This is a genomic window from Abyssogena phaseoliformis symbiont OG214, assembly GCF_016592595.1.
Taxonomy (GTDB): Bacteria; Pseudomonadota; Gammaproteobacteria; order PS1; family Pseudothioglobaceae; genus Ruthia.
Genome location: NZ_AP012977.1, coordinates 1,288,778 through 1,341,749, shown reverse-complemented (window position 1 = coordinate 1,341,749; position 52,972 = coordinate 1,288,778). Strand labels below are relative to the sequence as shown.

General features: G+C 37.5%; 86 protein-coding genes, 2 tRNA genes and 3 pseudogenes (2 of these 91 cut by a window edge). 37 read left to right on the top strand and 54 right to left on the bottom strand.

The window, feature by feature from the left end:
- The 4 genes from aprA to CVPH_RS08570 all read left to right on the top strand — a co-directional run.
- A protein-coding gene (aprA, locus tag CVPH_RS08585; protein ID WP_201341323.1) for an adenylyl-sulfate reductase subunit alpha crosses the window boundary here: on the top strand, positions 1-1,171 show its 3' portion. The gene continues 713 nt to the left of window position 1, outside the view; 1,171 of the gene's 1,884 nt are visible here — the last part of the coding sequence; its start codon lies off the left edge, out of view; its stop codon occupies positions 1,169-1,171.
- 62 nt (positions 1,172-1,233) lie between these two features.
- Positions 1,234-1,584, top strand: a complete 351-nt coding sequence (locus CVPH_RS08580; protein ID WP_201341322.1) for a hypothetical protein — start codon at positions 1,234-1,236, stop codon at positions 1,582-1,584.
- Between the two features lie 5 nt (positions 1,585-1,589).
- The gene (locus CVPH_RS08575) at positions 1,590-2,096 is read left to right on the top strand and encodes an FKBP-type peptidyl-prolyl cis-trans isomerase (RefSeq protein ID WP_201341321.1); all 507 of its coding nucleotides are present in this window, start codon (positions 1,590-1,592) and stop codon (positions 2,094-2,096) included.
- Positions 2,097-2,098: 2 nt separating this feature from the next.
- Complete coding sequence (locus CVPH_RS08570; RefSeq protein ID WP_201341320.1) at positions 2,099-2,458, top strand: hypothetical protein; 360 nt, start codon at positions 2,099-2,101, stop codon at positions 2,456-2,458.
- Between the two features lie 177 nt (positions 2,459-2,635).
- Here CVPH_RS08570 and CVPH_RS08565 read toward each other — a convergent pair whose 3' ends face one another.
- From CVPH_RS08565 to CVPH_RS08505, 13 genes and pseudogenes are all read right to left on the bottom strand, one after another.
- On the bottom strand, positions 2,636-4,636 hold the full coding sequence (locus CVPH_RS08565; RefSeq protein WP_201341319.1) for a sodium-translocating pyrophosphatase: 2,001 nt from the start codon (positions 4,634-4,636) through the stop codon (positions 2,636-2,638).
- 141 nt (positions 4,637-4,777) lie between these two features.
- Positions 4,778-5,895: pseudogene (locus CVPH_RS08560) on the bottom strand (hypothetical protein).
- Positions 5,896-5,962: 67 nt separating this feature from the next.
- A complete protein-coding gene (gene adk / locus CVPH_RS08555; protein WP_201341318.1) occupies positions 5,963-6,613 on the bottom strand; it encodes an adenylate kinase in 651 nt (216 codons plus the stop codon).
- Between the two features lie 74 nt (positions 6,614-6,687).
- A complete protein-coding gene (locus tag CVPH_RS08550) occupies positions 6,688-7,932 on the bottom strand; it encodes a 6-phosphofructokinase (RefSeq protein WP_201341317.1) in 1,245 nt (414 codons plus the stop codon).
- A gap of 130 nt (positions 7,933-8,062) precedes the next feature.
- Positions 8,063-8,302 carry a hypothetical protein gene (locus tag CVPH_RS08545; RefSeq protein WP_201341316.1) on the bottom strand — a complete coding sequence of 80 codons (240 nt, stop codon included), beginning with the start codon at positions 8,300-8,302 and terminating at the stop codon, positions 8,063-8,065.
- 82 nt (positions 8,303-8,384) lie between these two features.
- Positions 8,385-8,564, bottom strand: a complete 180-nt coding sequence (locus CVPH_RS11365) for a hypothetical protein (protein WP_483414749.1) — start codon at positions 8,562-8,564, stop codon at positions 8,385-8,387.
- Between the two features lie 117 nt (positions 8,565-8,681).
- Entirely contained in the window at positions 8,682-9,341 is a 660-nt protein-coding gene (locus CVPH_RS08535; protein ID WP_201341315.1) for a hypothetical protein, read from the bottom strand.
- A 27-nt stretch (positions 9,342-9,368) separates the two neighbouring features.
- Positions 9,369-9,536, bottom strand: coding sequence for a hypothetical protein (locus CVPH_RS08530; protein ID WP_201341314.1), 168 nt, complete (start codon positions 9,534-9,536; stop codon positions 9,369-9,371).
- A 146-nt stretch (positions 9,537-9,682) separates the two neighbouring features.
- The gene (locus tag CVPH_RS08525) at positions 9,683-9,850 is read right to left on the bottom strand and encodes a hypothetical protein (RefSeq protein WP_201341313.1); all 168 of its coding nucleotides are present in this window, start codon (positions 9,848-9,850) and stop codon (positions 9,683-9,685) included.
- Entirely contained in the window at positions 9,813-10,280 is a 468-nt protein-coding gene (locus CVPH_RS08520; protein ID WP_201341312.1) for a hypothetical protein, read from the bottom strand. The genes CVPH_RS08525 and CVPH_RS08520 overlap by 38 nt, the downstream gene beginning before the upstream one ends.
- A gap of 41 nt (positions 10,281-10,321) precedes the next feature.
- Positions 10,322-11,683 carry a putative Ig domain-containing protein gene (locus CVPH_RS08515; RefSeq protein WP_201341311.1) on the bottom strand — a complete coding sequence of 454 codons (1,362 nt, stop codon included), beginning with the start codon at positions 11,681-11,683 and terminating at the stop codon, positions 10,322-10,324.
- Complete coding sequence (locus CVPH_RS08510) at positions 11,634-11,924, bottom strand: hypothetical protein (RefSeq protein ID WP_201341310.1); 291 nt, start codon at positions 11,922-11,924, stop codon at positions 11,634-11,636. Before CVPH_RS08510 ends, CVPH_RS08515 begins: the two co-directional genes overlap by 50 nt.
- Positions 11,925-12,140, bottom strand: a complete 216-nt coding sequence (locus tag CVPH_RS08505) for a hypothetical protein (RefSeq protein ID WP_201341309.1) — start codon at positions 12,138-12,140, stop codon at positions 11,925-11,927.
- A 521-nt stretch (positions 12,141-12,661) separates the two neighbouring features.
- Here CVPH_RS08505 and CVPH_RS11315 point away from each other — a divergent pair.
- Positions 12,662-12,829: pseudogene (locus tag CVPH_RS11315) on the top strand (helix-turn-helix domain-containing protein); the annotation flags it as partial.
- Between the two features lie 104 nt (positions 12,830-12,933).
- Here CVPH_RS11315 and CVPH_RS08495 read toward each other — a convergent pair.
- The 4 genes from CVPH_RS08495 to cysS form a co-directional block, all read right to left on the bottom strand.
- The gene (locus tag CVPH_RS08495) at positions 12,934-13,179 is read right to left on the bottom strand and encodes a metallophosphoesterase family protein (protein ID WP_225879830.1); all 246 of its coding nucleotides are present in this window, start codon (positions 13,177-13,179) and stop codon (positions 12,934-12,936) included.
- Positions 13,128-13,301 (bottom strand): hypothetical protein, encoded by a 174-nt coding sequence (locus CVPH_RS10340; RefSeq protein ID WP_225879696.1) that lies wholly within the window; start codon positions 13,299-13,301, stop codon positions 13,128-13,130. The genes CVPH_RS08495 and CVPH_RS10340 overlap by 52 nt, the downstream gene beginning before the upstream one ends.
- A 271-nt stretch (positions 13,302-13,572) precedes the next feature.
- Positions 13,573-13,791 (bottom strand): HAD family hydrolase, encoded by a 219-nt coding sequence (locus CVPH_RS10335; protein ID WP_225879695.1) that lies wholly within the window; start codon positions 13,789-13,791, stop codon positions 13,573-13,575.
- Complete coding sequence (gene cysS, locus CVPH_RS08485) at positions 13,766-15,154, bottom strand: cysteine--tRNA ligase (RefSeq protein WP_201341308.1); 1,389 nt, start codon at positions 15,152-15,154, stop codon at positions 13,766-13,768. The genes CVPH_RS10335 and cysS overlap by 26 nt, the downstream gene beginning before the upstream one ends.
- 131 nt (positions 15,155-15,285) lie before the next feature.
- On the opposite strand from cysS, the gene CVPH_RS08480 reads away from it, so the two are divergent.
- The 4 genes from CVPH_RS08480 to CVPH_RS08465 all read left to right on the top strand — a co-directional run bounded on the left by CVPH_RS08480 (position 15,286) and on the right by CVPH_RS08465 (position 17,637).
- Entirely contained in the window at positions 15,286-15,885 is a 600-nt protein-coding gene (locus CVPH_RS08480) for a peroxiredoxin (protein ID WP_201341307.1), read from the top strand.
- A 76-nt stretch (positions 15,886-15,961) separates the two neighbouring features.
- Positions 15,962-16,126: a rubredoxin gene (locus CVPH_RS08475; RefSeq protein WP_201341306.1), complete on the top strand. Its 165-nt coding sequence runs from the start codon at positions 15,962-15,964 to the stop codon at positions 16,124-16,126.
- A 204-nt stretch (positions 16,127-16,330) separates the two neighbouring features.
- The gene (gene leuB / locus CVPH_RS08470; RefSeq protein ID WP_201341305.1) at positions 16,331-17,401 is read left to right on the top strand and encodes a 3-isopropylmalate dehydrogenase; all 1,071 of its coding nucleotides are present in this window, start codon (positions 16,331-16,333) and stop codon (positions 17,399-17,401) included.
- Positions 17,398-17,637: a glutaredoxin domain-containing protein gene (locus CVPH_RS08465; protein ID WP_201341304.1), complete on the top strand. Its 240-nt coding sequence runs from the start codon at positions 17,398-17,400 to the stop codon at positions 17,635-17,637. The genes leuB and CVPH_RS08465 overlap by 4 nt, the downstream gene beginning before the upstream one ends.
- Positions 17,638-17,654: 17 nt before the next feature.
- Here CVPH_RS08465 and CVPH_RS08460 read toward each other — a convergent pair whose 3' ends face one another.
- The 25 genes from CVPH_RS08460 to CVPH_RS08350 form a co-directional block, all read right to left on the bottom strand.
- Positions 17,655-18,608, bottom strand: a complete 954-nt coding sequence (locus CVPH_RS08460) for an MBL fold metallo-hydrolase (protein ID WP_201341303.1) — start codon at positions 18,606-18,608, stop codon at positions 17,655-17,657.
- A gap of 425 nt (positions 18,609-19,033) precedes the next feature.
- On the bottom strand, positions 19,034-19,321 hold the full coding sequence (locus CVPH_RS08455) for an MBL fold metallo-hydrolase (protein WP_225879694.1): 288 nt from the start codon (positions 19,319-19,321) through the stop codon (positions 19,034-19,036).
- A gap of 132 nt (positions 19,322-19,453) precedes the next feature.
- A complete protein-coding gene (locus tag CVPH_RS08450; RefSeq protein WP_201341301.1) occupies positions 19,454-19,627 on the bottom strand; it encodes a hypothetical protein in 174 nt (57 codons plus the stop codon).
- Positions 19,628-19,755: 128 nt separating this feature from the next.
- Entirely contained in the window at positions 19,756-20,034 is a 279-nt protein-coding gene (locus CVPH_RS08445; RefSeq protein WP_201341300.1) for a phage late control D family tail protein, read from the bottom strand.
- 43 nt (positions 20,035-20,077) lie between these two features.
- The gene (locus CVPH_RS08440; RefSeq protein WP_201341299.1) at positions 20,078-20,401 is read right to left on the bottom strand and encodes a phage late control D family tail protein; all 324 of its coding nucleotides are present in this window, start codon (positions 20,399-20,401) and stop codon (positions 20,078-20,080) included.
- Positions 20,398-20,553 (bottom strand): hypothetical protein, encoded by a 156-nt coding sequence (locus CVPH_RS08435; RefSeq protein WP_201341298.1) that lies wholly within the window; start codon positions 20,551-20,553, stop codon positions 20,398-20,400. The genes CVPH_RS08440 and CVPH_RS08435 overlap by 4 nt, the downstream gene beginning before the upstream one ends.
- 114 nt (positions 20,554-20,667) lie before the next feature.
- Entirely contained in the window at positions 20,668-20,937 is a 270-nt protein-coding gene (locus CVPH_RS08430; protein WP_201341297.1) for a hypothetical protein, read from the bottom strand.
- An 82-nt stretch (positions 20,938-21,019) separates the two neighbouring features.
- The gene (locus CVPH_RS08425; protein ID WP_201341296.1) at positions 21,020-21,190 is read right to left on the bottom strand and encodes a hypothetical protein; all 171 of its coding nucleotides are present in this window, start codon (positions 21,188-21,190) and stop codon (positions 21,020-21,022) included.
- Positions 21,191-21,564: 374 nt separating this feature from the next.
- Positions 21,565-21,798 (bottom strand): phage tail sheath protein, encoded by a 234-nt coding sequence (locus CVPH_RS08420; RefSeq protein ID WP_201341295.1) that lies wholly within the window; start codon positions 21,796-21,798, stop codon positions 21,565-21,567.
- Between the two features lie 5 nt (positions 21,799-21,803).
- Positions 21,804-22,382: a phage tail sheath protein gene (locus CVPH_RS08415; protein WP_201341294.1), complete on the bottom strand. Its 579-nt coding sequence runs from the start codon at positions 22,380-22,382 to the stop codon at positions 21,804-21,806.
- Between the two features lie 276 nt (positions 22,383-22,658).
- Positions 22,659-22,949, bottom strand: a complete 291-nt coding sequence (locus CVPH_RS08410; protein ID WP_201341293.1) for a hypothetical protein — start codon at positions 22,947-22,949, stop codon at positions 22,659-22,661.
- Between the two features lie 123 nt (positions 22,950-23,072).
- Entirely contained in the window at positions 23,073-23,942 is an 870-nt protein-coding gene (locus CVPH_RS08405) for a hypothetical protein (RefSeq protein WP_201341292.1), read from the bottom strand.
- A gap of 32 nt (positions 23,943-23,974) precedes the next feature.
- Complete coding sequence (locus CVPH_RS08400) at positions 23,975-24,205, bottom strand: hypothetical protein (RefSeq protein WP_201341291.1); 231 nt, start codon at positions 24,203-24,205, stop codon at positions 23,975-23,977.
- Positions 24,202-24,438, bottom strand: coding sequence for a hypothetical protein (locus tag CVPH_RS08395; RefSeq protein ID WP_201341290.1), 237 nt, complete (start codon positions 24,436-24,438; stop codon positions 24,202-24,204). The genes CVPH_RS08400 and CVPH_RS08395 overlap by 4 nt, the downstream gene beginning before the upstream one ends.
- Entirely contained in the window at positions 24,428-24,886 is a 459-nt protein-coding gene (locus tag CVPH_RS08390; protein ID WP_201341289.1) for a hypothetical protein, read from the bottom strand. The genes CVPH_RS08395 and CVPH_RS08390 overlap by 11 nt, the downstream gene beginning before the upstream one ends.
- A gap of 224 nt (positions 24,887-25,110) precedes the next feature.
- Entirely contained in the window at positions 25,111-25,242 is a 132-nt protein-coding gene (locus tag CVPH_RS10860; RefSeq protein WP_281064639.1) for a hypothetical protein, read from the bottom strand.
- Entirely contained in the window at positions 25,242-26,783 is a 1,542-nt protein-coding gene (locus CVPH_RS08385) for a phage tail protein I (RefSeq protein ID WP_201341288.1), read from the bottom strand. The genes CVPH_RS10860 and CVPH_RS08385 overlap by 1 nt, the downstream gene beginning before the upstream one ends.
- A 45-nt stretch (positions 26,784-26,828) precedes the next feature.
- Positions 26,829-27,509: a baseplate assembly protein gene (locus CVPH_RS08380; protein WP_201341287.1), complete on the bottom strand. Its 681-nt coding sequence runs from the start codon at positions 27,507-27,509 to the stop codon at positions 26,829-26,831.
- Complete coding sequence (locus CVPH_RS08375; protein ID WP_201341286.1) at positions 27,493-27,681, bottom strand: hypothetical protein; 189 nt, start codon at positions 27,679-27,681, stop codon at positions 27,493-27,495. The genes CVPH_RS08380 and CVPH_RS08375 overlap by 17 nt, the downstream gene beginning before the upstream one ends.
- Before the next feature lie 17 nt (positions 27,682-27,698).
- The gene (locus CVPH_RS08370) at positions 27,699-28,034 is read right to left on the bottom strand and encodes a GPW/gp25 family protein (RefSeq protein ID WP_201341285.1); all 336 of its coding nucleotides are present in this window, start codon (positions 28,032-28,034) and stop codon (positions 27,699-27,701) included.
- Complete coding sequence (locus CVPH_RS08365; protein ID WP_201341284.1) at positions 28,035-28,316, bottom strand: PAAR domain-containing protein; 282 nt, start codon at positions 28,314-28,316, stop codon at positions 28,035-28,037.
- Positions 28,317-28,362: 46 nt separating this feature from the next.
- Positions 28,363-28,629: a phage baseplate assembly protein V gene (locus CVPH_RS08360; protein ID WP_201341283.1), complete on the bottom strand. Its 267-nt coding sequence runs from the start codon at positions 28,627-28,629 to the stop codon at positions 28,363-28,365.
- 55 nt (positions 28,630-28,684) lie between these two features.
- Positions 28,685-28,882, bottom strand: a complete 198-nt coding sequence (locus CVPH_RS10330; RefSeq protein WP_225879693.1) for a hypothetical protein — start codon at positions 28,880-28,882, stop codon at positions 28,685-28,687.
- A complete protein-coding gene (locus tag CVPH_RS08355) occupies positions 28,854-29,033 on the bottom strand; it encodes a phage virion morphogenesis family protein (protein ID WP_225879829.1) in 180 nt (59 codons plus the stop codon). The genes CVPH_RS10330 and CVPH_RS08355 overlap by 29 nt, the downstream gene beginning before the upstream one ends.
- Positions 29,034-29,165: 132 nt before the next feature.
- Complete coding sequence (locus CVPH_RS08350) at positions 29,166-29,411, bottom strand: DUF1320 family protein (RefSeq protein WP_201341282.1); 246 nt, start codon at positions 29,409-29,411, stop codon at positions 29,166-29,168.
- A gap of 63 nt (positions 29,412-29,474) precedes the next feature.
- On the opposite strand from CVPH_RS08350, the gene CVPH_RS08345 reads away from it, so the two are divergent.
- The 4 genes from CVPH_RS08345 to CVPH_RS08330 all read left to right on the top strand — a co-directional run bounded on the left by CVPH_RS08345 (position 29,475) and on the right by CVPH_RS08330 (position 30,699).
- Complete coding sequence (locus tag CVPH_RS08345; protein ID WP_201341281.1) at positions 29,475-29,654, top strand: putative phage head morphogenesis protein; 180 nt, start codon at positions 29,475-29,477, stop codon at positions 29,652-29,654.
- Between the two features lie 6 nt (positions 29,655-29,660).
- A complete protein-coding gene (locus tag CVPH_RS08340) occupies positions 29,661-29,924 on the top strand; it encodes a phage head morphogenesis protein (RefSeq protein ID WP_201342384.1) in 264 nt (87 codons plus the stop codon).
- Positions 29,924-30,271: a hypothetical protein gene (locus tag CVPH_RS08335; RefSeq protein ID WP_201341280.1), complete on the top strand. Its 348-nt coding sequence runs from the start codon at positions 29,924-29,926 to the stop codon at positions 30,269-30,271. The genes CVPH_RS08340 and CVPH_RS08335 overlap by 1 nt, the downstream gene beginning before the upstream one ends.
- Positions 30,272-30,438: 167 nt before the next feature.
- Positions 30,439-30,699, top strand: a complete 261-nt coding sequence (locus CVPH_RS08330; protein ID WP_201341279.1) for a hypothetical protein — start codon at positions 30,439-30,441, stop codon at positions 30,697-30,699.
- Between the two features lie 200 nt (positions 30,700-30,899).
- Here CVPH_RS08330 and CVPH_RS08325 read toward each other — a convergent pair whose 3' ends face one another.
- Positions 30,900-31,148 (bottom strand): MBL fold metallo-hydrolase, encoded by a 249-nt coding sequence (locus CVPH_RS08325; protein ID WP_201341278.1) that lies wholly within the window; start codon positions 31,146-31,148, stop codon positions 30,900-30,902.
- Position 31,149: 1 nt separating this feature from the next.
- Entirely contained in the window at positions 31,150-31,821 is a 672-nt protein-coding gene (locus tag CVPH_RS08320; protein ID WP_201341277.1) for an ArsR/SmtB family transcription factor, read from the bottom strand.
- Positions 31,822-31,871: 50 nt separating this feature from the next.
- On the opposite strand from CVPH_RS08320, the gene CVPH_RS10325 reads away from it, so the two are divergent.
- From CVPH_RS10325 to CVPH_RS10855, 6 genes are all read left to right on the top strand, one after another.
- Positions 31,872-32,252: an MFS transporter gene (locus CVPH_RS10325; protein WP_225879692.1), complete on the top strand. Its 381-nt coding sequence runs from the start codon at positions 31,872-31,874 to the stop codon at positions 32,250-32,252.
- An 88-nt stretch (positions 32,253-32,340) separates the two neighbouring features.
- The gene (locus CVPH_RS10320) at positions 32,341-32,610 is read left to right on the top strand and encodes a hypothetical protein (RefSeq protein WP_225879691.1); all 270 of its coding nucleotides are present in this window, start codon (positions 32,341-32,343) and stop codon (positions 32,608-32,610) included.
- Positions 32,611-32,767: 157 nt separating this feature from the next.
- Positions 32,768-33,022 carry an MFS transporter gene (locus CVPH_RS10315; RefSeq protein WP_225879690.1) on the top strand — a complete coding sequence of 85 codons (255 nt, stop codon included), beginning with the start codon at positions 32,768-32,770 and terminating at the stop codon, positions 33,020-33,022.
- A 47-nt stretch (positions 33,023-33,069) separates the two neighbouring features.
- Positions 33,070-33,615, top strand: a complete 546-nt coding sequence (gene nudE / locus CVPH_RS08310) for an ADP compounds hydrolase NudE (RefSeq protein ID WP_201341276.1) — start codon at positions 33,070-33,072, stop codon at positions 33,613-33,615.
- A 24-nt stretch (positions 33,616-33,639) separates the two neighbouring features.
- Positions 33,640-33,813 (top strand): hypothetical protein, encoded by a 174-nt coding sequence (locus tag CVPH_RS08305; protein ID WP_201341275.1) that lies wholly within the window; start codon positions 33,640-33,642, stop codon positions 33,811-33,813.
- A 314-nt stretch (positions 33,814-34,127) separates the two neighbouring features.
- Complete coding sequence (locus CVPH_RS10855; RefSeq protein WP_281064638.1) at positions 34,128-34,250, top strand: hypothetical protein; 123 nt, start codon at positions 34,128-34,130, stop codon at positions 34,248-34,250.
- Between the two features lie 84 nt (positions 34,251-34,334).
- Here the strand turns inward: CVPH_RS10855 and CVPH_RS08300 are convergent, their stop codons facing one another.
- Positions 34,335-34,502, bottom strand: coding sequence for a hypothetical protein (locus CVPH_RS08300; RefSeq protein WP_201341274.1), 168 nt, complete (start codon positions 34,500-34,502; stop codon positions 34,335-34,337).
- Here CVPH_RS08300 and CVPH_RS08295 point away from each other — a divergent pair.
- From CVPH_RS08295 to nadC, 18 genes and pseudogenes are all read left to right on the top strand, one after another.
- Complete coding sequence (locus tag CVPH_RS08295) at positions 34,496-34,900, top strand: beta-ketoacyl-[acyl-carrier-protein] synthase family protein (protein WP_201341273.1); 405 nt, start codon at positions 34,496-34,498, stop codon at positions 34,898-34,900. The two genes, CVPH_RS08300 and CVPH_RS08295, sit on opposite strands and share 7 nt — an antisense overlap.
- Positions 34,893-35,372 carry a hypothetical protein gene (locus CVPH_RS08290; protein ID WP_201341272.1) on the top strand — a complete coding sequence of 160 codons (480 nt, stop codon included), beginning with the start codon at positions 34,893-34,895 and terminating at the stop codon, positions 35,370-35,372. The genes CVPH_RS08295 and CVPH_RS08290 overlap by 8 nt, the downstream gene beginning before the upstream one ends.
- Before the next feature lie 334 nt (positions 35,373-35,706).
- Positions 35,707-36,039 carry a hypothetical protein gene (locus CVPH_RS08285; protein WP_201341271.1) on the top strand — a complete coding sequence of 111 codons (333 nt, stop codon included), beginning with the start codon at positions 35,707-35,709 and terminating at the stop codon, positions 36,037-36,039.
- A gap of 255 nt (positions 36,040-36,294) precedes the next feature.
- The gene (locus tag CVPH_RS08280; RefSeq protein ID WP_201341270.1) at positions 36,295-36,591 is read left to right on the top strand and encodes a hypothetical protein; all 297 of its coding nucleotides are present in this window, start codon (positions 36,295-36,297) and stop codon (positions 36,589-36,591) included.
- Between the two features lie 209 nt (positions 36,592-36,800).
- Positions 36,801-37,181: a SpvB/TcaC N-terminal domain-containing protein gene (locus CVPH_RS08275; protein WP_201341269.1), complete on the top strand. Its 381-nt coding sequence runs from the start codon at positions 36,801-36,803 to the stop codon at positions 37,179-37,181.
- A 475-nt stretch (positions 37,182-37,656) separates the two neighbouring features.
- Complete coding sequence (locus CVPH_RS08270) at positions 37,657-38,208, top strand: FG-GAP repeat domain-containing protein (protein ID WP_201341268.1); 552 nt, start codon at positions 37,657-37,659, stop codon at positions 38,206-38,208.
- 244 nt (positions 38,209-38,452) lie between these two features.
- Positions 38,453-39,652 carry a toxin TcdB middle/N-terminal domain-containing protein gene (locus CVPH_RS08265; protein WP_201341267.1) on the top strand — a complete coding sequence of 400 codons (1,200 nt, stop codon included), beginning with the start codon at positions 38,453-38,455 and terminating at the stop codon, positions 39,650-39,652.
- A 67-nt stretch (positions 39,653-39,719) separates the two neighbouring features.
- Positions 39,720-40,175, top strand: a complete 456-nt coding sequence (locus tag CVPH_RS08260) for a hypothetical protein (protein ID WP_201341266.1) — start codon at positions 39,720-39,722, stop codon at positions 40,173-40,175.
- Positions 40,176-40,221: 46 nt separating this feature from the next.
- Entirely contained in the window at positions 40,222-40,350 is a 129-nt protein-coding gene (locus CVPH_RS08255) for an RHS repeat domain-containing protein (protein ID WP_201341265.1), read from the top strand.
- Positions 40,351-40,781: 431 nt separating this feature from the next.
- Positions 40,782-41,090: a hypothetical protein gene (locus CVPH_RS08250; protein WP_225879689.1), complete on the top strand. Its 309-nt coding sequence runs from the start codon at positions 40,782-40,784 to the stop codon at positions 41,088-41,090.
- 272 nt (positions 41,091-41,362) lie between these two features.
- Complete coding sequence (locus CVPH_RS08245; protein WP_201341263.1) at positions 41,363-41,698, top strand: hypothetical protein; 336 nt, start codon at positions 41,363-41,365, stop codon at positions 41,696-41,698.
- A gap of 99 nt (positions 41,699-41,797) precedes the next feature.
- Positions 41,798-41,941: a hypothetical protein gene (locus CVPH_RS11060; RefSeq protein WP_342590434.1), complete on the top strand. Its 144-nt coding sequence runs from the start codon at positions 41,798-41,800 to the stop codon at positions 41,939-41,941.
- Positions 41,942-42,454: pseudogene (aat, locus tag CVPH_RS08240) on the top strand (leucyl/phenylalanyl-tRNA--protein transferase); the annotation flags it as partial. It abuts the gene before it with no gap.
- A 44-nt stretch (positions 42,455-42,498) separates the two neighbouring features.
- The gene (locus CVPH_RS10850) at positions 42,499-42,630 is read left to right on the top strand and encodes a hypothetical protein (protein ID WP_281064637.1); all 132 of its coding nucleotides are present in this window, start codon (positions 42,499-42,501) and stop codon (positions 42,628-42,630) included.
- A 6-nt stretch (positions 42,631-42,636) separates the two neighbouring features.
- Complete coding sequence (lysA, locus tag CVPH_RS08235) at positions 42,637-43,878, top strand: diaminopimelate decarboxylase (RefSeq protein ID WP_201341262.1); 1,242 nt, start codon at positions 42,637-42,639, stop codon at positions 43,876-43,878.
- Positions 43,871-44,173, top strand: coding sequence for a ribosome assembly RNA-binding protein YhbY (gene yhbY / locus CVPH_RS08230; protein ID WP_201341261.1), 303 nt, complete (start codon positions 43,871-43,873; stop codon positions 44,171-44,173). Before lysA ends, yhbY begins: the two co-directional genes overlap by 8 nt.
- Positions 44,174-44,180: 7 nt before the next feature.
- Positions 44,181-45,266, top strand: a complete 1,086-nt coding sequence (gene lpxB, locus CVPH_RS08225; RefSeq protein WP_201341260.1) for a lipid-A-disaccharide synthase — start codon at positions 44,181-44,183, stop codon at positions 45,264-45,266.
- Positions 45,226-46,080 carry a carboxylating nicotinate-nucleotide diphosphorylase gene (gene nadC / locus CVPH_RS08220; RefSeq protein ID WP_225879688.1) on the top strand — a complete coding sequence of 285 codons (855 nt, stop codon included), beginning with the start codon at positions 45,226-45,228 and terminating at the stop codon, positions 46,078-46,080. Before lpxB ends, nadC begins: the two co-directional genes overlap by 41 nt.
- Here the strand turns inward: nadC and cysQ are convergent.
- From cysQ to CVPH_RS08175, 9 genes are all read right to left on the bottom strand, one after another.
- Positions 46,066-46,827, bottom strand: coding sequence for a 3'(2'),5'-bisphosphate nucleotidase CysQ (cysQ, locus tag CVPH_RS08215; protein WP_201341258.1), 762 nt, complete (start codon positions 46,825-46,827; stop codon positions 46,066-46,068). The two genes, nadC and cysQ, sit on opposite strands and share 15 nt — an antisense overlap.
- A gap of 44 nt (positions 46,828-46,871) precedes the next feature.
- Positions 46,872-46,948: transfer RNA gene (locus CVPH_RS08210), tRNA-Ile, on the bottom strand.
- A 7-nt stretch (positions 46,949-46,955) separates the two neighbouring features.
- The gene (rpoD, locus tag CVPH_RS08205; protein ID WP_201341257.1) at positions 46,956-48,767 is read right to left on the bottom strand and encodes an RNA polymerase sigma factor RpoD; all 1,812 of its coding nucleotides are present in this window, start codon (positions 48,765-48,767) and stop codon (positions 46,956-46,958) included.
- A gap of 101 nt (positions 48,768-48,868) precedes the next feature.
- Entirely contained in the window at positions 48,869-49,822 is a 954-nt protein-coding gene (locus tag CVPH_RS08200) for a ribose-phosphate pyrophosphokinase (protein WP_201341256.1), read from the bottom strand.
- Positions 49,823-49,892: 70 nt separating this feature from the next.
- A tRNA-Gln gene (locus CVPH_RS08195) sits at positions 49,893-49,967 on the bottom strand.
- On the bottom strand, positions 49,947-50,804 hold the full coding sequence (gene ispE / locus CVPH_RS08190) for a 4-(cytidine 5'-diphospho)-2-C-methyl-D-erythritol kinase (RefSeq protein ID WP_201341255.1): 858 nt from the start codon (positions 50,802-50,804) through the stop codon (positions 49,947-49,949). The genes CVPH_RS08195 and ispE overlap by 21 nt, the downstream gene beginning before the upstream one ends.
- Positions 50,797-51,339: an oligoribonuclease gene (gene orn, locus CVPH_RS08185; protein WP_201342462.1), complete on the bottom strand. Its 543-nt coding sequence runs from the start codon at positions 51,337-51,339 to the stop codon at positions 50,797-50,799. Before orn ends, ispE begins: the two co-directional genes overlap by 8 nt.
- 14 nt (positions 51,340-51,353) lie before the next feature.
- On the bottom strand, positions 51,354-52,373 hold the full coding sequence (trpD, locus tag CVPH_RS08180) for an anthranilate phosphoribosyltransferase (protein WP_201341254.1): 1,020 nt from the start codon (positions 52,371-52,373) through the stop codon (positions 51,354-51,356).
- A gap of 4 nt (positions 52,374-52,377) precedes the next feature.
- Positions 52,378-52,972: the end of an aminopeptidase P N-terminal domain-containing protein gene (locus tag CVPH_RS08175; RefSeq protein ID WP_201341253.1), read on the bottom strand. 623 nt of this gene lie beyond the right edge of the window; the window shows 595 of its 1,218 coding nt (coding positions 624-1,218); its start codon lies beyond the right edge, outside the window — the gene reads right to left on this strand; its stop codon occupies positions 52,378-52,380.

The following is a 52,972-nucleotide window of genomic DNA, read 5'->3' as shown; positions in this document are numbered from 1 at the left end:
GATGACGCAAATGGAGAACCGTATCGTTCTTGCTAGATTTAAAGATGGCTATGGTCCTGTCGGCGCATACTTCCTACATCTTAAGACCTACACTCAAAATGGTTATGGTGACGAGTATGAATCTAAGTGGTTCCCGGCATTATCGAAAATGGTAGGTAAAGAATATCTAGATACAGAAGGTCAACATTTGTCCCATAAACCAATTCCAACTTGTTTGCGTAATCATGCATTTATCAGTGAGGTAAATGCTGGTCGTGGTCCAATTCACATGGTAACAATGGAGGCATTCCAAGACCCTCATTTAGAAGAAGTTGGTTGGGAAAACTTCTTAGGCATGACAGTTGGTCAGGCAGTACTTTGGGCAGCAACAGACGTTGATCCTAAATATGAAAACCCTGAGTTAACAACTTCTGAGCCATATGTAATGGGTTCACATGCTACTGGTTGTGGCGCATGGTGCTCAGGTCCTGAGGACATCTCTCCTGATGAATACTTCTGGGGTTATAATCGCATGACGACGGTAGATGGTTTATTTGGTGCGGGTGATACTGTTGGTGGTACGCCACATGCATTCTCATCAGGCTCATTTACCGAAGGTCGTTTGGCTGCTAAGGCAGCATGCAAGTACATTGATGATGGTAAGGGAGAAGGGATTAAGGTGTCTGATAAGCAAATTGCTGATCGTAAAGCGCAAATCTTTAAACCTTTAGAGAATTATACGATTGGTCGTAACGAAATTGTTGCTGGTACAGTATCGCCAAGTTATATTTTGCCGATGAGTGGATTGCAACGTTTGCAAAAGCTTATGGACGAGTATTGTGGCGGTGTTACTGTTTCTTATGTAACCAACGACAAGTTGTTGAATATAGGCTTGAAAAAGTTGGCTATTTTAGAAGAAGATTTAGAGCACATTGGTGCAGAAGATCTTCATCAGTTGATGCGTGGGTGGGAATTAAGACACCGTCACCGTACTTCTGAATGTGTGACTCAGCATACTTTGTTCCGTAAAGAGACTCGTTGGCCTGGTTACTATTATCGTGGCGATGCCATGAAATTAGATGATAAAAATTGGCACGTATTGACAGTTTCTCATCGCGACCGTGTTACTGGTGAATACACACTAGAGAAGGCGCCTTGTTACCATTTAGTTGGCGAGAAAGATGAAAAATAGAGATTTAGTTTAAATTTTTATCTACTGTTTAAGAAAAAACGTTTTGTTGGAATATTGGATAAATGAACATTATTGATAAAACAGATGAAGAAATTTTAGCGATTGCAAGTCCAATGTGGGATGACTTAGTTAAATATTCTAATAGTAGTAATTATGGCGCCTTTAGTCGTCATTTTTCAGAGGACTTTTTGCGTGGTGCCAATGAAATTGAAATGGGTAAACAGTTTGCCCGTAGCGAGCTAACCAAGGGTCTTGAAAAAGGCGCAGGGTATTTGGGTATGATTCGCCGTGGTCAGCATGTAACCGTGTTATATAAACAAACTCACTCTAAAAAAGAGGGTGAGTACTTAGGTAGACTCGTGCTTGGTTATGAAGATGATGTGGTTAAGATTTTTGGTACAACAATTTTTTAAAAGCTGTGGATAATACTATTCAAGATTCTAAATATGTTGAACTTATCTACAAAGTCATTGATAAAAAAACTGGTAATGTCTTTTCAGAAATTGAATATCCAGTCGGCTACGTGCATGGCGTTAACGATACATTGGGCAAAGAGGTTATTGCTGAATTAGAAGGCAGAAAGCAGGGCGATATCATTGAGATTAACATCGATGTAGAGAAAATATACGGATTTCGTGACGAATCTTTAGTTTTTATTGATAAAATTAAAAATGTTCCACCAGAATATCAAAAAGTAGGTACTAAGGTTGTTATGGAAAATTCCAAAGGAGATCCTAAGGAGTTTTTGGTCACTAAAGTCGATGATAAGACAGTTACCATTGATGGTAATAATCCACTTTGTGGCCGTGAAGTTAAATTTTCGCTCGAAATTCTTTTAGTGCGTGATGCAACGGATGAAGAGATGGAGGCAGGTGGTATGATAGATGAGCAGCCAGATATGGAACAGTTATTAACAATACATTAATTATGAGTATTGACTTTACAGAATCAGAAATAAAGACCATTCAAAGTGCGGTTGATCATCGTTGGAGAAAAGAAAAGATTGAGGTTAATTTAGCTGATATTGAAATTACCAAAGAAGGTGAAGATGAGCCAACGCTTGCCCCAGCAGTTGTTTGGGAAGATCAAAACTCAACTTTTATTATTTTAAAAATGGGTGCATTTTCCTACAAAAATTTCTTTTATTATTTGACTGATCAACGCTTTGATACTGGCGTTCCTGAATATAACGATTTGTACGAATGTGCGGATAAGTTGTTAAAGGCGCAAGCGGATTTTATGCTAAGCAAACACACCAAAGGCCTAGATTTGCACATTCAAAAATAATACTTATTTTTAAGATTTAAATTTTAAAAAAAGACATACGTAGCATGTCTTTTTTGTTTTAATAATGGGCAATGCCCTGTTAATAACCAGAATGGTTTTTCTTTAGTTATTTATACTGCTTCAGGCGTAAAAAAAATGAGAGTTGTCATTCCTCATTTTTAATGAATCAATTAATTATTACAAAAGAGGAATAATCATAATTGCAACAATGTTAATAATCTTAATCAGTGGATTAATAGCAGGTCCTGCTGTATCCTTGTATGGGTCGCCCACTGTATCGCCAGTAACAGCAGCCTTATGAGCATCTGAGCCTTTACCACCAAAGTGACCATCTTCGATATATTTTTTAGCGTTATCCCATGCACCACCACCCGTGGTCATTGAGATTGCAACAAAAATACCCGTTGCGATAGAGCCGATTAGTAGCCCACCTAGCGCCTCAGCACCTAATAGCAAGCCAACGATAACCGGAAACGCAATTGGCAAAATAGAAGGCAATATCATTTCTTTAATGGCAGATTTAGTGAGCATGTCAACTGCTTTAGAATAATCAGGCTTTTGTGTGTAATCCAAAATGCCTGGCATTTCTCTAAACTGACGACGTACTTCATTGACAATACCACCTGCAGCACGACCAACAGCCTCCATTGCCATTGCACCAAATAAATAAGGCACTAAGCCACCTAAGAATAAACCAATGATTACTTTATGATTAGACAAGTCAAATGCAATGTCTTTGAATTGTTCAATAGTGCGTAGTTCATTAGTAAAGTCGGCAAACAATACCAGTGCTGCCAAACCAGCAGAGCCAATTGCATAGCCTTTGGTTACCGCTTTGGTTGTATTACCAACGGCATCTAGAGGATCGGTAATATTGCGAATTTTTTCTGGAAGTTTAGCCATTTCTGCGATGCCACCTGCATTGTCCGTAATTGGACCGTAGGCATCAAGTGCGACAATAACGCCTGTCATTGATAACATAGCTGTTGCTGCAATTGCAATAGCATATAAGCCGCCCAATTCATGCGCACCCCAAATACTCGCGCATACTGCCAGCACAGGAAGAGCGGTAGATTTCATACTCAAGCCAATACCGGCAATAACGTTAGTACCATCACCTGTGAGTGATGCCTCGGCAACATGTTGCACAGGGCTATATTCAGTTGACGTGTAATACTCTGTTACCACAACCATAACGGCTGTTAGTGCCAAACCGATGAGTGATGCGTAGAATAAATTTATCCCCATATCCATGTCATCAGTAATAAAGTAAAAAGAAACCGCAGCTAGTCCCGCTGAAACGATTAAGCCTTTATATAGAGCACCCATGATAGAACCACCATCGGAGACCTTAACAAAAAAAGTGCCTATAATAGAAGTAATAATTGAAGCTGAGCCCAAAGCCAAGGGATACAAAATAGCATTATCACCCAAGCCTAAAACACCCGCAAGCATCATGGTTGCAACAATGGTAACCGCATAAGTTTCAAATAAGTCAGCAGCCATACCTGCACAATCACCCACGTTGTCACCCACGTTGTCAGCGATTACTGCAGGATTGCGTGGGTCATCCTCTGGAATGCCAACCTCAACTTTACCAACAATATCAGCACCAACGTCAGCACCTTTAGTGAAAATACCGCCACCTAAACGCGCGAAAATTGAAATAAGCGAGCCACCAAACGCAAGGCCAATAAGCGCATGTAATGCGTCTTTTTGTGCAACGCCAAACTCAATCATACCAGCGTAGTAACCAGAAACACCTAATAGTGCCAAGCCAACAACCAACATACCCGTGACAGTACCACCTTTAAAGGCAACTTGGAAAGCGGCATTCATGCCGTTATTAGCCGCTTGTGCTGTGCGAGCATTAGACTTAACTGATACATTCATACCAATGTAGCCTGTTGCGCCTGATAATACTGCACCAACTAAAAAGCCAAGACCAACGGTGATACCTAAAAAATAAGTAATAATGACAAGTAAAACAACACCCACCATAGCAATGGTTGAATATTGACGATTTAGGTAAGCATTTGCGCCTTGTGCAATCGCATCTGAAATTTCCTTCATTTTGTCATTACCTGTAGGCTGTTTGTTAATCCAGGTAATTGTAAATAGGCCATATAAAACAGCGATAATTGATGCCGAAACGGCAAGGATAAGAATTGTATCCATTACTTTATTTTCTCCTTTTTAGTTGTATGAAAATTTTCTTCAGGATTGATTATAGTTAATAATTGCTTACACAGTAAGACGATAACTTAATAATTTAATAGAGCTAACTTATGTTAATTATTAATAGAGTGTTATTAAGTGCTAGTTTTCGTTCCAATATTTGGTTTTAATGCCATGACCTAAATCTGCTTCAATTAAGCGAGATCTAAGTTTAAGTAGTTTTTCAATAAGGGCAGGCTCGGCTTTTTCATAGCTTAAAGCATCTGGGGCGCGGTTAACCACGACACCTAAAAGCTCTGTAATAGCATTGCCAATTGAATTTTGGGAAATGATGACAATAAGTTTGTTGTCATCATTACGATAGATAAGTTGTTTGAATGCTGGTTGCCAGCGAATGGAAGATTGAATATTTGGCATCGTTAATACATTTGTCGTGCACTTTTTTAGCGGCAGATAGGAAGTAGTTATTAAATAATAAAATTTTCTCAATTTCTTTTGGAAAATAGGCATTAACTGGGACGCCAGAGTTTCTGCTTGATACTTGGGCAAAAAACTGCGATAAAGATCCAAAAACCCTTTTAAAACTTGATCATACTCTTTCCAAAAATCAATATTTTTTAAACTTTCAATACCGCCTTGAATTTCCCAATTGGGCAGTCCTTGTGGATATCCAGTTAGTTTAAGACTTGAGGCTTCGCCAGTGATGGGTTTAAGTATTTTTAAGCCCAAAGCGGATAAAAATTCAGTATAAACATCCTGCATGTAAGCGGCAAATAAGGAATGTTGACCACCATCTGTTAGATTAGGGTTGTTAGTGTCGGCTAGTTTTGCGCGTGTAAGCGCTTCTTTGTCAAAGACGATAAAATGATTATGCAGCATTCTAATGCTGGGTACACCTGCATTAGTCATTGGCCAAGTGGCATCAAGTGATGCCTCACCAGCAAGAATGAGATGCTTGTCTGGATCTGGGTAATGTTCTAGCATAAAACCAATAATAATTTGGTTCATGCGATTCCATACATTCTTTACTTTATCAGGTAGTTGTGTATGTCGCACTGGACGACCTAAAGGGTTCAGAATGCTTTTGGAGGTGTTGTATAAATAACAGAGCAATCGAATTCATTTGAATGCCCCAAAGCTTTTCGATAAAGTAGCAAATTTTCATCGTTGGCCGATAAGCCGTTATTTTGGGTTAAATCTTGAAGATTTTCAGGCGAGTTAAAAAACTTGTTAGGTTTCATCCCCTGTGGCACATCCAAAGGGGATGGGGTGAAAGGGGATGTTAATTTCTATTGGACCAAATTTAGTCATAAGAGATTAAATCGCTTAACTTAATTGTGCGTAAATACGATCTCTAACTTCGTCAAGCGTACCTACACCAACAGCTGCACCATATTTAGGTGCATCACTATCTTTATTCATCCAAGATTGGTAATAATCAACCAGTGGCTGGGTTTGTTCATGATAAACGTCTAGACGTGCACGCACTGTATCTTCAGCATCATCCGTACGTTGTACTAACTCTTCACCAGTAATATCATCAATGCCTTGAACCTTAGGAGGGTTGTAAACAATGTGATAAGTACGACCTGACGCTAAATGAGCACGACGACCTGACATGCGAGCAATGATATCTTCATCTGGCACTTGAATTTCAACCACGAAGTCAATTTTAACGCCATCTATTTTTAACGCCTCTGCTTGAGTGATTGTGCGTGGAAAGCCATCAAATAAAAAGCCATTTTCGCAATCATCTGCCTGGATTCTTTCTTTAACCAAGCCGATAATAATATCATCAGAAACCAAACCACCTGCATCCATGACTTTTTTAGCCTCAATGCCTAATGGCGTGCCTGCTTTAACGGCTCCGCGTAGCATGTCGCCAGTTGAGATTTGAGGAATTGAATATTTTTGACAAATGTTAGTTGCTTGAGTGCCTTTGCCTGCGCCCGGAGGGCCTAATAAAATTATGTTCATTTTTTCTCCTTATCTGTTTTATTTAATGTTTTTTTTGTTAAAAATAAGGAAGCCTTGTTTCCTTGTAGTAATACTTAAATCTCAAATGGGGGTAATTTTTTATCCGCCATTATTTTTTTCATCACCACATAATCAGGCAAGCCATTTGTGTATGGTGGATAGTCTTCACCTTCGATAAGTGGCTGTAAATATTCACGGCAAGCGTCAGTAATGCCAAAACCATCATCTGAAATGTAGTTCATGGGCATCATTTTTTCAATGTTAGCGACATCTTTTAATTCACCTGAGCCAATCTCCCAAGTATAAGGGTTGTTTGAGGTGCGAATAATGGCAGGCATGACTGAGTTTTTGCCTTCAAGCGCCATATTAACAGCCGCTTCACCTAGTGCATAAGCTTGTTCAACATCAGATTTTGAGGCCAAGTGACGAGCAGCACGTTGCAAGTAATCTGCAATCGCCCAGTGGTATTTATAACCCAAAGAGTTTTTGATTAAATTAGCAACGACAGGTGCTGCGCCACCAAGTTGTGCATGACCAAAGTCATCACGAGTGCCTTGTTCTGCTAGGAAACGACCATCTGGCCATTTTGTACCTTCAGATACAACGATTGTGCAATAGCCAAATCCTTTGACGTTTTTGTCAACTTTAGCTAAAAATTTTTTTTCATCAAAATCAACCTCTGGGAATAAAATTACCACAGGGATTGAATCATCAACCAAGCCACCTGCTGCTGCAATCCAACCTGCATGACGACCCATCACTTCAAGGACGAAAATTTTAGTTGAGGTTGCCGCCATTGAAGCCACGTCAAAACTGGCTTCCATAGTAGAGACAGCAATATATTTAGCAACTGAGCCGAAACCTGGGCAGTTGTCTGTAATTGGTAAGTCGTTATCCACTGTTTTAGGTACATGAATGGCTTGAATTGGGTAGCCCATTGATTCAGATAATTGAGAGACCTTTAAGCAGGTATCTGCTGAATCGCCACCGCCATTGTAGAAAAAATAACCAATACTATGCGCTTTGAATACTTCAATTAGTCTTTCATATTCTGCTTTGTTAGTCTCTAAAGATTTCATTTTATAACGACAAGAGCCAAAGCCACCAGAAGGCGTATGTTTTAAGGCCTTAATATCAGCACTAGACTCTTTTGATGTGTCAATTAAATTTTCAGTGAGTGCGCCGATAATGCCGTTTTGACCTGCATATACCGTGCCGATTTTATCTGGATGTTTGCGCGCTGTTTCAATCACGCCACAAGCTGATGCATTAATCACAGCAGTCACACCACCTGATTGGGCATAAAAAGCATTTTTCATAATTAGTTTCCTAAAATAATAAACTAACAATTATACTTTATAAACCAATTATGATTTTTCTAGAATGTATTTAAGGTTTGTAAAGCCTTGGCTTAGTTCAAAGGAAAATTCTTTAGCCAACAACAAGTGTTCAAGTAATTACATATTTGTGTACCAGTTTATTACGTAATAGACGCATATCTACCCAATTATCAGCATTATTAATAATGTTAAGCTGCTCTAATCGATATAGATTATCAATTGCCGTTTTGGGGATTTCGCCAGATTGCTTGAGGAAAAGTGGTAATAATTTATCCACAAACATGTCTTGCATGCGTGAAAATTTAGATACAAAAGATTCTAGCCTATCAATGCCTTCAGGCGTTTTCAAGGTGTTTTATAACTTAAATTATCTTCAGAGAATAAGCACCCAACTACGCTTTTTACCAACAAATCCTCTTTGTTAAGAATAATCATAATTTAGTTAATTCTATCCCTGTTTTAAGCGCTTGTTGCTGAATGGCATTTGGTGTTTGATGTGGCTCTAGGGTGATAATGTCGATTTTTTGAGCACCTAATTGTTTTTGTAAAAGCGTATTAAAACGCAATACTTTACGCGTCAAATGTGTGGTTTTTGCACTAAATTCTAGCAATAAATCAATATCACCGCCTTTAAGGCTGTCATTTATTCTTGAGCCAAATAGTCTAACCGTTGCTTGATGGTTAAATTGTTTTTCAGTAGTTTGTTTTATGCTAAATTTATTAATTAGTTATGGACATATGCTTCGATAAATACTGTTGCTATTTTTAGCATAATAAGAGCTGTAAGTCCTTACGGATAAATCACCATCAATGACTGTATCATTGCTTGTATACATATGAGAGCCACTATCTAACTGAACGTTCATGACAATTGTGCCACTGACTTCAAGATTGACCTTAGAGATGCCAACTTGGATTTGTCCAGTTTCTCCTTGTGGCGGTTGAATCACGACGCTATTAACTATGTTGTTATTATCATCCCAAGTATCGATTTCAAATGACGAATTTCCATCAATATCAATCTTTTTTGAGGTGACCAAAATTGCATTAGCATCAATACCGTTTAAACTCATAGAAGAACCATCACAAACTTCAATTTCTTGCTCATTAGTATCAGTATTGGAGTTATTCAAGCTTGTGTCAATCGTGGCTCTTGTGGCAATAAAACTTGAGTTTTCACAAATCTCTAAATTACCATTAATATGATTATTTGAACTGTCTGTGTTATGTTTTATTTGTTCAAATGAAGAGTTTAGATACACACCAAGAGTGTTGATTGTGTTGTCTTTGCCTTGCAAAGATACTGAGGTGTTGCCAAGCACAATTAAACTAGAATCGCCATCATTGCTTGATGCAAAATTCAACGTGTTGCCTGATTTTAAAATCACATTGGAATTGGCACTAGCAACAACGCCTTAGCCGCAAACCGTTGCCTTGCAGCCATTTGCATCACGACCAGCAGTGCCATCGGTATTGACCCTGGTATTTTTTAACGTAATGATTGAATTATTCAAAACTCGAATGCCATGATCACGACCATTCAGAACCATGTCCTTTAAATAAACTTTGCCTCTGTTGGTCACTCTTAGAGCATGATAACTGGTACCTACGTTAATGGTTAAATTTTCTAAAGTTAAGGCTCTGCCGTTAATCTCAATGGTTGCATAAATGTGTTTGTTGAATTTTTTTGTACTAAGCCAACTGGATTAGTTGCGTTAAAGTTGTAACTTTAGCTTGCTGCACTGCTAAATCCAGTGGCATTGCCAGTAATCTCATCTAGGCCAGGCCGTCCATCAGGATTGCCTCGAATGGCGAGACTTTTACGTAGGTAGATATCATCAGTACAAGTGCCAGGGATTTCAATAATAACCTTGCCGTGTAAGGGGGGAATGCTCAATCGCTTGTTGTAAAGAGTTAATACTACAGTTAACACTAATGATTGGGTTATCCGCTATACTTGAGCCGCCACTATTTTCTAAAGTGCTAATGTGACTGCCATGATTTGTGAGTGTATTACCAATATTACCAAAACTTGTTGCAATGTTGTCATTACACCCTAAGTTTTTAACACCCGCCTCTAAAGTAGTGAGACGACCATCGTTAGTGCCAATGTTTGTACTGTTGGCGTTAATACTTCCAGTGTTGGTGCTAATATTCCCGTCATTAGCATCCACTGCAACTTTAATGGCTGTGAAGTTAGCATTAACCTGTGCCACTACAGCTACATTACCTGATGAAAAAGTATTGGGCATGGTGATGGGGCTTGCCCAAGCGCCATTTGTTAATAAAGCTGATACTATGGTTAAAATTATTTTATGTGTTGTCATGGTTGTTCTCCTTAAAGTTAAATGCTTGTTGTTTGTTTTTATCATTGCCAAGTGCTCCCGTCGTCCCAATTAGATTGATTCCAAATTGCGCCTATTACTGGCTCTTCACTAACAGTAATGGTAAAACTGGCTAAGTTGGTTGTTTGACTGTTAGCAGTAACACTAATGATAATATTGCTAAGATCTCCACCAATATTACTTTCTATTGGTGTGCCACTTAATGCGCCAGTTACAGTATTAAAAGTTATCCAACTGGGTTTATGTTGAATGCTGAAACTCAAACTGTCACTCTTGATATCATTAGCTGTTGCGCTTGCACTCGGACTGCCAGTGATGGTGGGTGCATCATCTACAGGCTCAATGGTAATATTAGCAGTAATCGTGTCATTACCACTGTTGCCATCATTTACTTGAACCTCAAAACTATCATTACCATTGTAATTAGTACTTGGTGTGTAATTAATTATTGGTGTGGCACCTGTGCCACTGACTAAAACTGTGCCATTTGTGGCATTGGGGATAAGTGTCCAAGTTAGCGTGTCATTATCATCATCAGTGGTATCAATATTTGGGGCACTAAAGGCAATTGGTGCGCCATCTTCGCTCATGGTTATCAGGATATTTTGACCTTGGGTGATTACTGGTGCATCATTGGTATTGACAACTGTAACGGTAAAGGATTGTTCAACATCGGCATTCTTGCCATTATTAATTCTAATAACAACATTATGATTGCCAATGGCGCTATTGGTTGGCGTGCTACTTAGTTGTTTTGTACTCTCATTCAGTGTTAGCCATGTTGGATAAGTGAATTGGTAAAAAACGATTGTATCGTTCACTTTGTCGTTGTCAGTGAAGACAATTTGATAACTATATAACTGATCCTCAGTTGCTTGAATTGGTGTTTCTGAGGTGAAGATTGGTGCAAAGTTAAATCTTACATCAGGGTTGGTTGGGTCAGCATCAGCAGCATCAAATACACCATCGCCATCACGGTCTCTCAATAGTGAGCAAGAAACAAAATCTGCATTTGTGCCAGTATCAGCATCATTTAATATGCCGTCACCGTCACCGTCACCATCAATATCAGTATCAGTATTATTGCCCACACCATCATTATCAGTATCAAGTTGTTCAGTGCTGTCTAGTGGAAAAGCATCATTAGCATTGAGCGTTCCATCGCCATCTAAATCGGGATTAGTTTGTGCAGGGGCATCATAACTTCTATCGTTGTTAAATTTTCTGCATCTGTAGTTGTATCTGTAGTTGTATCTGTGGTGGTGGTTTCGTCTAGCAAAATTTGCTTGACTGTCTTGTTGGTATTTGGAATAGACAAAGTATATCTGGGTCTTGCTATAATACTTGTAGTGTATTTGGGTTGATTTGTGTGCCTGCATCACCATTAATTTGCCCATCGTTGGCTAAGTCATTTGCTAATTCAGTTAACACCTCGTCAGTTGTGCCACCTGAGGATTGCTGGTTAATTTCAAAAGCAATTGCAGTTAGTGCTTCCACAGCTGAGCGATATTGAAGTACTTTGGTTTGTTCTTCTTTGGTGTTGGTTGTATCGTCAATCAGTGGTGAGGTTTTAAAGATGTCTACTGAGTTATTCAAGCCAAAACCAAGGGTAGATTTTGCTTGCACCTACGCTGTATCCAATTCAGTTGAAAATTCTGCTACACTCGCACTTACACCTGCTTTTGAGATGGCAATATCAACGGTCATACTGGTTAGTGGCGTGGCATAAATTTGTGCGTCATTGCCTAGTAATTCTTGGGTAATGATGGTGCGTAGGGTGGTAATAACTGGTGTTATGCCAGTAGTAATGTCTGTTGTATTTGCACCTGTGGTAAACTCCATAATATAAGGAGGATTAAGCGGAAAAGGCAGTGATAATCCGCTAATAGCAGCTTTTCCATTGGTGCTGTCTGTTGCGATTAAACCACCTTTGAAGTCGGCTTTACTGGTATCAAGTGTGTAAACCTTAACAATTGCATTTGCTAAGGGACCTTTAACGTCACCACCGCTAATTGAGACAGATTGAGAATCATCACTGCTACTGCTCTTAACCCTAAATACATTGAGAACAATAATGCCATTTTTAATATCTTTAACAAAAGATTAAGTTGATCTATCCTTGATTTATCTGTAAACTACAAAAAAGATTGCTTTGGGGTTGTATCTCTGTCCGCATAAGGCCAAATCTAATTACAAAGGCTATAATGATATTGTTTATTGCCAAAGTGAGCATTCTTTATTAACTAAAAATTAACTTTTAGTATTTGTCAAGTATTAGTAACATATTTATTTTTTTGTTATGAAAACTTAACTTATGTATAAACGCATTAAAAGTGCACGATTAAAGCAAAAAAAGGCCACAAGAAAAATTAGCAGATTTATTAAACATTAGCCGTAGTGCGGTTAGTCAATGGGAGTCGGTCGAAGGTTCATCGCCTAGCACTCAGCATTTATTGCAAATTGCTAGCTTATTAAAGGTGAGTTTTGATGGCTGGCAACAGGTAGTAATACTAACCAAAATAAAGTCGTGAATATTGTTAACGAGCCTGAATTTAGTACTGAAGAGTTAGAAATTTTGTAAATTATAAAAAAGATGCATGTTGGCAAAAAACGTGCGTTGTTACGTTATTAGCAATCAAGCAAACATATAAGGGGTGATTTTCCATTCTTGAGAGTGATTAGTCTCAAGAACAAAGCATTTTGCACTACCATGATTGCGTACTTGCCCAGCAGCACCTGGATTGATAACCCAAGGTATTTTTTCTTGGTCGATGACTTGTTTATGAGTGTGCCCATAAATGATAATTTTTGCATTTGGATAGGCGGCTCTTAGTGAGTCATGAGAAGGCTGATGAGCGCCATGTTCGTGCCCATGCTCAATGACGATTTCTCCATTTTAGAACTGGGTTTATTAATGGCAATAATGGTACCAATGCCGTATTGTTTGGCGGCATTTAGCCCCGATAAAGAATCGCCAAAGAAAATATTTTTTTGCTTGTTCAAATGAGTAGCTTTATTTAACTGGTGCTAAAAATCTTGCCCTTCTTTAGCTGCGTTGTAGTCATGCGATGAAATAATGGCATCAAAGTATTGTGATAAATTAGTGATTCGCATTTTTTAATTGAATGGTTTTTCTATGGGCATTGGTGACTAAATAAATGCGTTTTTTGCGTTGTTTGGCTTATGCTAAAAAGTCTAGTACAAATGGGTGTATTTGGATTAAATGAGCCACGTCTTCCTTAAGTTTGGCAATGTCTAGTTTGAACACTTTTTGCTAATAATCCAAACAATACCAATGTAGTTTTTCCTCTTGCGCTCGAAGGATGGGATAGATTTTATCTTTTGATTGTTGGTGTGTCAGGTTGTGCTTATTGGCAAAGACTAAGGGCGTATATTCCATCCAAAAATGCAAATCAAAATTAAGCTCTAGCAGGGCACTATCCATGTCTATTAAAGACCAATCAATGTTATTTTCTACGCCAAGTTGTGCCATTGGCATTATCCTCTAGTACAATGCCAAGCTTGGCTAACTCGTCTCTAATTTGATCACTTAGCGCAAAATCTTTATTAGCTCTAGCCTCATTTCTGCCGGTAATTTTTGCAGCAACTTCGCTGTCCGATAAGGAAACACCTTGTTTTAAAAATTTATCCGCATCCATCTGTAAAATACCAATATAACCACCGAGTTTTTTGAGTAATTGCGCCAAGGCGTTGGCTCGGTCAACGTCCTTTTCACGTTGTGAATTGACTGTCTTTGCCAATTCAAATAAAATACTCAAAGCGATGGGCGTATTAAAGTCATCATCAAGTGCCTCGTTAAATCGTACTGAATAATCAAAACGCATGGATACTTCTTCAGTTGCCGCGTCAGAAGCATTTAAGCCACGAATGGCAGTGTACAAGCGGGATAGTGACGACTTGGCTTTATTAAGATTACTATCAGAAAAATTAAGTGGACTGCGGTAATGAGAACTCATGATGAAATAACGCAAGGTTTCGCCATCATAGCTTTCTAATACGCCACGAATGGTGAAAAAATTATTCAATGATTTGCTCATTTTTTCATCATCAATATTGACAAAACCTACGTGCATCCAAGTGTTAACAAAAGTGCAATTATTTGCACCTTCACTTTGGGCGATTTCGTTTTCATGATGTGGAAAAGCCAAATCCATACCACCACCATGAATGTCAAAGTAATTGCCTAGATGATGTGTGGACATGGCAGAACATTCAATATGCCAACCAGGGCGACCTTGCCCCCAAGGGGAGTCCCAGCTTGGTTCGCTGGGTTTGGACATTTTCCAAAGAACAAAATCCAGCGGGTCTTTTTTGGCACTTTCTATCTCAATTCGAGCACCTGCTTCAAGTTCACCAAGATTTTTTCTTGAGAGTTTTCCATAATTTTTAAAACGGCGCACTGAATAATACACATCGCCATTATGAACCTGATAAGCAAAGCCTTTTTCAATCAGCGACTTTATCATATAAAACATTTGATCCATCGCATCAGTTGCGCGTGGCTCAATATCAGGTGGTAATACGCCAAGCACACGCTCATCTTCGTGCATGGCGTTAATAAAACGATTAGTTAATGTATATATTTCTTCTTTATTCTCAACAGCACGTTTGATAATTTTGTCGTCAATGTCGGTAATATTACGCACATATTCAACATTTTGGAAATGCCGTCTAAGATGGCGAGTGATGATATCAAACATCACTAATACTCGCGCATGACCCATATGGCAATAATCATAAACCGTCATTCCACAAACGTATATGCCTACTTTATCGGCATTAATTGGGCAAAAAACTTCCTTTTGTTTACTTAGTGTGTTGTAAATTTTAAGCATAAGCGGTATTTTACGTGAGTATTTATCTGATTTTGTCCTGTCAATAATAAACCCTTGCTTTTTATAATGATTTATGAGAATAAGCAGTTGTATAATTAATGAGTTTTTTAATTATATATAGGAGAAAATGCATGAGCGTTTTAGTCACACAACAAGCCCCAGATTTTACGGCTGCTGCTGTTTTAGCAGATGGTAGGATTGTTGATAATTTTCAACTTTCTAGCCTTAAAGGTAAGAAAATTATGTTGTTCTTTTATCCATTAGATTTTACTTTTGTTTGTCCTTCAGAGATTCTAGCGCATCACCACAGAATGACGCAGTTTAACGACAAAGGTGTTGAAGTGGTTGGTGTTTCAGTAGATTCACAGTTTACGCATAATGCATGGCGTAACACTACGCCAGCAGAGGGTGGTTTGGGCGTTATTGCCTTCCCATTGGTGGCTGATACTGACCATTCCATTATGGAGGCTTATGGCATTGTGCATCCAACGGGTATTGCACTGCGCGCATCGTTCTTAATTGATGAGAATTTTGATGTACGTCATCAAGTGGTGAACGATTTACCACTGGGCAGAAATGTTGATGAAATGTTGCGTATGATTGATGCACTTGATTTTCACACTGAGCATGGTGAAGTTTGTCCTGCAGGTTGGAACAAGGGCGATGAAGGCATGAAAGAGACACCTGCAGGTGTGGCTGATTACTTGTCAAAACATGCCGATGAATTGTAATTAAATTTGATGTTGAATAAAAGGGAGTTTAGGCTCCCTTTTTTTATGGCTTATATAGGGAGAATTGGCAATGAAAATGAAAAAATATAGATGTATTGTGTGCGATTGGGTGTACGACGAATATTTAGGCGCACCCAAGGAAGGGATTGAGTCAGGTACAAAATGGGAAGATGTCTCTGAGGATTGGGTTTGTCCGGATTGTGGTGCTAGTAAGGCTGAGTTTGAAATGGTTGAAATTTAGCGAGACTTTTGCATAAATAGAAACAATCATAAAATACCACTTTTCACCCACTTGATAATTTTTTAAATCTAGCCTTAGCCATACCAGGGTAAGATTTAAGAAAATTACCAATTGAATAAAAATTGTCATTTTTCTAATCACTCCTTTTTATGCAAAGATTCCCTAGTAAAATAACCTTTTTAAAACTGATGTAAAGGAAGAAGTATGTCAAAAGTATTAATATTACCAGGCGATGGTATTGGCCAAGAAATTATAACGCAAGCACTTAAAGTGATTGACCGCTTGAATGCAGATTTTAATCTTGGCATGACGCTTGAACATGGCCTAGTTGGTGGTAGTGCTTATGATGAAACTGGCGCTCCTTTACCACAAGCTACACTGGATGCTGCACATCAATGTGATTCTATTTTATTAGGCGCTGTGGGCGGTTATCAGTGGGCGTCTTTAGAGTGTAATTTGCGACCAGAACGAGGCTTGTTAGGATTGCGTGCAGAAATGGATTTGTTTTCTAATTTACGTCCTGCGATTTTATACCCGCAACTTGTTAATGCTTCTACGTTAAAAGAAGAAGTGGTGTCAGGACTTGATTTGATGATTGTTCGTGAGTTGGTTGCGGGTATTTATTTTGGCAAGCCACGAGGTGTTGAAGTGCGTGATGGGCAAAAATATGGGTTTAACACAGCCACTTATTATGAGTCAGAAATTAGGCGTATTGGACACGCAGCCTTTAAAATTGCACAACTTCGTAACAAGCGTGTTTGCTCGGTAGATAAGGCAAATGTGTTAGAAGTATGTGAATTGTGGCGTGAAGTGATGACAGATGTGGCTAAAGATTATCCAGATGTTGAATTGACCCATATGTATGTGGATAATGCTGCGATGCAATTAGTCAGAGCGCCTAAGCAATTTGATGTGATGGTGACTTCAAATTTATTTGGTGATGTGCTGAGTGATTGTGCAGCAATGTTGACTGGCTCAATCGGTATGCTGCCATCAGCCTCGCTTAATCAAGATGGGTTTGGTATGTATGAGCCTATTCATGGTTCAGCGCCTGATATTGCGGGCAAAGATATTGCCAATCCTTTGGCGACTATTTTATCGGTTTCTATGATGTTGCGTTATTCGCTTAATCAGGTGGGCTTGGCTTGCAAAATTGAGGCAGCAGTTGATATTGTATTAGATAAAGGTTATCGCACGCAAGATATTGCAACAGAAGGTAACCTGATTGTTGGTACGAATGAAATGGGTGATTTGGTGGTAGAGGCATTAGCATGAATATTGTAATCTATTCAACCAACACTTGCCCGATTTGTGTCAAGACTAAGGCGCTATTAAACAAATGGAATTTACCATTTGAGCAAAAAATGATTGATGAAGATCGTGCACTTATGGCGGAGTTCTCAAAAGTGACTAACGGTGCTAGAATGGTGCCACAAATTGTCATTGATGATAAACATATCGGTGGATTCAGTGAATTAACTGAGTTGCATATGGATGGCTTTTTTAGCTAACCATCCATTTTGGCTATTTATAAATCTAGCGCCTCAATTTCAAGTAACATTTTGCCAATATGTTTGCCAAATTGCTCATTAAACCCATGCCAATTTTTATAAGCAGTTAACCGTTTAGTGGCGATAGGTTTAATTTCATAGCCAGCTAAGTCTTGCTCATAGCCATTTTTAGCTTCATCTTGGATGATGAGTAAATAATCTAAAAATGGCTTAACAGCATGGTTTGCATTACCTGATGAGCCATGGCCAGGTACGTAATAATCTAGACCTAAACCCGTTGCATACTGTAATACTTTGATATTATCATGCATACTGGAGCTGTTGTCGAAACGACCCATACGATTAACAAAACCATTGTCACCTAAGAATAAAGTTTTACTATTGACATGCTCAATCATAATATCTGTATTGGTATGTGCTTTGATGGTGGGGCTGTGAATTTTAAATTGTTCTGAGCCTAAGTTGATGACTTGTAAATGTTGGGTGGTATCAGTTGGATAGGTGGCAATTGTGTCTTTTGTTAGGCCATCAGTTAGAGTTACCATTAGATTGACCCAGTTATCGCCTTCGCCGTTTTTAGCCTCAATAACCATTTGAGGGTGGGCATAAATTTTGGCACTGGGGTATTTTTCAATAATAGCCTGATTGCCTAGCCAGTGGTCGCCATGAACGTGCGTATTAAAGACAGCAATAATAGGCTTTTTGGTGATTTTTTCAACTTCTTTAATCACTTTTTTACCCACACTATAAGCACTACCTGGGTCAACAATAATAACACCTTTTTTGCCAATAATAATGCCAGGGTTGTTCATAAATCCTTGGTTCTGTACACTTGGCTCACTAGATGGACCATGAATGATAAGCAGGTTATTGCTAAGCTTTTCAGGCGAAAATTCGCCCATGCCTTGAATGGTCCAAGCGTTTGACAAGGTTGATAAAGTTAAAGTAAATAAAAGATATATATTTTTCATGGTCATTTCCTAAAAAGATAAAATAGATTGTATTAACTAAGCACAACTTATATCCACCAAAAATGGGCATGAAAAAGAATAAAATCTATAAACAGTAACTTTCTTATATTACTAAGTTGTGCACTTTAGTTAATGTAGCAATTTCTAAAAAAGCCATTGTACCGTACTAAGCTTGGGTATTTTGTTGAATAATATTTTTCATATTATCAGGGAGTTAGTGGTAGGTTTGTTAATATAAACTGAACAAATTTATCCCTATTCATTTGATAATATAGGGTTAAAATTTTTTTCAAATTCTAATGTTGACACCGGCTTTGCAGACAGCCCTGTACTGTACAGACTACCAGCCTGAACGCTTAGGTATATCTCTACATGATCTGGCAGGGTTAATAATTTATTGTTAATGGAGCTATATAGCAGTCCAGCTATTTTTTTTCTTGACCACGTAAATCTGGTCTGCCAGCACTACCCACAAATAAAGTATGCCCAGAAATTAAAAACCAAGGCTCATTAGCTCGTCTTGTGTCAGATACGAGTAAACATATACTGTCCATTGTATGCCCAGGAGTGTGAATAACCTTGGTTGTTACATTTCCAGAAACAAGTAATTGCTCATCTTGTAATGCTTTAAATTCAAAATTAGGTTGAGATGATTCGTGCAACATAGTGTAAGCCGCGTTTGATTTTACAAAAGTTTTAAGTTTGTTTTGCAAAATTATTTTTAACTATCTTCCTTGTCTATCAAAAATTATCAACAAAACTACTTGTCTATCAAAAAAATAAAAAAATAAAAAAAATGATACATAAAATAAAGTAATTTTAATTTGTACTTAATCAATGATTAATCATTTCTTATTAAGCAATTTAATCGATGTTTTATAACCTTGTTCGTCAAGCACATGTGCGCAGCTTTCGCACTTAAAATCATTAAATCTAAAGCCAATCAATTGAATCTCAAACTCACTGGCTATTTTTGGATTGCCAACGGTTGTCAAACTACCGCTAATGCGTCCATGCATTAAGTCGTTATATTTAGTTGTCGCCTTGTCATTTGCCTCCTCTCGCGATGCAAAGATTGTTTTAAGCGAGTAGATGTTCTCACCTGAGCTAATTGTACTTATTTAGTCTCTCCAGTCTCGTTATCCCGTCACTTAGTAATAACTGCATCATATTTGGGTCTGTCAGTTTGACTAAAGTTCCAACGAGAGCAATCACCTTTACTTATGAAAATAGGCTTCAGTGCTTCACCGCTTACTTTTTTAAAATCATCTTTTGAATAGCCTAGCAAAGTAGAGCTGATAGACTTAAATTTTGCATCGTAATTGCCACTCAATCTAGTGAGCAAGTTTAAGTCAGTTTCGTTGTTTTGATTTAATTGATTAATGGGCATGTCTGTTAAGAATTCGCTAACTTTAGAATCTAGCACATTACGCTTGACGATAGTGTTGATTAAATCACTTAGTGTTGTGTTATTGTATGTTCGCGTGCGTGCGTGATTGATTTGAGTGACTTGTTAATCCTAGAGCCTTTTGCAATAATACTGATATGCCCGATGTAATCACCTCATCAACTTCAAAGCTACCTTTGTTGTACAGATCATCACCATAACCTAACCAGCACTCAATCTCAACGTCTGTGCGTGGGAGCACCACCTCGTTACCTCTATCGTCAATGACAATACTTAGTGTGTCATTTTTAATACCATCGTTAGACAGCGTCAATGATACAAATCTTGACCTAATAGCATCAGTAATGTCTTGATTGTCAGCTAGTAGTTTGAAATTCGGCTTCATAACGGTACACCTGCGTCTTTGTTTTGAGCTCGAAATTCATTAATAACCGCTGTCAATTGATAAGGTTTTAGTTGCTTGACTTCATCAACACACCACAGTCTTTGTGCTAAGTTATCGGCATGTGCCCAGCCTTTTTTTACATATAGCAACAAGTGGGAGCCACATAACCCATTCTTTGCACGCCCTCAGCTTGCAAGCGTGTTGAAATACCCGTTAATACACCCGTCATCATTATATGATTCATACTTTCTGTCGTCTACCACAATTTAGTCGCTATTGTAATCGCCAGTGGTCTTAACTTGTTTTTTAAAATTCTCAGCGACTGCCTTTGGTTTAATTTTTGGTATAACTGTTTTGGTTTTTTCAATGGTTTTAATCATATCCATGTTGCCATTTGCATCACGCTCAATTTCAAAATCGAGCGCTTCAGTAGACCTGCCCATTTGTCTTAAAATAGCGTTGAATGAAGTACCCGCCAAAGAGCCTTGAATGCCAGATGTATTGAGCTGACCTAATACAGTTGCTGTTCTGATCAAGTGCAACTTTATACTTAACAGTGCGCCCTTAGCACCCTAGCAAATGACTCACCCAACTGTCCAAAATCGCGTATTTGAAACTTCAGCTGCGTCTTATAATTAATAAGTCTCCAATTCGTGTTAATTTTTGTTTAGTATTACCCTCAATTGTGCTTGCCATATTATTAAACACAACACCCACCACTTTACCCACGCCTTCAGCTGAGCCGTTAGTCACTTTAGCTACTTTTTCAACAATCTCAGTGCCTATCATAGACGCTTGTGCACCTAACCCCCAGCCGAGTTAAGCGCATACTGAATATTCACCATTCTGGTTTCATTAGTCACAAGTGTGTCTGTGAATATTCACGAGCAAAATCTTTAGCTTTTGCAAAATTTGCCTCATCAACAACAGTTGACAATCTAATTGTTGCCTACTCATGACAACTTGATTCCTTTTTAGTTAAAAATACCTTTACTAAGGCCGTAATTGACCTTACACGTAACAACAGTATCCACCGCAGGTGTCGGGATGGCATAGTCATTATTAAAATAAACTTGACCTTGTGCAATTTTGTTGTCTATGAAACCTTGAATTGTCGCTGTTACATCTTCAAGGAATGGCTTAGTAATATTGCGGTCTAGTGCTCATTGAATACCAGCCTCTACCGCATCATCAATTGCATCACCATCACGCACCGCACTGATGAAGCGATTATTACTGTCAGTCACATCGCAAGTATCAGTACCAAGATAACGATACCCGCCGCTGTTCACAATTGTTCTGATTTGATTTTTATTGAGTAAATTATGCTCAGAATTAACACCACTAGTAGCATACTGAATCGGACGACTAGTACCACTAATACCTTTAATATTCATGTTGCTTAGGCTGTGAAATGTACTACGCTCAGCATCATTTTTAGTAAACAGACCCCCGCAATGCGAGCTAAGGCATAATCATTAGTTACTGTATCCCAAACTTTAACGCCAGGGTCAACAATTACTAAGCGTTTAGAACCGTAATGCGAGCGCGCTTGAATAGCATCAGTATTGTTAATATTCGTGCCATCAGCAATGACCATCGCACGCAGTCCATCTGCAACGCTTAGCACCTCAGCCATCACAGGATTAGCTTTTATTTTTTGGATAGTAGTAAAGCCTGGCGTAATTAACACTTTTGACTTCTCACCCACCACCGACTCAACACCTCGCAGCAACTGTACTTTTTCTGTCATTCGTGATGTCAGTTCATCGGCTGTACCACTGTGCTCAATACGAATAATTACCACATTCGCACCAATTTGGTCACGCACGTCATCTAATGCTTTTTGCAAAGTGCCTGCAGTGCCTAAAGCAGCATACGCCGCATTAGATGCAACACTAATTAACACAGGCGTGTCTAATGGGTATTTATCTGTTGCATCTGCTGCTGTTCCAATAATGCAGATTAAACTAATTGGCACATCTTTAATGGCTCTTGTATCATTTTAGTCTTGTTTAGACCTTATTCCATGATTGTATGGCATATTGCTCCTTTTATTATTAATTTTTTACAACTTAAAACTAGTAAACGCTTTATCAAATGATAAATCATCTATGTCTAATTCACCATCTGTAACTTGATTTTCCTTGCTAATGAAATTCTTTATTTGCTCGTCTTCCCATTTTGATAACTTAACTGCTACATTGTTTAAAATAAAGTTACTATTAAGCGCATAAAGCCTTATAGAGTTAATATCCTAAAATTTGTGCTTTTTAACTTCTTTTTCTGTTTCAGTTTTTAGTTGATTCGAGAAATCATTAAGTTTGTCGGTAATATTTTTATCTATTTCTGCTTGCGGTTGTGTCTTGGTTGCTTTAGTGACAATTAGTTTGTTATCATCAATTTTGTATTTGCTCGGATAAGCATCACCGACGGTATCGCCAACACTTACACCACCTGCCAATTTTGCCCAGAAAAAATCATCGGCAACTTCAAACTCGTCTGATATTTGAATTACTTTATTGTTGTTAATTAGAGCTTTTTTCATGATTAGTCTGCTAGTTTTGATATGTATGTATAGCCACCACCACCTGATGAATACGTTCCATTTGGAAAATCGTTGTGACCACCTTTTGTTCCACTAGGATCCACTATTAAAGTGACAGGGATTTCAACTAATAGTTGGGCAATATGTTTCCCCATTACTAGTAATTCCTGATGAACTACACCTATATCCATAACCAAACATAATTAATAGTGCAACATCCGTTGTTGATGTTGCTGACCTACCACCAGCACCTCCAGCTGATGCGCCAGAAATAGGATAATTAGAGCTCCGCCTTGAAGTGTAGCCACCTCCTCCTCCTGTTGCTGTTGCTGTTATATAAGAGCCTATTGATGAAGTGCCACCTGATGAACCTGAATATGATGGCGACCTTCCACCACTGCCTCCTCCACAGGGCATGAAATATTTTCCTGCCGATAAGGTTACTGTGTAAGTACCAGCTGTGTTCCAATAACAAGTTGGATTATTATTAGCATTAGCCTCCATACCGTCCAATTTGTTTTTTAACGAACCTGTAAAGTTACGCTCAGTTAGACCACCATCAGCCACTGAATATGTTGTATCAGTAAACTTAGCATTGACTGGTACATTTGTTAGCACTTGATTATCATCAACTTTGTTATTTAGTGCTGTTTGCAATCCAGAGATGCTTGGGATACCTAAAGCATTAAGCGTTGTTCTATTTGCTTTGATAAAATCAACCAGCTCTTGTATAGAATCAAGTGACACATCGCTAGAAGTGAGCAATGTGTTGATATTATCAATTAAACCTTTGAGTGCCTTGCCTTGCTTACTGCTCAACACTCTGTCTGTCGCCGTGCTTGTTAAGTTGTTATCAACCCCAGTTGTGTGTTGAACAGCAATATTTCTAATTGCACTTGACAATTGGTTGTTAGTGTTTGGTGTAGTACCTGCTTGCTCAATCACATCAGTTATTTCATTCGTTAATCTATTGATGTGTTCAGCAGTAAGCATATTGTCGTTTTTTTAAAATGTTTTAATCATAATTATCTGTAAATAAATATAACGCTATAGCGCTCTTTGTCCACTTTTTTCACGCCATGAATCGTGTTTAATTTTTCAAATTTATTACATTGTCCAGCCACATCTTGAATAAATACTTCTCGCTCGTTTTCATCAATAAAATCAAGACCTTGTCCGTTGTGTTCTGTTAAGCACAGCACCTCGCAACCAAGACCTGCGCCTGCATCAATGTACATTGGAATAAAACCATTCACACGATAATGATTAACAACCTTAGTGGAGATTGGTTCGGTGCAATGCTGATTAACGCATTGCACAACTCTTTACTCATGCAGTTATCAAACAGTGCGTGATAATCACCCATCTCACTATTTAAGGCAAAGTTCATTTCATGCTCAACCCAGCGTGCTTTATCTTGCGCTTTAACCAATGCAAGCAATGCGCTTGCTTCGTCTTTGCTAATCAATTGGTAAGCTTTAATGCTCATCTACAAACTCCTTAGCAATGGTTTTGTTCAGTATTACTACCAAATAAGTCTCGTCTTTTCTTACAGGCTTAATCTCATGCGGGTGTTCGGGATCAAACACTACGCAATCACCAATATTGAGTGTGTATTTTTTATCATTAATAATAAAGAGTTGATTAGTACGCAGTGCAATAGTAAGAAAGCTAGTAATTGATGACGTCAAATCATGCAGATGATTGTTATTGTCGGCTTGTTGCCAAGTGGTTTGTTTGTCCAGCAATCTACTTTTTAGTAGATGTAATATGTGTATTTGTAAGTAGTTATCAAACAGCACTCTAGGCAGTAATTCAGCGCAGGCTTTATTAAGGTTAGCATTAATATCTATCTTTGCGCAAATACTGATAATTAGACAAATTATCAACGCCCCATGCGCACCAGTTTTGCATTTATGGCCGTAAGATACTTTCATCTGCGTGAAGCCAACTGTAGTTAAGATAGTCTTTGCCCGCTTGTTAGTTAGCAATTCTTTAATAACCTTAATCGCGGCGCTTTTACCTGTCTTGGACCAATAATTTCATGAACGCCGCCTTCCGTCTGTTTGACAGTGATTTCATCTTGCTCTTATTTTGACATGTATTGATGATTAGGACTGTCTTTATAGGCTTGTTTGTATCTATCGTTAATTGATCATGTTTATGCAATAAACGTTTTGAATTGCTTATAATAATCGCTAACAGGCAATGTGTCATGCTCGTATGCATCAAGCATTCCACAAAATACTTTTGAGATTTTATTAAAGACAATGAATCTACGATTCTTTTCCATTAGCAAGTCTCCGTTCTAGTTTCGGTTCTATACTTAATTGCTGAACCATTGCCTGTTCCAATATGATAAGCAGACTGCCAAGAGAATGTAATTGTGTCGCCTGTGCACCAATTTGTAACCATCACTTTAGCAGCTCCTAAATTTGATGCACCACTGACTATCCAGTTGCGATTAACAGAGCCGGTAAAGTTAACAAAATTGGAATAATAAATTTTTGGTAATTTACTACCCTTGCTATTCTTATGCTCAACAAATGCTTTGGCTTTATAAGCCTTACTTGCACTGAGTTGCGTCCTGGTATTAGTAATAACATAATCCTTATCTGCAACTTCGGGGTGTAAAATAATGGTATTCGTTGTGTGTTTGTCAAAATTATCAGAATGGTCTGCAAGTACAAGTACAAGTACAACGCCGACATTATCTGTGCTATTTGCAGCAATGTTTGATACAACGCCAAAATCAACGCCTGCTACCGTGTTAGCGGTGATGCTTAATACTAATTGATTTAGATTATTGAGCGCTTGATCAACTTGAAGCTTGTAAGTATCAAGTTCTGGGTGTGTAACTGCACCCAGTTGTTTAGCGGTGACTTTGTGTGGATTATTTTTATCGTTCTTGTGGTCATCCACGCCATGACCGTTGGTATCATTAATATACGTGTGAAGTTCAGCATGAGCAAAGTCATTAATTGTAAAACTCACATTACTAGCATCAACACCGCTAAGCTCTAAAACAATGGTAATTTTAAAAATAGTGTTAGCGACTTTTTCGCCTGCTACTTGTGTTACAGATGACCAAAGGCATAACAGCGTGTCATCATCTAAGCAGATGGCAATTTCACGAATACTAAATTCTTGGCTACCTGATAATTGGTTAATTAATGTAATTTTATTGTCTTTAGCGATTGCAGAACTAGGTGCTAGTTTAATTTGTTCAGATTGCAAAGAAATAGTGTTTACGCTCGGCGTGTATCCTGTATTGCCAAAGCCAACTTTGGCAATTCCTTCAAGCATTAAATGCGTCTCAAAATAACCTGCTGCAATAAGTGCTAATTCCGCATCTACAGATTGTGAGATTGAAACCGCTGCATGTACATGCAGCGGTTTAGCGTTGTCAATTACTGCTAAGACTTCTTTAGTTGCCGATGCAGAAGTGTTAACTGATAAAACAACTTCTACAGTGTTTGGAGCGCCTGAGCCTGTCGCAAGCACAGCAGGCAAGGCCTGCGGTAGAGCAGAGTCTACAAACCATTCGATAATTTGATAGTCTTGGGTGATTTGCTCAATTGCAGTTCTTACAGCGTATAGTGTGCCTTTGTGGCGGTGAATTTCAACGCTTGCTTTAATAGTTGCACGCTTCTTTGCTTCACCCCAATTACTACTCCAATAATCAACACTAAGTTCTTGCGCCAATAAATCCAGCAAAAACACATCAATTAAACCAGGGTTTTTATTATGTTTTATATTAATGGACAACGCACTTAATCGAGCATCAATATTGAGCTCAAGTGCAGTTGCATTTGGTGGTAATAAACTATCCATATGCGACATTATCGCTACAGATATGGTTAGTTAAAAGGGGTGGTTTTAAGAAATACTTATTGCTGTATTATTTGCAAATTGAGTATTATTTACAGATACATTAGAAGCAGGCAATATTAATTCAATACCTTCAACACCTGGTTGTTGCAATGCTGTATAAATACCCGACAAATGGGTATTTTTGCCGATTTTAAACCTTAAAGCAACGTACTCATCAACAGCTTTGATAGCAGCACCAAGTGATAGTGCAGACTCAGGCGTGTTATTAAGCGCTAATGTTGCTTGTATTTGATAATCAACTGCAGTAGCACTTTCAACAATGAGCTGTGTTGCCATAGGTCTAATTTTTTCATCATTTAATGCGCCTCTTACTTTATCTAACAAAGTCTCGCTTGCCTGACTTGTGGCACTCATCACTTTAATGTCAACTACGCCGTTGCTTGTGCTTGTGCCTGATACAACGATGTCATGCACACCGACAACACCCAACCCATGATATTCATAACCAAGTTTTGGGCCTGCGGTTGAGAATGGCTCAAGCACTAATAAACCTCGCCTACGATAATTATCATCAGCCTCCATCACTGCTTCTACTGGCGGTGTGTCACTAACTGGTGTAATAGTTAAACGCTTAACGCCAAATAGTAGCAGTAAATTATCCAAATCAGAACCTGTTGCTGTTGAAACCATAGTGGCTTTAATGCTGTCATTAATTCTTTGACGCAAATAAAGCTCGCGATACGCAAAAATTTTCAAGCATTTTGGCGATTGTCTCAGACTCAATATTAAGCACATCGGCAAGATTAGCATCACGACTAATCAGCCAGTCTTTTTGAGCTTGCAAAATAACTTCAAATGATAATGTCTCTACTGATTGTGCTTTTGTTAGCTTTGTCATTCTTACTCCTTCTTATATTAAGCAACAAATACTGAATTAAGCTTAATCTCTTCGCCAGTTTCCAAATATTTACCTATAATTTCTAATTGAATTTTCTCACCTGTTTGCAACATATTAACGCTTGTAAGTCTAAATACATCAGATAATACTGACAACGCAGAATTCACCTCAGTCACAATCTCAACACCAAAATCCTCATCAATATTACGGTCTAAAAAATCAATCAAATTAGAACTATATTCTGCGCGCATGGTGCGGGTAGTTTTTGATGTCGTCAAAATATCAGCAATCTGCTGCTCAAGCCAATCAACACCCGCTATTGTTTGCCCTGTTTGTCGATTAAGCCTCTGCATTTAACCTCCTACTGTAACAGTGTTTGAACCTTGCGCGAGCGTTCCGCCACAGCTCACACCACCACCACGAGCCAATGGCTTTCCGTTAACCGTAACACTGGATGAACCTACTGCCTGAGAACCACCGTGTGTCTCAGGTATTGCTGAACAAGTATGAGATGCATACCCATCATCGACCCTGAGCACCTTGATGCTATTGACAGTAACATTATTTGAACCAGCAACACTTGGGCAACTGTGTCCAGTACAATTATCATCCAGTCTGCCTACTGCAGCAGTCATCAGTCGTTCACTCCCACATGCGGTGCGTTGATTGTAATATCAGTATCTAAACTAATAACCATATTGCCCGTTGCGTGTATGTTGAGTGCGCCAACACAATCGCTTGATCACCAACCTGTGGGGGTGTCCAAGTATGTGTATTGCCCGCAAGTGTCTCAGTCCATGGCAACCAGTCGCTGACAAAATCAGTGTCAAATTCAACCCTGGCTTTTACATTTGCAAAATCAATTTCAGTAATAATGCTAACTTGTGCTAAATTACGTACTTGATTTGCTAAGGCTTGTATGTCTTTTCTTTGTTTTAAATCATCCATTACAACACCTTGTAATCATCAATATACATATGTCCAGTATTTGGCTCACGACTAACTAGCACTTGCTCAGGTGCAATGCTATCATCAACAGGTGTGAGTACTTTAAATCATGCTGCCAACGAATCACCCAAGCACTCAAGTTGCCTTTTTCCAATTGTCTGGTTAAAATTTGCTCAAAAGACAGCTGACGAATTGGCAAAGCTTTTAGACTTAACGACGAGCCATTAAGCACTGCTAATGTGTTGCTTAGCAATTACTTTTCCGCTTTGCCAGTTTTCGCCCTTAGGTGAGATTGAGTCTCTAAATCTTTGTGTGGTCTCAGATACTAAATAATCACCGACTTCACTCAGCACTGGTCTGAGATTATCAGGCAAATGTGCAAGCGTATTTAGTTTTGTCTGTATTGACTTTAAATCGCCTTGGTTAAGCCCAATATGTATGCCAGCCGATTAGTTAACCCTCAATGTCAACTTTTTGTACCTGCGGCAAAACCAATGCCTACTATTGCGTTGATTTACACCATTAGCTTGCCAGTATCACTTTGCCGCTACTGACACTTTTGAGCCAAACACGGGCAACTGATAACGAGCGTTTAAATAACTGTTAATCTCACTATAAGCATCTTTTAAATGCACATTAATCAACGCTACTACATCAACAGCCGCCGCTTGGTCTGAATTATCAAACTCAAAAACATCAGCAAACTTAGCCACTGCCAACAGACATGCACTGTTCAGATTATTATCATCAGACCTATCTAACGCATCAACGTATTTAGTCATCCTTGTCTTGGGCTGAAGCAATGCATTTAACCACCCTTAATCAACTTATTAAGGGTCGTAAAGATGTTTGAAGTAATTTATGGTGGGTTGGTATATAAAGAAGCAATTGAGTTTCTGCGCAAAAAAGCTAGCGTATCAACGAAACACTGGGACGAGTTGCTTGGTGCGTCACATATTAAAGCATTCACTGTTTCGGGCGCTCTCAAGCAAGACTTGCTGAATGATTTACGCACTGCAGTGTAAGCGGCAATTGATAACGGCACAACAATTACCGAGTTTCGAAAAGATTTTGACAAATTGGTTAAAAAGCACGGCTGGAACTACAAAGGTAAACGCGGTTGGCGCACTTGTGTTATTTACGACACTAATTTACGCACCGCCCACGCCGCAGGTAAGTGGCACAAAATTCAAGAAACAAAAAAAGACAGGCCATATCTGCAGTATGTAACTGTTGACGATGAACGCGCACGCGAGCAACATCAAGAATGGGATGGTACACAGCCTCAAGGCTGATGATAAATTTTAGGATACACACTATCCACCGAACGGCTGGGGGTCGTTGCACCGTACGCACACTCAACAAATCACAAGCCAAAAAATCAGGCATCAGTAAACATCCAAAAATTGAAAAAACCGAACGCATCAACACGCAAACTGGTGAAGTCTACGGCAAAGTGCCAGTGGGCATTGACACTGGCTGGGATTACAATGTTGGCAAAGATTTTTTTGTTTTAAATAATTTTTCAGCAAGAGACGTTAAAAATCAACCATCGGAACATCTTAAAAACATGACTGATAAAGAATATAAGAAATATTTAAAAGATGTAGAGTTTGAAGATTCTATGCTTACTGAATGGTAGTATTTGAATAAATTCTATTAAGACGGGTGAATGACTGTTGCTGAAACAACAATCAAACGCCAAAACCGTATAATCACTCTTATGCAATTATGACCAAGACCCGCCCCTGCGATCACAGAGGTGTGTCATTATATAGGAGTAAAGATAATGCATAAACCAATCATCCTATGGATAGGAGGAAAGCGTCGACTGATATTCATCGTTCTGTTCGGTTTTTTTATTTGCAAAAGCACTTATTTGGTGACAGAATAGAAGGTCATAAGTTTGCACGGACAATTAAAGGTAAGATGATTATCATGTTGAATGATTGCAAAGAAATGAGGGACATATTTTCTGAATTCAATATTAGTACTACTGAACTGAAATATACACCTAGTAGAAAAAAAGAAGGTAAGAAATTTGTAGAATTGATAATTACCAATTACTAAAGTAATAAAATTAGCGATTAATTGATGTTTAATAGATATTTATTAATTAATTAACTGCTACTTTTTTTATACAAAAAAGTATCGAAACTAACAATTATTTTTCAAAACAAACTTAAAACTTGATTGTTTCTAATCTCTGAAAGTCTTTACACTTAAAAGGATTTACTCAAATTTTAAGTTTCTCTACTTTTCAAAACTACCTATATCCCACACTTATAGGCGCCACCACATTTATTTGCTAATTCACGACCACCTGAGACATGGTCAGCGTGAATATGCGTGTCAATAACAGTGTTAATCTCAACTTCCTTAATTTTAGCTTGCTCAATAAACCAGTCCACACCTTCTTGGTGAACATCAACTGCAATGGCTTTTCCTTTTCCACCACATTCATATAAATATGCAAGTGAAGAGGCGTCGCTTGGAATCTGTCTTTGAATTAAAAACATTTTATTCTCCTTGTATTAAATTTTGTTGTACCGGATGACCAGCAGCTTTCCATTCTGGAAAACCATATTCTAAACGTTTCGCTCTAAAGCCTTGGTCTCTCAATGCTTTGATTGCATCATAAGCATATAAGCAATATGGTCCTCTACAGTACGCTATAATCTCTTTATTTTTTTTAAGGTTGTTAATTCGCTCATTTATTTCATCAGGAAGAATGTTAATTGCATTGGGTAAATGACCAGAATTAAATTCTTCTTTTGGGCGTATATCCAAAATAGTTACTTCATTACACTTTGATCTTTCGAGCAATTCTTGTGCATCAATAGCCTCTAACGTATCTTTTTTATTTAAATAACTTTGCATTAAGCGCTCAACTTCAGTCAAATGGATTTCAGCTGTATTACGAAAACTGGAGATTAGGTTGGTAATATCATTTCCAGTTAACTTATAAAATCGTTTTTCCCCCACGTGACGTACAGTGACTAAGGCGGCTTGTTTTAGCACTTGTAGATGGTGAGAAGTATTGGCAACACTTAAACTTACTAATTGGCTTAGTTCGTCAACACTACGTTCTGCTTGTGATAAGTATTCTAATATTTCTAATCGTTGTGGCGATGTTAAGCTTTGAGCAATGAGTGCTAGTTGTTCATTTAATAAGTGTTTTATTGAAGGCATTATGTATTTTTATTCATATATTCATTTGAATGATTGAATTATTGCATACAATGCAAGTATTTCTAGTTGGCTTGACAATTGGTATGACAAGAACTGTTATACCAGGTTTGGCAGATACAGAATTTGGCTTAGGAAGTCAACAGTTCTTACTACTTACTTTGTTTGTGGTTGTTTTTGGTGTCGTTAAAGCTATTATGAATTTACTTGCAGGAAGATTGAGAGATATTTATGGGCGTAAACGAGTATTGGTTACTGGCTGGATTATTGCCATTCCTATTCCATTTATGATTTTATATGCGCCAAGTTGGAATTGGATTGTAGCAGCAACTTTATTATTAGGTGTAAACCAAGGCCTGTGTTGGTCGATGACCATTAACAGCAAGCTAGGACCTGGCACGACTAAATCAAAAAGGATTAGTAAATGGTATTAATGAGTTTTTTGGTTATGCAGCTGTTGCAATTGTTGCTTATATTGTTGACTTTCTAGGCGCAAGACAAGGTTTGTTCATTTTTGGCGTAGTGGTTATTTTTCTAGGGCTAGTTTCCTCTATATTTTCGATTAAAGAAACCATGCCGTGGGCGAAGTTACATCAAGTTGGTGTAGCTCCTATTACGCATCAAAGTCTTCGTAAGTTGTTTATTCAAGCAAGTTGGCATGTGTTGTCTTTGAATCAGGCAGGATTGATTGAGAAGTTTACAGATGTTATGGTTTGGATATTTCTACCTGTGTTCTTTTTATCAAAGAATTTAACTTTTAATAGAAGGGAATGTGATTGTGTCTATGTATAGCGTTGTATGGGGAGGGTCTCAGTTGATTATGGGGCCTTTATCTGACAAAGTTGGACACAAAGTGTTAGTGTTAGTGGTATGTGGTTATGCGGGCTTGGTTTGTTAAGCATTCCATATACGAATAATGTATTTTTTATGGACATTGGAAGCTGGAGTAATGGGCATAGGCATGGCTATGTTATATCCAACATTGGGCGCTGCTGTTGCTGATTTTGCACCGGTAGAAACCACCGGGAACGCTACTGGTATTTATCGATTTTGGCGTGATTTTGGCTATGCTGTGGCAGTATTAACACTAGGCATGGTTGCACAAATGACCCAAGCATTAACAGCACCATTTTTATTAGCATCTGTTGCTATGATTGTGTCTGGGCTGTATGTTTTAATAAGGCTGCCAAATCGTAAAAACTAGCTTTATATTTGGCTGTTATTGTATCAATCAATGGCATAATACCAACCATGCGTAAGAGACCCACAGTATTAAATATTAAAACCATTGCCACAACGCGTTTTTTCAATATTGAGGAAATGGATATTGAGTTTTCAAATGGTTCAAAGAGAGTATACGAGCGTTTAAAACCACCAGGCAACGGTGCAGTATTAGTCATACCGATGTTAGATACTGAAACTGTGTTAATGGTTTATGAGTATTCTGGCGGTACAGATCGATATGAACTTGCATTAACCAAGGGAAAGATTGATGATGGCGAAACACCTATTGAAGCCGCTAATAGAGAGTTAATTGAGGAAATTGGTTATGGTGCTAACAAATTAACTTTCATCAAAGAAATGACCATTGCACCTGGCTATCAATCTAGTATTACCTACATTGTACTAGCGCAAGATTTGTATAAAGCGAGTGCACAAGGCGATGAACCGGAGCCATTAGAGGTAGCAGCATTTAAGATGGCTGATTTAGAAAACTTGGTTTACAATGAGGATTTAACGGAAGCCAGAAGCATTGCAGCCTTATACATGGCAAGAGATGTGGTCAACAGCCAGTAACACTACGCCAATTAAACACAACTTATGAAATCTACAAAACAACATTTGTTCACTTTAAAAACTCAACAGCCAGAGTTTCGTTGTCTTGTTGCTATTTTTAGCATTGATTATTCCAAAGTTTATCATAGGCATATCAAAGAAGTTAACCACATGTTGGATCGTTCTGAAAGGAAAAAACTGGAAGAAAACTTGTTTTAAAAAGATGCGGTAAGAGTGACAGGGTGGTTTTGTTATTGTTAATTGTGGAAAGAACAACATTAAAAATTTCTTTGAAAAGTACCATTATAAAATTATGGAACTTATGATTTGCCACCATTTCAAAAATTATTTACTATTTTTGTAGAGGAAATTAAACTTCACAGAATCTATTTGGGTTTAAATTTAAAAGCATTTGCCAACACTTAAAAAGGTGTTGTCTGAATTTTTAGGCTGTGTAAAATCTCGATATTTTTATGCATGATAAAGGTTTAAAATAAGTGCTTAATTTTGTGGTTTCTAGCCAAGGATAAAATTTGAATAGAGTTGCTATTACAGGAACGGGTATTGATAACAATATGGAGTCTGTTCTATCATCTTTAAAAAATCAAAAATCAAAAATCAAAAATCAAAAATCAAAAATAAAAAATCAAAAATAAAAAATCTGGAATTATCTTTTCAGATGAACTAAAAGGACTGAACCTGTGCTCGTAAGTCATTGGTAATATTGATATTGATGCTACTCAATATCTAACACGCAAACAATTGCGTTTTTTATCACCTATTGCTTCTTTTTGTGTCATTGCCATGCGATAGGCTGTTGAAATGTCAGGTTTAAATGAAGCTGACATATCCAATAAAAATACAGGGCCTATCGTTGGCTCAGGCAGTGCTTTAAATGATAATGTCATTAATGCCTATGAAACGCTCAAGCAAAAAAGGTATTAAAGGCATTGACTCGTTCTGTATTTTGAAAACTATGAGTTCAACTCCCAGTGCTAATTTAGCAAGCCTATTTAAAATCAAAGCCATTCAATCGGTTTTTGACAATGCTATCCCGCTACTGAGTTCCACAAAATCACTCACAGGACATTCAATTGGCGCCAGTGGCGTACACGAACTTATTCACTGTCTATTGATGATACAAAATAGTTTTGTATTTGGCAATCATGAATACGAACTAAATGATGAGTTTAATGATGTGCCTATTCTAAAACACAATCAAGATATGGAAATTAATACTGTGATTAGCAATAGTTTTGGCTTTGGCGGCACTAATGCGTCTTTGATTTTTAAAAAGTATGATTAATTATATATTAACCATATTTGCAGGGCTTATAACACCTTTTGCCTTTGCACCCTTTAACTACGTTCCAACTATTTTTATTGGACATATTATTTTGTTTCTGCTGATATTTAATAGCAAAAGCTTTAAACATGCTTTTAAATTAGGGCTTGTATTTGGTTTGTCTGAATATCTGCTTGGATTTTATTGGATGTTCTCTATTGTAGAGGGTTATGACATTAACTACCAAATCGTAATGTCTATTATCATCTTGGGCATTATCACAATAATTGTTTTCCTTTTAGGACTATCGTCATACATTATTAAAAGATTCTTTAGTAATAGCATTTTTTATTATGCCTTGTTTTCTTCATCTATCTTTACACTTTACGAATGGGTAAAGTCGTGGCTATTTACTGGCTTTCCTTGGTATGCAAGTAGCGACTCTTTGGATATTTTTGATTTGTACAGCTGTTGCCAATTATTGGATATTTAGGCTTGTGTTTTATGTTTTTATAGGCATCATTTCTTACCTAATTTAAAACCCTAAAAACAACACACCCTATTTGGCACTTTTATCGTGTTTACTACTACTTATTTTTGCAATATCTCAACTGGACAACAGACATAGAAAAAACAGATGTCAGGATAATCACAGGTGATTTTGATCTTAATCAAAAAAAACAATCGTTACGAAGTGATTAGTCAGTTTAATAAATACAAAGCTTTAAGCAACACACAGCCAACTATTATTTGGCCTGAGTCCAGCTATTAGTATTGATTATTAAGGTATTGAAAAGCATATTGGTGTCAATGACTTAAATACTAATGTGTTTTCAGGGGTTTACTATCAAGAGAAAGACAGCAGTAAAAATACAATTTTTAGTTTTTTAAATAATAAGCCCGCTTACTATAAAGAACACCTTATACCCTTTGGGGAGTATACACCTTGGTGGTTCAATCTACTTAGGTCGCTGTTGCCAGATTTTAATATGGACAACTTAGTTGTTAGTAGTAACGAGGATATTTTTACCATTAACAACATCAAAGTATTTGGTTCTATTTGCTTTGAAATTCTATTCTCAACTGAAATTATAGATAGGTCAAAAGAAGCCAATATACACTATACATTAGTGATTGAAGTTGGTTTGATAATGCCATAGCAATAGCTTATCTGCTTAATGTAGCTAGAATGCAAGCTATTGAAACCTCTAAGCCGATTATTTATAACGTCAATAAAGGTAATTCTGCGTTTATTGACCACAGAGGTAATATTTTAAAATAGCAAACTAATCAAGGCACTTACCTCATTAATCAACCCATCATTCCACAACAAGGAACGACTTTTTACACAAAGTACAAAAATAATCCATTATTGGGTGCAATAACGATTTTATTTAGCATATTTGCCTTTCGTCGTGGAAAAAAGAACAAAATTATTGAGTAGCATCGCCCTTATACTAACCGTATCTAGTATTGTTATTCTAACAAACACGAGTAATAATACTGATGATATAAGCAGACAAGATTTATCAAATACTAGAACCAACTTACAAAAACTAAATGCTTCTGTGAATGAATATCAAGATGTTAGTGGAAAAACCATTATCAAAGGCGCAATCCCAAAAACCCTTAAAAATGTAGAAGAAGAAATCAAAACGATTAATACAGGTTTAGACAAAGATTTAAAAGGCTTGGAGGCGCAAAAAGCATAAGTTATTGCACAAACCTCAGATGTAGATAATTTAAAAAAAGCTGAGGCAATTTTAAAACTTGCAGCCCAGGCTGGCGCTGATAATAAAGCCATAGAAAAATCTTTTAATACCGTACTCAATGCACCAATTGCCAGCAAACCCTCTTTAAAAATAGAAAAAGAACTCAATGCAGTCTTTAGGCATACTAGATGATAATACGGAGTCAAACAATGCTAAAAACTAACAAGATATTTGCCCTACTTATTGCAATCACAAGTTTTTCTTTTTATGCAAACTTAGAGGGCGAAGCCAAGGTAAATAATGGTTATTTATCATACGCTACGCCTTTGGCACTGCCTCAAGGCATTAATAAATTATCCCCAAATTTAAGTATTAATTATGTGCAAGGCTCTGGTAGCTCCCCACTGAGTTTGGGTTTTAAGCTCTCTGGTCTATCCTCCATTAGTCGTTGCGCAAAGACCAAAAAAATAGATGGCATACAACATGGCGTTTTATTAAATGAAGAAGACGCTTATTGTTTGAATGGCATAAGGCTTATAAAAGTAAGCGGCTATGAATATAAATTAGTCAATAATTCCAACATTAAATAATAACGCTTGGCTGGTTAACTATCCTAGTGGCATTAACAAAAAATTTACATCTGCAAGCAACTACAATAGTAAAACACTAAACTGGAACCTTGCCACTACCAAAGATAAATTTAACAACGTTATTGACTACAGCTATACGATAGATAATAACATTCATTATATTAATACCATTAGTTATAACAATAACAAAATCACTTTTAATTATAAAGATGCTCCACACCACTACATTAGCTATAGATTTAGTACAAAATATGAACACAATAAACTACTTGACAATATCACAATTAACACCAATAGCAACCCCGTTAAAACTTATAAGCTAAATTACCGCATAAGCACTACCTATTCCAGAATAGATAGTATAACACTTTGTGATAGCAGAGATACTTGCACCAAGCCACTTGTTTTTGGTTACAAGCAGATTAAGAGTAATAATGACCCAGATATTAGTGATATTATTGCCAATGCTGATGAAGTGTTAAATTATGGTGTTGCTGATTTTAATAACGATGGTGATAATGATGTCTGTTATTTAGACAATATGGGTCTTAATTGTGCATTAGGAAACGGCAGCGGTAAGTTTAGTGGTTTTAGCAAATGGATAAACGCACTCAATGATAGCAACTGGCACAAATTAGAACACAGTAGCAACCTTAGTTTTATTGATATTAATCATGACGGCTGGACAGATTATTGCAGTGTTGATGATAAAGGTGTATTTTGTGGACTAAACAGTAAAAACAATTTATTTGTTAGTGATAAATATTGGTCTACTATCGTCAATGTTGAAAGTGCCTTAAGGTTTATTGACATCAACAAAAATGACCTAGTCGATTTATGTTATTTTGGGGATGGCGGGGTTTATTGCGCCAATAACAATAACAACGGTTTTGGTACTCAGTATCAACATAGTAATTTGGTTTTTGATATTGAACTGAGTGATACCAAAATACCACAACCACGATTTCTAGATACAAATGCGGACGGCATATTAGATATTTGTGGATTTAAAAACAACGCTTATTAATGTGCTATCGGTTATAAAAATAGCAGCAATAACTTTGTTTACAACAACCCAACTAACTTTATCAGTGATTTAAATCTGCAAAGTTACAGTAAAAAAGAATTAGAAAGACTTAACAATACTTTCAGACTTTCAGACTTTCAGATATTAACAATGATGGTCTTATTGACCTATGTTATCGAGACAAAACCAATTTAGAATATGCTTGTCATTTAAATACAGGCAGTAACTATGCCAATAAATCCCTTTGGCTACACTACCCAATGAAATGGCTCACACCAGTAATGGTTTTTCGGGTAATTATGATAATTCAATACATTTTAGTGATGAAAATGCAGATGGACTTACAGATTTTTGCATAATTATTGCTGATAAAAGATGGTGCTATCATAACGTAAATAACCGTTTTAGTCAGAATGCGAACAAAACAATTTTAGATGTTGATTTAAGTGCTATTAATAAAACCACTAGTGGTTACACTAGACCACTTAAAAAATTATTTGGTTTAAGTACAACCTTTCACACCCTGATAGTTAATGCCAGATATGGGCCATTTAAAACAATATCAGACTTAAACAATGATGGTTGGAATGATTTTTGCTATCGTTCATATGGCGGACTAAATTGTGTTTACGAAGAAAAACAACCCGTCGCCTTACTGAATAAAGTGATCAATAGTTTTGGTCTTAGTACAAGTATTAACTATGAGAGGCTTAACAATGCTAACTACACACCTAATAACAGTAACTATCCTGTTATTAGCGTCACTCCGCAATTAAATCTAGTCAGTAGTATTACTGTTGATACGCCAAGAGGTGAGACTAACCAAGCCAATTACCACTATAGCGGTTATAAATACCATCTTGGTGGCGGCTCACTTGGTTTTGAATTACTATCCGTTACCAATCCAAGTAAGAATACGGTTGTTACTATAAAATACGAACAAGATAAAGAAGATTTAATCGGCAGTATTATTGAATCATCTACTACAGTAGGTGGTGTGCTTACCTATAAAAAGCAATATGAATATCAACTAGCCAAACCTTATAACAATGTTAAAGATATTCAAATAACTAAAACTACAGAAGCCTTCTATGAAAACAGCACTTTAGCCAAACAAATTGTAAACCAGTACAGCAACTATAATCAAGCACAAAAAATTGTTAAGACTAAAAACAATAGCCTTGGACAAAATCTAGCAACCACTAGTGTGGGAGAATATACACAAGATTATAATAATTGGATTTTAAATCTACCAACCACACTAGAAGTCACGCACACCAGAAATAGTAAAACCACAAGTGCAGACAAAAGAGGCAACACTAGAACAAGTACTAAAACCTATGACAACTTAAAAACAAACCTTACCTATGATAGCCTATGTCGAATAAAAACCAAAACTCTAGTAGCAGGAGAAATCATTACTTACACTTACGACTGGGAGTGATGGCGTAGCACTTGGCGCTGATTATCAAAGCTTAGGATTTAATCTTAAAGACAGCAGTATTTATAGTGTGATTGTCAGTAGCAATACTGACAGCTGGCATAAAACCTACTATAACGCCATTGGTAAGAAAGTTAGAGAAGTAGCCCTTGTTGATAATGACAAACACAGTGTAACTGACATTGTCTATGATAAACATGGCAATATCAAAGCACAATCTTTGCCATATTTTGAAGGTTTGTTTGCAGGCAGTAATATGGCTTGGACGGTCTATGAATATGACAATAAAAACAAAATTGTCCAAGTTAAAACCCCAAATGAACATGGCGAATATATCAATATCAATACTGCTTATGATGCAAACACTATTACCACCGACAATCAAGGGCAAATCACCAAAACTACTAAAGACATTAATGGTAATGATAAGAGTATTGTCAAAAATAATAAGCAAGCTATTAGCTATCACTATGATGGCATTAGCAACCTAACTAAATCGATAAAGACGGCAGTATCATTACCCTAAAATACGACGATTTGGGCAACAAAACCAAAAGCATCGGCCCCTGGCTATGGGCACTTGGTCTTATGTTTATAGCGCCTTTGGTGAGCTGATTACACAAACCGATGGTAAAGGACAAATTACCAGTATTAAATATGATGAACTCGGTAGAATTATCAAAAAAATCTTAGCAGGTTAGGCCTCTAGTTGGGTTTATGATAATAAGGGCTAAGGGACTAGCATCTGAAAGTAAAACGGTAAGCAAGTACCCAAACTGTTGGCAAATCTTACAGCTATGATAGTTTATCAAGACTCAGCGAAGTAACGCTAAGTGTTACTGATAATAACAACACCCAAGACTTTGCTACCAAATACAAATACGATGAAAACTCTAGAATTAAAACCATCACTTACCTTGATGGTTTTACTGAACATAAAGACTACATCCTAAGTGGTGGGACAAAAAGAGTCTCTGTACCTAAAAATGATATCTGGGATTATGGGACTACCCCTCTTTAGAAAAATCTCTAGCACAAACTGCAATAAGGATTGCATAGCTTAATAAGGAAGCAGAAGAACTAGAAACCAAAGCACAAGAATATTTGAAAGAAGCTAGTAAATATGAACATTATGCTGATAATTATCAAAGAACTTCTGAATAGATATGAAGGCTACGCTGATAGACTAGGCTATTATTCAGATAGATATTATCAGTATTATCAAGCCTATCAAAGAACAGTAAACAGCTTTAGAGCTGAGGCTAATTACTATTATAGAATGTTTGGTAATGCAACACTAAGCTACGTTAGAACAGTTAACGGTAAACACTACTATAGAAACACAGACTGCACCAGTAAAAACTGGAAAGGCAGTTGTAGAAGACAAAATAACTACCACGCCTATATCCCAACTTGGATGATTTCTAATCAAAGAGTTTGAGAGCGAAGAGGCTCAAGTAAAAACAGATATTGGCATTGTTACTACACCCCACAAAGAAAAATCAATGTCTCGTAAATATATAATAAATGGGCAGACTACTACGAGAATATAGCGAAGAGATATAAGCGCTACTCCGAGATTTATGGCAAATGGAGCGATCCGTTACCAAGAGTATTCCGATAGATATGAGCAGTATGCAACTAACGCACTAAAGATTGCCAATAACTATAAAACATAAGCCTCGCAGCAAACCGCTGAACTCATCCAAAATAATGGATGAGTTAGAGGATCAAAAAAACACCCAGCAAGAATTGCAAACCGCCCTCAACAACCGCCTCAACGACACCACTAAAGTCGCCCTATGGACAGCAACCAGTTATGACGCTTACAACAGACCAAAAAGTATCCTCCATGGCAGTGGCTTACTCACTCGTAACATCTACAGCAAGTGTAACAACAACCTAAGTGCTATTGAAATCGGTAGAGGCGGTGATTTGATTAACAACATGAGTTATAATTATGACAATCACAACATTATCAATATTGATAATGCCATAACAGATGAATCTCATGGTTATGATTATGACGGCATGGATAAAATAATCTGAAAACATAACCAACAATCGTTCCTTACTATTTTTGATGACTGCTAAATAATAATCATTTTTTTTATTCCCTAAATTGCATTTAGTTGATATGACGTTCTAGTGATTGAAATACCTAAGAATTTTGTTTTGTCATCTGTTGATACTGCTTTTGCAGATGTTGAGCTGGCGTTAGAAGAATCTAACGGATTGATTACATTAGGTGGTGAATTAACAACTCATCGGCTTTTAGAGGCGTATCGATAGGGAATTTTCCCTTGGAATGGTGAGTCAGAGACAGTGCTTTGGTATTCTCCAGATTCGAGAATGGTGATTACTTTAGAGCAGCTTCATATTTCAAAAAGCCTTAATAAAACAATTCGTTCTGATAAGTTTGAGATTGAAGTCGATACAAACTTTGAACGTGTGATTCACTATTGTAGAACCATTCAGCGTAAAAATCAAAACAGCACCTGGATTGACAATGATATGGTACATGCTTATACTGAACTTCACTCACAAGGATTTGCACATTCGGTTGAGGTGTATGAAGATTCTAAATTGGTAGGTGGGCTTTATAGCGTTGTTTTAGGGCAGGTGTTTTTGGAGTCTATGTTTTCATTAGTGCGAGGCGCTTCTAAAATTGCTTTTGTGTATTTGCTCATGAATATGCCTTATAAATTGGTTGATTGTCAAGTTGAGAATCCGCATTTAAAAAGTTTGGGGGCTTTTAATATACGGCGTTGTGTGTTCACTAAACTATTAAAAGAATTACTGTAAAATAGTCTGTGATTTAAATAAAAAAAAACAGGTCAAGAGACAATATGGAAAAAATAACTAAATTTGTAGTATTAGCCTTTATTGTTGTTGGTATTTCTGCTTGTGGTAAGATGGGCGAATTAGAACGTGTTAAATCGTCATTATTAGTCACGCCAAATATCACTCAAACGGCATAATCAACCTTGGGTTTTTCTTATCAAAATCACATACTACATGCTGAATCTGTCAATATTACAGATTTGATGGAGACTTATGGATCGCCACTTTATGTCTATTCTCGCACTGATATTGAGAATAACTGGTATGAATTTGACCAAGCATTTGGTACACATCCACATTTGGTTTGCTACGCAGTTAAAGCCAATTCTAATTTAGCAGTGCTTAATGTTCTGTCTAAAATAGGTTCGGGTTTTGATATTGTGTCTATTGGTGAATTAGAGCGCGTTTTATTTGCTGGAGTAGATGCATCCCGCTGTGTATTTTCAGGTGTGGCGAAAACAAAGGCTGAAATTAAACACGCTTTAGAAGTAGGTATTTTTTGCTTTAATGTTGAGTCCATGGCGGAGATGAATCGCATTGAGCAGGTGGCAAAAGATATGAACGTGCAAGCACCAATTTCGCTACGTGTTAATCCTAATGTTGATGCAAAAACACACCCGTATATTTCGACAGGACTTAAAGAAAATAAGTTTGGTGTTGATATTGATGATGCTGTTCCTATTTATCAAATGGCACATGATTCACCTTATTTAACCGTCAAAGGGCTGGATTACCATATTGGTTCACAAATAATAGAAGTGTCTCCTTTTTTAGACGCACTTGATAAAGTGCTTGAATTGGTTGCCAAACTTGATAAGATTAATATTCGTATCACTCATTTGGATTTAGGTGGTGGTGTTGGCATTAAGTATGACAACGAACAAACGATTGATATTAATGCTTATATTGCCTCAATTCTTGACAAAGTGGGTGATTTAAAAATTATTTTAGAGCCAGGTCGGGCAGTTGTTGGCAATGCTGGTATATTTATTACCAAAGTTGAATTTTTAAAGCAAAATTCAGATAAGTCATTTGCAATTATTGATGGCGCAATGAATGATTTATTACGTCCTGCCTTTTATCAAGCTTATCACCAAGTATTGCCTATTAATGAAAATACTAAGGGCGTTAATGCCAATTGGGATTTGGTAGGGCCCATTTGTGAAACAGGTGATTTTTTAGCTAAAAATAGAAAACTTTCCTTATCTGAAGGGGACTATTTAGCACTTATGTCTGCTGGTGCTTATGGCTTTACCATGAGCTCAAATTATAACTCTCGCCCTAAAGTGGCGGAAGTGATGGTATCAGGCAATCAACACACTCTAGTGCGAGAACGTGAAACCATTCAAGATTTATTTAACAAAGAATATATGATTAATGACTAAATTAACCAACAATCAAAAAAAATTTCTTAGATTAAAAGGCCACAGTCTAAAACCTATTGTAATGGTAGGACAACACGGACTAAGTGAGTCTGTTTTGGCAGAACTTAAGGTAACCATGGAAAAGCATGAATTACTAAAAATTAAAATACGTATTGATGAGAGAGAGGGAAAGCAAAAAATAATTGATAAAATTATTGATACTTCTAATGCTCACTTGGTACAAGTAATTGGCAATATTGTGGTAATTTACCGCGGTTTTGATGAAGAGCCACAAATTATTCTTCCAAGAAAGTAAGAGTCTAATGAGGATTGCAATTAGCGCGGCGGAAACTTCAGGCGACCTAATTGCTTCCAAGTTAGTTCAATCCTTAAAAAAACAAAACCCCAATGTCAGTATTGAAGGCTTGGCTGGGGATAAAATGACGGCTGCTGGATGTATAAAACACTGGGATCAAAAGCAAGTCAATGTGATGGGTTTTAGTGAAGTTTTAAAAAAATTGCCGTCTTTATTGCGTTTGCGAAAATTTATTATTGTCTATTTTTCTAATCAAAAGCCCGATGTTTTTATTGGTGTTGATGCGCCAGATTTTAATTTTGTAATTGAGAGAAAGCTTAAATCTCAAGGCGTAAAAACCGTGCATTTTATTTCGCCTTCGGTTTGGGCTTGGCGCCAATCTCGGGTTAAAAAAATTAAAAAATCAACAGATTTGGTGCTGTGCTTATTTCCATTTGAAGTGGATTTTTATCAAACGCATAATCAAAGAGCGCTATTTGTTGGGCATCCTTTAGCACAAAGTTTGCGACCTAGAAAGCCGCATATTAAGACAAAAAATATTCTTCTAATGCCGGGTTCTAGGCAAAGTGAAATTAAGCTGTTACTGCCTGAGATGCTACTGGCGGCTAAAATAATGTCCATACAAGACCCAGCGCTAATCTTTCACTTGGCTTTAGCGAATGATGAGTTATTAGATTGGGCAACTACTCAGGTGGGGAATATGCCAGTTGAGATTTCTCTTGGGCGTGCACATGCACATATGTTAAATACAGATTTGGCATTGGTTGCATCAGGCACTGCGGCGTTAGAATTGGCGTTGGTTGGTGTACCTATGGTGGTTGTTTATAAATTGTCTAGTTTTAGTTATTTTATTGCTTCAAGACTGGTTAAAAGCAAATATATTAGTCTACCAAATATAATTGCCAATAAAAATTTAGTGCCAGAATTGATTCAAAATAATGCTAATGGTAATAATATTGCTAAACATGCTATGGTAATCATGAGTTGTGAGAATAAAGTATTGATCAAAGAGTTTAATGCAATTCATCAACAGTTAGATTTGGATGCTAGTGATGAGTCAGCACGTATTATTTATGAATTTATTAACGAATAAATACATTCTTAATAGTGTGGCACTGGCATTAGCTGAGGACTTTGGTACTGGTGATGTTTCTGCTGATTTGTTGTTAGATAAAACAATCACAGCTGAGATTATATCAAGAGAATCCAGTATTATTTGTGGCATAGAATATGCACAGAGTGCATTTTTATCACTTGATGATAAAATCAAACTAGATTGGAAAGTTAAAGATGGCGAGTGCATTGCCTCAGGGCAGGTTTTGTGTTTTTTAGTGGGTGCTTCCAAGGCTATTATTAGTGCTGAAAGGGTGGCGCTTAACTTTTTACAGATGCTAAGTTCTGTGGCGACAAAAACTCATGATTTAGTGAGTAAAATTAATCACACCAATGCACAATTGCTAGACACTAGAAAAACCATTCCCGGATTAAGATTGGCGCAAAAATACGCAGTAAAATGCGGCGGCGGTGTTAACCATCGTATGGGTTTGTATGATTGTATCATGCTGAAAGAAAATCATATTATTGCTTCAGGCTCAATCACCTTGGCAGTTAAATTAGCAATAGAGCAACGCCCAGATCTTCCTTTAATTGTTGAAGTGGAAAACTTAATCCAATTACAAGAAGTGCTCACACTTAGTGGTGTAACCCGAGCATTGTGTGATAATTTTTCCATCAGTGATTTAATACAAGCAGTTGACATGGCCGAAGGTAAATTACCCTTAGAAGCTTCTGGTAATATCAATGAAAACACCATTGTGGCAGTGGCTAATACTGGCGTTGATTTTATTTCTACAGGCAGTATCACTAAGAATATTCAGGCAATAGATTTGTCTTTAAGATTTGTTTGAGGCAAAGAAAATTGGGCTGGTTAAATCATCTTTAGTATTGTAACTTAGAGGTTTTCCATCTTGGCTAACAACACTGCCACCTGCACCTTGTAAAATGCATACTCCAGCAGCAGTATCCCATTCAGAGCAAGGACCAAATCTTGGGTAATAGTCATATTTACCTTCTGCAATAGCACAAAATTTTAGCGCACTACCCAGTTGAGACACTTCATAAGTACTGCATTTTCCTAAATGGTTTTGCAATTGTTCGTTGTGTGACGACCAATGGCCAATGACAATTTTTAAAGGGTGATGGTTAGTGCGTACATTTAATGGTTGAATAGCATCTTCTTGCTGTTTGAACGCTTTGTTTGCATCTGTTGTATAATAGTGTGTTTTGCTTAATGGTGCATAAATCATGCCAAATATTGGCCTGTGTTGTTTAACATAGGCAATACAAATACAAAACTCACCTGTCTGCTCAAGAAAGTCACGTGTGCCGTCAAGCGGGTCAATTAACCAGTATTCATGCCATTTAGAGCGTTCAGAAAATTCAATTATTTCAGATTCTTCTGAAATAATGGGTGTATTTGGTGTGAGTTTTGAGAGTGATTCAATAATCAGTTCGTGTGCGTTTTTATCAGCAATGGTCAGTGGCGTTTCATCTGATTTGATTTTAATATCAAGCCCACTTTTATAAAGTGACATAATCATATCACCAACTTGAGTGGTTAGCCTAATTAGTGGCGGTATGAGCAAATCAAACATGGTTATATTATCACCTCATTGGATATGATAAGTTTTGATGAAAATGGTGGGCCTACTTGGACTTGAACCAAGGACCAATCGATTATGAGTCGATTGCTCTAACCAACTGAGCTATAGGCCCTAAAGGATTATTCCAGAAAGCTTTGTAATTTATGCGCACGAGAAGGATGTCTTAACTTGCGTAGTGCTTTAGCCTCAATCTGACGAATGCGCTCGCGAGTGACATCAAATTGACGACCAACTTCTTCTAAAGTGTGATCAGTATTCATATCAATACCAAAACGCATTTTTAATACTTTAGCCTCGCGAGGCGATAAGTTAGAAAGTAGCTCACTTGTGGTTTCTCTTAAGCTTTCCTTGGTGGTTATCTCAACGGGTGAAGATAGGTTAGTGTCTTCAATAAAATCACCGATATTAGAGTCCTCATCGTCACCAACTGGGGTTTCCATTGATAGCGGCTCTTTAGCAATTTTTAGAATTTTGATGATTTTGTATTCTGGTAGTTCCATTTCAATTGCTAATTCTTCAGGAGAAGCCTCGCGGCCAAACTTTTGCAAGAGTTGGCGGCGTACACGATTAAGTTTATTAATGGTCTCAATCATGTGAACTGGAATACGGATAGTTCTTGCTTGGTCTGCAATAGAGCGAGTAATGGCCTGACGAATCCACCAAGTGGCGTAAGTAGAAAACTTGTAACCGCGACGATATTCAAATTTATCAACCGCTTTCATTAAGCCAACATTACCTTCTTGGATTAAATCTAAGAATTGCAATCCTCGGTTGGCATATTTTTTTGCAATTGAAATCACCAACCTAAGGTTTGCTTCAATCATTTGTGATTTGGCTTTTTTAGCACGACGATCGCCACGGCGATACATTTTGTTTAATGCTTTGAGTTCAGCAATAGTGAGTTGCATCTCCTCTTCAAATTGTTGAAGATTTTTTTGTGCATAATAAATCTCATTTTTACTGACCTTTAGTTTTTCCTTAGTTTTCTCATCTAGTTTAATGGTGCTAAGCCAGTCAAAATTGGTTTCATTGTTAGAAAATGATTCGAAAAAATGTAATCGATCCATGCCCGCATCTAAGCAGGCATTTTGAATAGTTTTTTCTTGTTTTTTAACTTGATCCACGCGACCACAAGTAACCTCTATCATGGCATTAACCAGTTTGGGTGCTAGGCGCAAGTCTGACAAACTTTTGGATAATTGTTGACGTGCTTCAATTGTTTTTTTATGACGAAAGCCAAGTTTTTCGTTGGCCTTGTTGTAAGTTTCGGAGTATTTTGATACGGTTTCAAAACGGTTATACACCTGATTTTCATCGGGTCCTGTGTATTCCATTTCTTCCATGTCTTCATATTCTTCATCGTCATCAAACTCGCCTGCATCAAAAGCGGCTTTTTTTGCAGCAAAGTCTTCTGCGTCACCTTGATAGCCAATAATAACATCGGTCATCTTACATTTTCCTTCTTCTAGGCGGGTATGTGCTTTGAAGAAAAAGTCAGTAATCACAGGATATAAAGTAATGCTTTGCATGATTTCAAACACGCCAGCTTCAATTTCTTTAGCAATGCGGATTTCATCTTCTTGCTCTAGTAAATCAACAACGCCCATTTCACGCATGTACATCCTAACTGGGTCTGTCGTTCTGCCAAATTCTGAATCCAGTGCTGCAAGTGCTGCTATTGCTGCCTCTGCTGACGTTGATTGTGCTTTAGCACCAGATTCAACTACTAGGGTATCTGCATCCGGCACGGTATCAGAAACGGTAATATCCAACTCTTCAAGAATCGTAACAATGGGCTCTACTTGCTCTTGGGTTAATAAGTCTTCTGGTAGGATGTCATTAATTTCAGAGTAGGTTAAGTAGCCTTTCTCTTTACCAACCATGATGAGTTTTTGTAGTGCTTGCTTGTGTGCTTTAGTTGTGGATTTCATAAATTAAAGTTAATGCGTTTGACAAACCAAAGGATGGATTATACCCAAAGTTATCAGTTAAAAATCATAGCCTTGTGCTGTGGTGTTTTTTTACCTGACTATTATGTAAAAATAGTACTAATAGATTGCTCTTCGCTAATTCGTTTGATAACCTCAGCCATTGTTGGTGCAATGGATAATTGCCTAATTTTAGAGCAGTTGGCAGCATCAACATTAAGTGGAATGGTATTAGTTGTTACTAATTCATTCAGTTCAGAACTGTTGATGTTGTTAATTGCATTACCAGAAAGTACTGCATGGGTCGCATAGGCCACTACTTCTTTAGCGCCCCGTTGTTTCAAAACACTAGCGGCTTGGCAAAGTGTGCCAGCGGTATCAACCATGTCATCAATCAAAATGCAAGTTCTACCTTCAACATCGCCAATAACATTCATAATTTTAACCATGTTGGGTGCTGGGCGTCGTTTGTCAATAATGGCAAGGTCTGCATCATTTAAGCGCTTTGCAGCGGCACGTGCCCTTACTACGCCGCCTACATCAGGAGATACAACGACGATGTCTTGGTAATTTTTAGATAGGATGTCTTCAATTAGAACGGGTTGGGCATAAATATTATCAATTGGGATGTTGAAAAAGCCTTGAATTTGGTCTGCGTGTAAATCAACGGTTAATATTCGATCGACACCTGCAGATTCAACCATTTTTGCAGCAAGTTTTGCTGTGATGGGTACACGCGTTAAGCGTGATCTGCGATCTTGTCTTGAATAGCCAAAATAAGGCACAACAGCGGTAATTCGTGCTGCTGATGAGCGCTTAAGCGCATCAACAATAACTAAAAGCTCCATTAGAGTTTCAGCCGGAGAAGGTCCACAAGTAGGTTGAATGATAAACACATCACAACCACGTACATTCTCTAATATTTCAACTTGGGATTCGCCATCACTAAATCTACCTACAAGTGCCTTGCCTTGTATAATGTTTAAACTAAAGATAATTTCGCCAGAAAGTTCGGGATTAGCATTACCGCTAAAAATTTTAATCTTGTTAAGAGGCATAAAGGATTAATCAATACTATTAAAGTGGCCGAATTATACGCCGATAAGAAGACAAGACATAAAAAGAAGTTGGCTGGGCTGGCAGGATTTGAACCTGCGCATGACGGGATCAAAACCCGTTGCCTTACCGCTTGGCGACAGCCCAACTGTGAATCGGAGAAGTATTGATTGCACGCGATACAAAACTCATCCATTTTTTTGGCACTTTTTTAGCCGCTACCAAGGCATCTTTCTCAGTTAAGAATTCATTAAAAACACAACTACCTGTGCCACTCATTCTAGCTTGCCCAATATAATTAGCACGTGTGTTAAGATATTCCAGCGCAATACCAATTTCTGCTTCTAATTCTATGGCCGCTTGCAAGCAATCATTGTGAGTGTTTGCAAGTTCAAAGAACTTGGCCATTTTCCCTTGAGGTTTGCTCATTGTCAATGCATAATGAGAAAAAATTTCTTTAGTTGAAGTATGTTTGTTAATAAAGACCACCAAAAAATAATGACTAGGCGTCTTAACAGGACTTAGAATCTCTCCCATACCTTCCGCCCAAGCGCTTTGAGCAAAGATAAATACGGGTACATCTACGCCTAGACTTAACCCCAATTTCATCAGTTGTACTTGGGTTAATTTTGTATCCCAAAGTTGATTAAGTGCCACTAACGTAGTTGCTGCATCTGAAGAGCCACCACCTAAACCACCACCCATTGGAATATTTTTAACGATTGAGAGATTAGCACCCAGTGTTGCGCCAGTGTGTTGTTGAAGTGCTTTGGCTGCTTTAACGATTAAATCTTGGCTTTGCTCTACATCTTCATTACCACTAATACGTTTAATAACACTATCATTGGTGATAGAAAATTTTAACTCATCGTAATAATCAAGTAGCTGAAAAATGGTTTGCAAATTATGATAACCATCCTCTCTTTTGTTGTTAATGTGCAAAAATAAGTTAATTTTTGCAGGGGCAAGCCAAGTGCTAGACATTAATAAAAACGTTTCGGTAGTGTTTTAACTCATTAATTGAGTCTTGGATATCAGAAAGCGCCAAATGCGCAGAGTCTTTTTCAAATACCATTTTTGCATTAGGCTTCCAGCGTATAATTAACTCTTTAAGGGTAGAAACATCAATATGACGGTAGTGAAAAAATTGCTCCAGTGTTGGCATGTAATTGTATAAAAAACGTCTATCTTGACAAATGGTATTACCACACATTGGTGAGGCGCCTTTGTTAACATATTTTTCTAAAAATTCTAAGGTTTGGGCTTCTGCTTCTTTGCAAGAAAGGTTGCTTTCTCTGACGTGTCTAAGTAGTCCAGAACTGGTATGGTGTTCGGTATTCCACTGATCCATATTATTTAGAATTTCATCGTTTTGATGAATGGTTAAAGAAGGGCCTTGTGCAATAATATGAAGTTGTGCATTAGTAACAATAGTGGCAATTTCAATAATGACATCTTTTTCAGGTATAAGCCCTGTCATCTCTAAATCAATCCAAATGAGGTTAGCTTCTTTATTCATCATAAAACCCTATATTAACAACCTGTTGATTCACGGACAAAATCATCCAACTTTTGATGGGCTGCACCGCTGTTTAAAATGTTAAGTGCTTTATTAACACCCTTTTGTAATGAATTTGAAAGCCCGCACACATAAATAGCCGCACCTGAATTAAGTGCAATAATATTTTTAGCCACACCATCTTTACCATCAAGTGCTTGTTGAATCAGTGCTAATGAGTCATCTGCATTGTTGGCTTTAATATCATTTAAGTCACCCAGTGGCAAACCAAAATCAGCAGGGTTGATGGTGTAAGCGCTAACTTGACCATCTTTCAATTCGGCCACAAACGTGTCATCAGCAATTGAAATTTCATCTAAACCATCTTTAGAATGCACAACCATGATATGTTTAGCACCTAAATTTTTTAAAACATGAGCAATGGGTTCAACTAAAGATTGAGCGTAGACACCCATGACCTGATTAGGTGCTTTGGCAGGGTTGGTTAATGGACCTAGGACATTAAAAATAGTTCTAATGGCAAGGTCTTTGCGCGGTCCAATGGCGTGTTTCATGGCAGCATGATGAAAAGGCGCAAACATAAACCCGACGCCAATTTTTTCAATACATTTGCTAATTTTTTCAACACTCATATCAAGATTAACACCTGCTGCCTTTAAGACATCAGCACTGCCTGATTTTGAAGAAACACTACTATTACTATGTTTAGCAACTGACCCGCCAGCAGTAGCTACAACAAAGGCACACGCAGTGGAGATGTTAAACAGCCCCAGTCCATCACCACCTGTGCCACAAGTGTCTACTAAGTGTTTGGTGTTTTTAATGGCGACACCTCTGACCAAAGAGCGCATTATTTTGGCAGCGGCGGTAATTTCATCAATACTTTCACCCTTTATCGCAAGGCCAACCAAAAAACCACCAATTTGCGCATCAGTGGTTTTGCCTGTCATAATGTCATTCATCACGGCGTGCATTTCATTTTCACTAAGGCCTTGTTTTTTAATAATTTGTTTAATGGCTTGTTGTATGTTCATAGTGTTATTGGCTCATAAGTGACTCAATGTCGTTGATTTCTTTAGCGAGGGATTTGGTTAGTACTGTATTTCCTGATGTAGTTACTAACACATCGTCTTCAATTCTGATGCCAATATTGTGATAAATTGGATTAATTTTATCATCCTTACGAATATAAATGCCGGGTTCGACAGTGGTTATCATGCCAGCTGCAAATTTTCTGTGATGAGCGTCTTTTTTGTACTGACCCACGTCATGTACATCAAGACCAAGCCAGTGCCCTGTGCCATGCATATAAAACTGTGATAAGTCACCACCAGTCTTCAATATACCAAGGTTAATTAAACCTTGTTCGATTGTATTGGTGGCAACTTTGTGGGGCTCATTAATTTTTACACCGGGTTTGATGGCATTGATGGCATTGATTTGAGCATCAAGCACAATTTGATAAATTTGTTTCTGTGCACGGGAAAATTGACTGCTAACTGGAAAAGTTCGGGTGATGTCTGAGGCGTAGCAATCTACTTCAGCGCCAGCGTCAATTAAAACCAAGTCACCTTTATTGAGTTTTTTATTATTTTCTATGTAGTGTAGTACACAAGCATTTTCGCCCCCTGCA

Excerpts from the sequence above, each read along its gene's own strand:
- trpD (WP_201341254.1), bottom strand. The coding sequence starts at position 52,373 with ATGAACATACAACAAGCCATTAAACAAATTATTAAAAAACAAGGCCTT.
- cysQ (WP_201341258.1), bottom strand. The coding sequence starts at position 46,827 with ATGTTTGATTTGCTCATACCGCCACTAATTAGGCTAACCACTCAAGTT.
- CVPH_RS08350 (WP_201341282.1), bottom strand. The coding sequence starts at position 29,411 with ATGACTAAATACGTTGATGCGTTAGATAGGTCTGATGATAATAATCTG.
- CVPH_RS08200 (WP_201341256.1), bottom strand. The coding sequence starts at position 49,822 with ATGCCTCTTAACAAGATTAAAATTTTTAGCGGTAATGCTAATCCCGAA.
- CVPH_RS08320 (WP_201341277.1), bottom strand. The coding sequence starts at position 31,821 with ATGCCTTCAATAAAACACTTATTAAATGAACAACTAGCACTCATTGCT.
- CVPH_RS08275 (WP_201341269.1), top strand. The coding sequence starts at position 36,801 with ATGCTAAAAACTAACAAGATATTTGCCCTACTTATTGCAATCACAAGT.
- CVPH_RS08290 (WP_201341272.1), top strand. The coding sequence starts at position 34,893 with ATGATTAATTATATATTAACCATATTTGCAGGGCTTATAACACCTTTT.
- CVPH_RS08580 (WP_201341322.1), top strand. The coding sequence starts at position 1,234 with ATGAACATTATTGATAAAACAGATGAAGAAATTTTAGCGATTGCAAGT.
- CVPH_RS08475 (WP_201341306.1), top strand. The coding sequence starts at position 15,962 with ATGAAAAAATATAGATGTATTGTGTGCGATTGGGTGTACGACGAATAT.
- CVPH_RS08385 (WP_201341288.1), bottom strand. The coding sequence starts at position 26,783 with ATGGATAGTTTATTACCACCAAATGCAACTGCACTTGAGCTCAATATT.
- nudE (WP_201341276.1), top strand. The coding sequence starts at position 33,070 with ATGCGTAAGAGACCCACAGTATTAAATATTAAAACCATTGCCACAACG.
- orn (WP_201342462.1), bottom strand. The coding sequence starts at position 51,339 with ATGAATAAAGAAGCTAACCTCATTTGGATTGATTTAGAGATGACAGGG.
- CVPH_RS08515 (WP_201341311.1), bottom strand. The coding sequence starts at position 11,683 with ATGGTGATGCAGGCACACAAATCAACCCAAATACACTACAAGTATTAT.
- CVPH_RS08405 (WP_201341292.1), bottom strand. The coding sequence starts at position 23,942 with ATGCTTACTGCTGAACACATCAATAGATTAACGAATGAAATAACTGAT.
- CVPH_RS08305 (WP_201341275.1), top strand. The coding sequence starts at position 33,640 with ATGAAATCTACAAAACAACATTTGTTCACTTTAAAAACTCAACAGCCA.
- adk (WP_201341318.1), bottom strand. The coding sequence starts at position 6,613 with ATGAACATAATTTTATTAGGCCCTCCGGGCGCAGGCAAAGGCACTCAA.
- CVPH_RS10860 (WP_281064639.1), bottom strand. The coding sequence starts at position 25,242 with ATGGAAAAGAATCGTAGATTCATTGTCTTTAATAAAATCTCAAAAGTA.
- CVPH_RS10315 (WP_225879690.1), top strand. The coding sequence starts at position 32,768 with ATGGGCATAGGCATGGCTATGTTATATCCAACATTGGGCGCTGCTGTT.
- CVPH_RS08345 (WP_201341281.1), top strand. The coding sequence starts at position 29,475 with ATGTTTGAAGTAATTTATGGTGGGTTGGTATATAAAGAAGCAATTGAG.
- CVPH_RS10850 (WP_281064637.1), top strand. The coding sequence starts at position 42,499 with ATGGAAAAAATAACTAAATTTGTAGTATTAGCCTTTATTGTTGTTGGT.
- CVPH_RS10325 (WP_225879692.1), top strand. The coding sequence starts at position 31,872 with ATGCAAGTATTTCTAGTTGGCTTGACAATTGGTATGACAAGAACTGTT.
- CVPH_RS08565 (WP_201341319.1), bottom strand. The coding sequence starts at position 4,636 with ATGGATACAATTCTTATCCTTGCCGTTTCGGCATCAATTATCGCTGTT.
- CVPH_RS08300 (WP_201341274.1), bottom strand. The coding sequence starts at position 34,502 with ATGACATTATCATTTAAAGCACTGCCTGAGCCAACGATAGGCCCTGTA.
- CVPH_RS08365 (WP_201341284.1), bottom strand. The coding sequence starts at position 28,316 with ATGACTGCTGCAGTAGGCAGACTGGATGATAATTGTACTGGACACAGT.
- CVPH_RS08255 (WP_201341265.1), top strand. The coding sequence starts at position 40,222 with ATGGGCACTTGGTCTTATGTTTATAGCGCCTTTGGTGAGCTGATTACA.
- CVPH_RS08550 (WP_201341317.1), bottom strand. The coding sequence starts at position 7,932 with ATGAAAAATGCTTTTTATGCCCAATCAGGTGGTGTGACTGCTGTGATT.
- CVPH_RS08395 (WP_201341290.1), bottom strand. The coding sequence starts at position 24,438 with ATGAGCATTAAAGCTTACCAATTGATTAGCAAAGACGAAGCAAGCGCA.
- CVPH_RS08425 (WP_201341296.1), bottom strand. The coding sequence starts at position 21,190 with ATGATAGGCACTGAGATTGTTGAAAAAGTAGCTAAAGTGACTAACGGC.
- yhbY (WP_201341261.1), top strand. The coding sequence starts at position 43,871 with ATGACTAAATTAACCAACAATCAAAAAAAATTTCTTAGATTAAAAGGC.
- CVPH_RS08465 (WP_201341304.1), top strand. The coding sequence starts at position 17,398 with ATGAATATTGTAATCTATTCAACCAACACTTGCCCGATTTGTGTCAAG.
- leuB (WP_201341305.1), top strand. The coding sequence starts at position 16,331 with ATGTCAAAAGTATTAATATTACCAGGCGATGGTATTGGCCAAGAAATT.
- CVPH_RS08450 (WP_201341301.1), bottom strand. The coding sequence starts at position 19,627 with ATGCATGGACGCATTAGCGGTAGTTTGACAACCGTTGGCAATCCAAAA.
- CVPH_RS08295 (WP_201341273.1), top strand. The coding sequence starts at position 34,496 with ATGTCATTAATGCCTATGAAACGCTCAAGCAAAAAAGGTATTAAAGGC.
- CVPH_RS08245 (WP_201341263.1), top strand. The coding sequence starts at position 41,363 with ATGGATGAGTTAGAGGATCAAAAAAACACCCAGCAAGAATTGCAAACC.
- rpoD (WP_201341257.1), bottom strand. The coding sequence starts at position 48,767 with ATGAAATCCACAACTAAAGCACACAAGCAAGCACTACAAAAACTCATC.
- CVPH_RS10335 (WP_225879695.1), bottom strand. The coding sequence starts at position 13,791 with ATGGCACAACTTGGCGTAGAAAATAACATTGATTGGTCTTTAATAGAC.
- CVPH_RS08570 (WP_201341320.1), top strand. The coding sequence starts at position 2,099 with ATGAGTATTGACTTTACAGAATCAGAAATAAAGACCATTCAAAGTGCG.
- CVPH_RS08250 (WP_225879689.1), top strand. The coding sequence starts at position 40,782 with ATGCTGATAATTATCAAAGAACTTCTGAATAGATATGAAGGCTACGCT.
- CVPH_RS08325 (WP_201341278.1), bottom strand. The coding sequence starts at position 31,148 with ATGTTTTTAATTCAAAGACAGATTCCAAGCGACGCCTCTTCACTTGCA.
- CVPH_RS08390 (WP_201341289.1), bottom strand. The coding sequence starts at position 24,886 with ATGAAAGTATCTTACGGCCATAAATGCAAAACTGGTGCGCATGGGGCG.
- CVPH_RS08440 (WP_201341299.1), bottom strand. The coding sequence starts at position 20,401 with ATGAAGCCGAATTTCAAACTACTAGCTGACAATCAAGACATTACTGAT.
- CVPH_RS08335 (WP_201341280.1), top strand. The coding sequence starts at position 29,924 with ATGATAAATTTTAGGATACACACTATCCACCGAACGGCTGGGGGTCGT.
- CVPH_RS08420 (WP_201341295.1), bottom strand. The coding sequence starts at position 21,798 with ATGAATATTAAAGGTATTAGTGGTACTAGTCGTCCGATTCAGTATGCT.
- CVPH_RS08375 (WP_201341286.1), bottom strand. The coding sequence starts at position 27,681 with ATGACAAAGCTAACAAAAGCACAATCAGTAGAGACATTATCATTTGAA.
- cysS (WP_201341308.1), bottom strand. The coding sequence starts at position 15,154 with ATGCTTAAAATTTACAACACACTAAGTAAACAAAAGGAAGTTTTTTGC.
- ispE (WP_201341255.1), bottom strand. The coding sequence starts at position 50,804 with ATGTCTAGCACTTGGCTTGCCCCTGCAAAAATTAACTTATTTTTGCAC.
- nadC (WP_225879688.1), top strand. The coding sequence starts at position 45,226 with ATGAGTCAGCACGTATTATTTATGAATTTATTAACGAATAAATACATT.
- lpxB (WP_201341260.1), top strand. The coding sequence starts at position 44,181 with ATGAGGATTGCAATTAGCGCGGCGGAAACTTCAGGCGACCTAATTGCT.
- CVPH_RS08505 (WP_201341309.1), bottom strand. The coding sequence starts at position 12,140 with ATGGAGTTTACCACAGGTGCAAATACAACAGACATTACTACTGGCATA.
- CVPH_RS08480 (WP_201341307.1), top strand. The coding sequence starts at position 15,286 with ATGAGCGTTTTAGTCACACAACAAGCCCCAGATTTTACGGCTGCTGCT.
- CVPH_RS08460 (WP_201341303.1), bottom strand. The coding sequence starts at position 18,608 with ATGAAAAATATATATCTTTTATTTACTTTAACTTTATCAACCTTGTCA.
- CVPH_RS08370 (WP_201341285.1), bottom strand. The coding sequence starts at position 28,034 with ATGCAGAGGCTTAATCGACAAACAGGGCAAACAATAGCGGGTGTTGAT.
- CVPH_RS08410 (WP_201341293.1), bottom strand. The coding sequence starts at position 22,949 with ATGAAAAAAGCTCTAATTAACAACAATAAAGTAATTCAAATATCAGAC.
- CVPH_RS08330 (WP_201341279.1), top strand. The coding sequence starts at position 30,439 with ATGGATAGGAGGAAAGCGTCGACTGATATTCATCGTTCTGTTCGGTTT.
- CVPH_RS08520 (WP_201341312.1), bottom strand. The coding sequence starts at position 10,280 with ATGACAACACATAAAATAATTTTAACCATAGTATCAGCTTTATTAACA.
- CVPH_RS08360 (WP_201341283.1), bottom strand. The coding sequence starts at position 28,629 with ATGGATGATTTAAAACAAAGAAAAGACATACAAGCCTTAGCAAATCAA.